Origin of the sequence: Sphingobium sp. CFD-2, assembly GCF_024611135.1 — a bacterium.
Lineage (GTDB): Bacteria > Pseudomonadota > Alphaproteobacteria > Sphingomonadales > Sphingomonadaceae > Sphingobium > Sphingobium fuliginis.
This window is the reverse complement of record NZ_CP084405.1, coordinates 2,150,265-2,203,780: the sequence shown is the minus strand read 5'-3', so window position 1 is coordinate 2,203,780 and position 53,516 is coordinate 2,150,265. Positions and strand designations below refer to the sequence as shown.

Sequence of the window (53,516 nt, the reverse complement as noted above, 5' to 3'; positions counted from 1 at the left end):
CGGATGATGATGCGATGGATGAGGGCGGCCTCACCGGAAGGGATGTAAAATCAATCTCCGACGCGATCGAGGATCTCGTGGCGGTTCGCTACGCCACATTGCAGGAACTTGCTGACGAGGCACTGGCGGAATGTGGCACGCTATAGAGACGGACTGAAGGTTGCCACCTCCCTGTTTGAGGCGGCCGCGTGGCATCGGACGGTGAAGGTCATCTGCCGATGTGGTCACTTCGGATTGTTCCACCCTCACGGCATCTGGTGGCATTTTCATCGTCGAGGCTGGGACGACAGCTTCAGGGCCGCGCGAGAAAGGTTCTGGTGCCGGGAATGCGGCCGCCGCTTAGGGAAGCGCATCCGCCCAAGCGGCATAGATTTGGCAGACCAGCCGCCGCAGATCACGCTTCCCTTACCCGATGAGCGGGAGTGGAAGCGAATTGTCAGCAGGTTCAGAGGGTGAGGCCTTGCGGAACCGCATATGTGGGTTCCGTCTCTCCCGAGTCTCGCCCTCTGCTTTTAGCGCCTCACCTATGGGGGCGAGGCACCTTTCGATCTACCGCGCGGCGGCGGCCAGCTTGTCCTGAAGCCGAGCATGCCCCTCATCATTGTCCGCCTGAATATCCGCCAGCGCTTTCTTGGCGGTAGCCTGATCGGGTGGATTGAGCGCGGCAGACGCGGCCTGGTAGAGCGCCACGAACTCCGGCGCCTTGGCGATCACTGGTCCGACGACGGGCAGGACGTTCAGGAGGGTAGATATGTTCATGTCAGGCTCCAGTCTTGCCGGTGAGGGTGAGAAGATCGGCTATCGCCGCGCGGGCCCTCGTGAGGGCGCTGGCGTAGCTCGCGGCGTTGCCTGCCGCATAAGCCTTGCGAACCACGCCGAGGGCGGCGAACGCCCGCCGGTCGAGTTGGGCAACCTTGGCGGCCGTCGGACCCTTGATCAGCCCCGCATCCACACCTGTCTCGACCGCGACACGCGCCGCCTTGTAGGCCAACTCGGCGGCCAGCACGCCCTGCTCATCGAGGGTCGTGCTATTAGCGACAGTCGTGGGCGAGGCGGGGATGCCATTCACGGCATTGGTGATGCCGCCGCAGGCCGAGAGGGCGAGTAGCAGGCAAAGGGGACTGATGCGTTTCATGGCAAACTCCTGAGAATGAAGGGTCAAGACTTGGGTTCGCCCGCTGGGGGATCAGCCGGCGGAAGTTTGGCGATCAGCTGCTCATTCATGGCCGCGCTGTCGTCGCGCGCCTTGAAGGTGCCGATTACGCCTATGAGGCCGGTCACGGCCGCGCTGATGAAGCCGAGCGCAGCAACGATCTGGGCGAGATGGGTGTCAGGCTCGACACTGACGCAGATGATGGCCGCGACGATCGACATGATGACGATCGCCGCCAGGGTGGCCAGGTAAGCGATGACATTGTGACGATTGTTCATGCCGCCCTCCGGCGCGCGAACGCCGCCGCGAGCCGCTCATCGTAGCGATTCTCGCGATAGGCCGTGCCATTGTAGCCCTTGGCGAACGCTGCCCAGTCATTGCGCTGGAGCGCCTTCTTCAGTCCCTTGCCTTCGACAAAGCGGATAAATGCATCCAGCTGGTCACCCTCGGTCTGCGCCTGCCGCCAAGCGAACGACCATGGGTCGGGTGCGTCGCAGACGGCATAATTCTCGCCGAGGATCTGGAAGGCCCCATAGCTGGCGGACATGAACCCCGCATCGACATCGAGCGCAACGGCGTCCATCAACTGATCCCATCGCGCCTGCTGGGATGAGGGATAGAGCTTCCGGTTCCACCCGCGCGACGATAGCCGGGGAAAGGCAGCATCATATTGATGGCCGGTCGACCTGCTGAAACGATGCGGTTCAAACAGGATGGTCGGACGACCATGCACGAAGGCGTCGCCCGCAGCCTCCACCTCATAGACGGCCCAGATTGCTGCTGGAGCGACGCACAGCAGAGCGGCTGCCTGCTCTACATCACCCACCGTGATGGAATAGTCAGGGCCGTCCGTGAGGCATTCCAGCGCCGCCGCTTTGCTGCGCGGCCCGAATATCCCGTCGATCGCCCCGGCATAATAGCCGAGCGATGCCAGCCGCCGCTGAAGCGTGGCGTGGTCCATTTGCGTCTCCCATGAAAAAGGGCGCCTCAAGCGCCCGCAAATGTCATTTTGTTTGATCGGGTCAGCTGGACCCAAGCCGCCTGTCATGAGCCGCGATCACCGCACCCAGCTGCCGGGCTTGCCCCTCACCATTGACATAAGCTTGCAGGCGGGCCAGCTGGGCTTCCGTCTCCCGCTTGGAGGAGTGACATTCCTCCACTTCCAGCTCCAGTCGCTCAATGCGTTCATCCTGCTTCTCTAGCCTGGCCTCCAGCGTCAGCCGATAGCTTTTCCAGCTATGATCAAGTTCGGCGCGCTGCTGATCGTTTGACGCCGCAACCCTGTCGGCGCGACCCGTCAGCCAAAGAATGAGCCACCGCACCGCGTATAATCCACCTCCCACACTGAAACCGCCGGCCGCAACCTGCGCTACGTCACCCACGAGCCCGCCATCGTCCATCGCTGACCTTTCCTCGTATGGGCGCATTCCGCCCGAGAATTTCTATCCTCATCAGCTCTCCTGAAATGCCGAGCTTAGGTTGAGAGGAGCTGTAGTAAAGAGACGGGCCACGCCGCGCCCCCACTGTTCACCGCCCGATTTCTAGGCGACGGGTACAGTGCGATCGGCAGATTGGGCGCCGTTGATGATGCCTTCGGTGCGGTGCTCGATTAGAAGGAGCAGCGGGTGGTCATGCAGCTATGAAGGTGATGCCCGCAAGTGACGTGAAGGCTGTGTTGCCGTTGCGCATGACGACCTCGCCGCTGTCGGTGACATCGATCCGGCACGATCCACCGCCCGACCATGGGCCGAACATCAATGTTCCGCTGGGGCGATAGCCTTCTAGGAGCGTGAATAAGACAACATCGACCGAAGGGCTGCCCCCCGGCGCCTGAATGAGCCCTTCGATCACCACCAGCCCTTCGGCCGTCTTATAGTAGCGCGCGCCCACATAGCCGCCGCCATAGTTGATCCATGGAGAGGTGAGCGTAGGCAGCTGCACCGTCGGGACTCCAGGTAGCGTCGGGATGTCGGCCAGCCACGGCTTCCCCGGCACCCATCGGCGCGTCTCATGATCGAAGACGAGGACGTCCCGGCCAACCGTTCCAGCAGAAAGATCGACGTCCTTGATATCGGCCATTCCCAGCGCCGGCGCGGCCCGGAACAGCGGAACGTAGCTGTCCCGCATCACTTGGGTGTAGGCCCAGACGAACACCGGATCGACACCCCATTCGTAGGCGGCCGCCATCGCATTGGTTATGCGGCGCCACAAAGCGCCGGACGGGTCGGCATTCAGGGCGAAGCCGGCAAAATAATGCTGCTTCGATCGCGGATATCCCAATGTCTTTTCGATCCGGTCGCGACCGGTGGCCGACAGGTCCGGCCGGTTGTCGATCACGAAGTCATAATCCTCGACCTGCAGAATATCGAGTGCAGGATAGGCGAGCGCAGGCGGCATGTTGACGCGGTGCGCCTCGGGCGTGCTCTCTCCAAGCATTTGGGGCAGATAGAGCAGCGCGTAGCTGGTCATTGCCGGATGATCGCCGCGTACGGCGTCGATAAGGTCGAGAATGCTGGCCGCCAGTTTTTCACCCAGCCAGTCTAGATAGACCAGCTGCGCCGACGATATGGCGGCCGACATGTCCGTGATGATCGGAGCGGTGAGGCCCGTTTCAGTCGTGTAGAGCGCCGTTGTGTCGGGGTCGTAGAAGAAGGGCGTCCGAACGCCAGCGAAATTGATCCAATACCAAGGTTCGCCCACCTGGAAATGGATGTCCAACCCAGCGTCGGCGGCGATGCCGCAGAACTGGCGCGCCACCTTCTGAAGATAGCCCATCGCCGTCGTGTTGCAGGGCGACAGCAGAGCCGATGGCGGGCTCCACCCGGTCAGGGCAGGGTTACCTACGCTGTCTAGCTGCCGCCATGAGGTGGGGCAGAAGCTGTTCAACAGCTCATAGCTCAGCGAGACGATCAGCGACATACCAGCGTCCCCCAGGGCCGCGGCGAGCGCTTCGTGCCACACGCGGCAGGGGGTGTTCAGCGGGTTCGTTGCATCTTGCGCGATGTAGCGCGACGCCCCCGCATCCCATGCCCATTGGAAGTAATGGGACATGCCGACATAGTGATTGAACTCGCCTTCATAGCCCAGCAGGCGGCAGTTACGCACGATCCGATCCGGAACGATATTGTACGTGTCGTCATACCCGTTGGTCATGCGGACGCGATGCTCGCCGCCCGGCCCTAGGCCGCAGACAAGCGCGGAGTTTGAACCCGTAACCGTAATATTGGAGAGTATCATGGCCCCCTCGATCGGCGGGGACAGCTTGGTCGTTGACCCATCGAGGTAGTTGCCGGGAGACATGGAGATGAACATCCGGTCGACGTCGCCGGCAAATACATCATCGCTGCCGTCATATCCTGCTGGCAGGTTATTGAAATCGAGGACACAATGGCCGCTCACACCATCGCCGCCGGTCCGACAGTGATAGAGCATAACGTAGGCCGTCATGGCAGAACCGCTAGCATCGCGTCCTTCGATCGTGAGGGTGGGGCCGCCGATTTCGTCAATCGGCCGAATGTCGCCGATCAGTGCGTAGTCGAAGGCCAGCGTGCAGTTCCGATAATCCTTGTCCGTGTCATAGCGGGTGGTTGCGTGATCGAGCTTATCCGCCGATTCCCATATGAGCCCCGCCAGATGCCCGCGCTCGAAGAATACGGCGTCCATCTTGATGCTGGCCGGCCCGCCTGTGACGGCGGCCATCATCGTGTTCGGAAAATTGCAGGTCCAGAAGATCGGATCGAATCGGGGACGAACCTCGGTGCCCATCCGACCCGACACCGCAGCGAGATCGAAGCGCGCATTTTCGATAACATCCTGAGTGACGTCGGCATTATCCGCAGGCTTGGACCCGATAGGATCGGCGACATCTTCCCACGCGGTGCCGGCGACCCTGACCGGCACCGTCCAGTCGGTCTTCTGCTCGCCTGCCAGAAACTGCGCTTGCGTCGACCAGCGATAGACGCCGGCCGATATATCCGTCGGCACGACAGACCAGCCGAGAGGAACCTCGCCGCTGTTCGGTGCCGGCGTCGGTGGCGCGACTGGCGCCGACTGATAGACGGTGACCAGAATGGGATCGGTGAGCGGTGCGAGCGGCTGAGCTTTGCTCAGTCCCTCGATCGACAGCGAAAGGGTGCTGACATTCTCCCCTACCTCTACCGAGAAATCCTTGAAGAAGCCGTAGATGCTGAGCGCCTCCACGCCCTCTGCCCCGATCCACAGGCAGGGCCGGCCGCGCACGGTCGCAATGCGATCGAAGACCAGATCGACAGCATCGGTGCGAAGCAACGCCCGCGCTTCCATGCGTTTTGCCCAGGCGCGTTCGACCACGGCCGCATCGCCGAATTCATCCGTTTCCTTGCGGCTGAAATCGTTAATGCCCGCGCTGGGCGACGCCCCAGTCACGCCAAGCCCAACCAAGCTGCCCATCAAGAGCGTGCCGACCGAAACCGAGCCCGCGCCGCTCACGGTGATGGTGATGGCGGCAGCGGTCGCTGGAAGATCGAGGAACATGGCCGCCCCTGACACACCGGCGGGCACGATGGTGCGATCATAGCCCGGCGCCTGCACTCGAACGGTGGCAGCGGTCACATCTAGCAGCGCCAGTGAGTCGACAGGCTGCGCCGGGTCCAGTGTGACGACGATGCTGCCCGCCGCCTCGGTGAGCGTGCCCAGGGCCTCATCGAACATCGCCCAGCGGTTCGTCGGACCGATGTCCATCCATTGAGTGCTGTCCGCCGCAGGCTCGTGGCCGAGGTTGCCGACAACGACACTTTCCCACTGGCGATTCGCATGAATGACGCGGGCCCCGAAGGGATAGGTGGTGCCAATGGTCCAGGCCGGCTGATCGTCTTCAGCTATGCTGCTGGCTGTCAGCACGCTATCGTCGATCGTCGCAGGCTGAAGTAGCCGCAGGGTCGAACTATTCCCGTCCGTTGCCGGATCGCCTCCAGGGTCAGCGCCCGCTTCCGTCTCGGTCAATCCTTCCACGGTGAGCGTGCAAAAGCTGACGGGCGGAACCGCAAGATCGATAGCGAAGTCTTTGTAGAAGCCGTCGAAAGCCAGGCTCGCAAACCGCTCGTCCGCGACCCATTTCACGGCTCGAGCCCGCAGGTCAGCAAGCGTTCGCTGCAGGGCATCGACCTCATCAAACGTCACCTTCGCCCGCACGGACATGCGCCGCGCGAAGCCGCGCCGAACGACCGTGGTCACGCCGAAGTCGTCGGTCTCCCGTCGGCTGTAATCTACGATGCCGATTGTGGGCTGGGCCTCGGTCGTGCCGAGCTCGATCTCATCGCCGTCGATAATCACCTTCATGCGGCAGCCCCCACGACGCTGATCGCCTCGCCGCCGCTCGCCGCCGTCACATCGTTCAGCTTCCGTTTGATGGCCCCGGTGTTACTGGCGTTCGCGGCATGCCCTGCATTATTGTCCGCTCGCATCTGGGCTACTTCCTCCCGCAAAGCCCGCAGCTCGACCGCCATATTGTCGTTCGTTGCGGTGGGGGTGGCCGCCTGCGCCGTCGCGGCGGACTCCAGCGTCGCAGCAGACGTGCTGCCGGACCCAGTTGAGGCAGCCACGCCACCCAACGCCATGATGATGGCGTTCGTCTGCTCCAGGCTGGCGGCCGTCTGCGCTTTCACGCGATCCAGCTCCTGCTTGCTGGTGGCGGACAGTGACGCGGCATTGAGCAGCGCCTGTGACAGGCTGACCAGCTTCCCTGCCGCATCCTGATCGCCGTTCCGCGCGGCCGTGGTGGCGGCATTGAACTCGCCCAGCAGCGTCGCGAAGCCGCCTGCGCCGCTGCCGTCGGTGATCCCACGAATGCGCTTCACCTCATCCATGATGCCGTCGCCGACCGAAACCCAAGCCTGCCGCAGCTGATCAGCGGCATCCGCCGCTTCCTTCGCGTCCTGAAGGGCCCAGATCCGGTTCTGGATTTCCCTGTTGCTCGCATCGAGGTTGGCGAGGTCGAGGGCGCGCAGGGCCGCCGTGTCACCTTTCAGCTCCAGCAGCCGCCGCTGGAGATCTTGCCGCTCGCTGGCGATGTCTGCGGCGCTCTTCGCCCCATTCATGACCGCCTGAAGATCCGCGAACGCAGGCGCGAGCTGGAGCAGCGTCGCATAGGTCGCTTGCCCGGCGGCCGTGGTCAGGTCCTGCGCATCGACCAGCGAGCGGAATGCTGCCAGCGTCGTGGGCATCGTCAGGCCCAGGCTGGCGAACACATCGGCGAACTGCGCCGTGCGGGCGGCCGCCTGCTCTTCCTTCGTGTAGAAGCTCTCGAAGTAGGAACCGACGGCGTTGGTGAAGTCGCTCACGCTGTCGAATTGACCGGACAGCGCCATCTTCATATCGACCGTCAGACCCGACGCCGAGGTGCCCAGCATGTCGAGCGAGGTGGTGACCGCGTCCACAGTTGAGGCGACCCGCACCAGCGTCTCGAACATGCCTTCGCCGACCTGTTGGAAGCGTTCGAGGCCGGGGAAGGCTGTCGTGGCCATCTTGTCGGCCGCCGCGCCGAAAACTGCGTTCAGCTTTTCCTCTATTTCCTCGCCGGTCAGGCCCTTCAGGTTGATCTTGCCCAGATCAACCACGAATCCATTGAGACGGTTCTGAATATCCCTGGTCGCCTGACTCAGCGGCCCAGCAGCAGCAACGATCGCATCATTGAACTGGCGCAGGATGAGCGTGAACTGATTTTCAAGAGCGGCGTCGGCCTCAGTATATTTCGTTGAATACTTGGTCGAATAGCTGATGCCGAACGCCTTTTTCTTCTTCTTGATGTCCGTGTAATAGGACGCGTCGAAGCCGCCGCTGAGAATATCGTCCAGCGATTGCGCGCGCCCATAGAGGCCGGTGCCTTCGATCGTCGTCTTGGTGCCAAAGAGCGAACCGACGACGCCACCGATCGCGCCCAGAATGCTGCCGAGGATGGGGATCTTCGTCAGGATGCCGCCGCCGGTGATGAGCCCCGACAGCACCTTGCCGGTGGTATCCATCTTGAAGCCGGTGTTCACGCCGTCGGAGGCATTGATGCTGTCGGCCTGACGGACCAAGAGCGTGGCAAAGCCGCCGATCTGGCTTTCGATCGACCGAAGCGATGCTGCCATTTCCCGCGTATAGACGCTGGTGACGGTATCCACCTCTTTCAGCGCGTCGATGGCACGCTTGATGCTCTCTGATTTGGCGGAGGAATCGCCCAGCACTGTGCCCGTGCCGGTATTGGTCGGTGGGGGCTTTGACGATCCACCGCCACCAAAGCCGAGCGACGCCATCACGCCCAGCATCGCGGCAACGGCAGGGAACGCCCATGGGCCCAGCTCCGCGAACATGCGCGCAGCACCGCCAGCAACGTCCACAGCAGTGCGGGCAAGCTGGATGATCGTCAGCGCCTTTTCCGCCGCTGCCATCGCCTTGTAGCCCTTGCTATGCTCGTTGAAGAGGCCCTTCGCGGCGCCCGTGAGGGCGATCATGCCGGAGAGCTGATTGGACGCTTCCTGCTTGCGCAGCTCGCCCAGCCGCTTGGCATCTGCACCGCCGAGGAGGCGCTCCTCATCAATCTCGGCCTGCCGCTTTCCATATTCATCGAGAATGGTGATCATGTCGCCAATTGCGCCACCGACCGAACCGAAGGCGTTGCGCATTCTCGCCGCGAGCGCATCGACGCGATCAGAGACCTTGTCCAGGTCGGCCATGAAGGCATCTAAGGCGATGCGAGCGTTCTCAACGCCGGCATCCTTCAGCTTGTCCGCATCATCCCGCGCGGCAATGTCCTGCTGGCCCCAGGTCAGCTGTCCTTTGCCCCAATCCTGCTGCCGCTGAACCATTTCCTGAACCAGGCGATAGACGTTCCCCTGAGCGGTGGCGATAGCATCGGCCATAGCTTCCGCAACACCATCATCCGCGAGCCCGTCTTTAATACCCTTGGCGGCGGCTTTGCCGACCTTCTTGCCATCCTCCTCGGCGCGCGCCTTGGCGCGGGCGATTGCGCTTTCCCTGATGAGACCCACGCCCTCGCTGATAAAATCCCGCGTCACCGTGTCGGTGATGGAGTTCAGCAGCGCCTTGCCAGCCTTCGCGCCCGCACCGGCATATGCGTTCTCCACCTCCTTGATCTTGGGCGCGCTGATCGTGGGGATCTGGAGCGCCGCAGGAAGGATCAAGTTGACGGTCTGCGAGAAGGAGTTGATTGCTCCGACACCCTTCTCCACCAGCCAGTTGATGGCCTTGATGGCGATGTTCACGGATGAGTAGAAGGCATCACCAATGCCGGCGGGAAGCGTATTGAACGCGGCCAGCAAATTGCGGGCAGGCAGGGTGGCAACCCCGATCATCCAGTTCACCGCCCATTTCGTGGCGTTCACGACCTGCTTCCAGACCTCCTCCGCAGTGGTGCCGAAGAAGGTGAACGCGGGCGTCAGCTGGCCGCTGAGGTAGGCCTTAGCCGCGTCCCAAGCCCCAAGGGCGGTATCCTGCCAGGTGACCGTGACGCTGCTGTTCTTGTTGATTTCGCTGGTCATGAAGCCGATCGCGGCAGACGCCACCCCAATGGCGGCGGCCGTTGCGAGGATCGCCGGGTTTGCCAGCAGGAGTGCACCTGTCGCCGCGACCGTCTGCTTCGCCATGCCGCCAAGGCCGACGCCGGCCTGCTGACCAACCTGCATGATCTGCGAGCCCTGCTGGATGATGGCCATCATGACCATCTTCAGCGGCTCCGAGCTTTGCGCGGCCATCGCGAACTGAACGCCGAGATCGTTGAACTGCGGGATCAGCTGGGCGACCACACCACGCGAGCGGTTTCCCGTAACGGCGAAGTTAGATGAGGACATTTCCAGCCTGTCCATTTCTGCACTCGCCGCCCGCAGCCGCGAGGCCAGTTCGGTCAGCCCCCGACTGTCCGCTTCGGCCGCGCGCATCTCGGCGCGCATCTGCCGAAGCTCCGCCGCGCTTTTCCCGAATGTTTCGATCTGCCGCTCGATCTGCCGCACCATCGCTTCGCCGGCGCGTTCGGCGCGGTTCGTGTCCCGCGCGACATTGGCAAGTTCGCGCGATGCCGCCGCGCCGAACGTCGTGACCTGAGCAGTCGCACCGCCCAGGTTCACGACGCCCTTGGTCGCGGCTTCCATCTTCTGAAACTCACGCACGGCATTGGCGGAGGCGGTGCCAATCAGGTCGTCCAGCGAATTAAGCTGACCGAAGCTATCGGAAAAATCGATCGCAAAGCCGACCTCCAGCGTCGGAACAGCACTGTCAGACAAGGGTCGCCTCCACGGAAAAGGGGCATTGAGGCCCCCGAATATGTGAACGTCTCTGATGTTCAGCCGAGGACCATCCGCAGCCGCTCTACCTCCAGCTGCTTCTCACGCTCGCTGACGCCATTGCGGAAGGGTGGCGGGCAATTTTCGCTCTCGGCGCGCCGACTCTCCGCCAGATATTCGACCGATAGCTTGCGGATCAGCCGGGCCTCCCACCTGGGCAGGTGAATACCCATGACTGATTGCCATGCGCCAATGGACTGCCAGCTGATCGGCGCGGCCCCCATGCCAGCGGCTTCGGTCAGCCCTATTTCCACCAGGCGGTCTATGATGTGCGGGGCAGGGTTCGGCGGCATCGCCGGGGCAACCCGATCCCGCTTCAGCTGGTCAATTCTGCTGAGCGGCGGCGGCTGATTTTTCGCCTCCGCCCGCTTGCTGCCCGCAGGGGGCTTCGGCGTGGCATTGAGCCACGCCATCTGCCGGATTAGGAGGGTGAGCTGCTGGTCGAGTCGGGCGTAAAATTTCCCCAGTCCTTCAGCGCCTTCTGGATCTGCTGAGCAATGAAGCCGAGCTTCTTATCGGCATAGAGCGCGCGGAACAGTTCCTTGCCCTGCTTGCCCGACGCTGGCGGGTAGGTGAGATTTTCGAACGCCACGGTCAGCGACGCCAGATCTTCAGCCACTTCGGCGGCGCGCTGGTCGGCAGGCGCCACAGTCAGCTTGCCATCATTCTCGGCGGACCGCTTCACGGTGCGGTTGATCTGGCGGTCCTCAACCTCTGCGAAGGCAGCGGAGCCGGGACCATAGATGACGATGCGGACGGGCTTGCCATCGGAATAGAGGAACGCGCCGTCGAGGCCCTTGATATGGATGGCGGCGGTCTCAGCGGCCGCCTGAGAGGTGATGTCGAACATGATATTTCCTTTCGCGGGAAGGTTGCACCAGCTCGCCCCGCCACCCGCGATGTGCGGGGCGAGCTGATGCGCAGTAACCGGCTACATGCCGGAAGCTGGTGGGATCAGGCGGACTTAACCACCTTCTTGCTGAACTCGATCGTCGGGTTCGCCATGATGATGCTGTCGGCATTGCCGACGGTTTCGGGATAGCCGAAGGCCCGGCCCTGCGACCAACGCTTTTCACCGGACGGGTAGGTGATCTCGAAGGAATAGAGGGCGTTGTTGTCCGGCGCGGCGGCGGTGCGCAGCAGCGTCTGCCCGGCATCATCCTCGTCATGCGCGATCGATGGCGAGAGCGAGCCGTAGTCGGTCGATCCCTTGTGCTTTTCCTTGGGACCATTGAGCGGCTGAAACTCGACCTTGTTGGTGGTCGCGCCGATTGCGCCCAGCTGCTCAACACCGCCGATCGTCGTGAAAGTCAGTGCGTCATAGCCGGTTTCGTCTTCAGTGGCGGGAGCGGCTGACGAGATGCCGATCGTCGTGCCCGCGGCTGTCGTTGAGCCCATATTGTTTCTCCTGTGTGGCAAGCCGGATCACCCCGGCGGGGAACGTCCGCGCGGGCGGACGATTTCGTCAGGCGGCCGGCTTTGCCGCCGCGTCGCTGGCCTTCTTGTCCTCGGCCGTCGGCTTGCGGACCAGGCCCGCTGCCTCGTAATTGGCGAACGACCCTTCGTTGATCGACGCCACCGTGCCGGCGGCAAAGGTTTCCTCGGTGCCCGCGTCGCGGAACCCCTTGATGATGAAGGCGCTCACCTTCTTCGGATCACTCATGATACTGCTCCTGCTCAATCTTCCGCGTCCCAACTGACGCGGAAATCCTGTGTCTGCTCAAAGCTGTTGCCGGGGCCATTCAGACTGGGGCCAAGGCCTGCGGTCAGGATCGAGACGCGCAAAGCGCCGCCAATGTCGCCGGTCCGCCCAGCGCAACAGGCGCGAATGCGACCGATCGCGGCCTTGCGATCCCGGACGCTGAGCGCGCGCACCGTGACGGCGACGCGATCGGATCGGCGGACGAACTGCCCACGCTTGAGCGGCTGCCGATCGACCGAGCTAACGGTGCGCACCAGCAGGGCAGTCAGCTCCACGCCGTCAGGCAGGCGATCTTCCTTGATCCGGTCCGCTGGGGCGATTTCGAGGACGGCCGCGTCGGCCAGCAGCAGCGCACCGATGATGTCCCCGCCGGTCATGCCTCGTCCCCTTCATCATTGCCGGTGACGCCCGCCTTCGTGATGCGCGTCGAGATATATTGCTGGGCCGCTGCCACCGCCTCCGCCTCTTTGATGTCGAGAGCGGGGCGGAGAAACGGATGCGGACTCGCGCCGGGATGGAAGACGGTCCCAGTGACGAAGGCGCCGTTGATCTTCAGCGCCTCATGATCCCCGATCTGCTCATTGACCTTGCGGACGCTGAGCCCGCTGCGCTGGCTGTCCGCCACAGCGACGAAGTGGGGATCGGTGCCATATTCCAGCCAGGGCGCGATATAAGCGCCGCGCCCCTTCACCTGCACCTTGCCGATGATGCGCCCGTCGTCCGCCGCCGTAGCGACCTTGATAGCCGATCGAACCTCTTCCGAGATTACGGTGGCCTTCGCCTCTTTGGCAATCACGTTGGCGCCGGAGCGCGCCGCACCGCGCAGCACCTTGTTTTTCAGCTGCTCCGGCAGTGAGGCGAGGAAGCTGCCGACCTCCGCACGACCCCGGATGGTCGCCATCAGGCCGGGTTTCCTGCGGGTCGATATTCCTCGACCATAAACTCCAACGCTTCGCGGCGCCCCAGCTCGGCAGGGCCGGAAATGATCTGCATGACGCGCTCGCCCATGACGAACCGCATGTCGGCCGTGATGCCGGTGCGAAAGCGTATCCGCACCCGCGCGGGTCGCGCCGCCATGTTGATGCCTTCACCCAGCTTCTCCGCGCGACTGGGGAGCGCATCCTGCACATTCGCCCAGACGGTGGCGACCGGCTCCCAGTTTCCGGAGCCAGCGCCATCAAAGCTGTCGTCGGGTACCGGACGCTCTATGCGGATGCGGCGGTCCAACGTGCCGGGATCAAGCGTCATCAGGAATAGACCCGATAGGGCTGAAGCAGGGCCTCGGCCGTAGCCGCCATCGGGATGGCAGTGGCGGTGATGTTCATGTCAGACGCCGTCGTGCGGAATCGATAGAGATCCGCGACCATCATCAGGATTGCCGCTTTGATGGGTACCGGAACCTCTTCATACCCGGTCAAGTACGTCACGCGCCCAGCTTCACGGCGACCTGATCCGCCCACCCAAGGCCAGACCGTTCCAGCGGGGATCAGCTCGTTGCCCAGCAGCTCGAATTCGTCATTGCTGGCGGTCTGCTCGACGCCTGCGGCATCCAAGTATTTGACATTTACCAGCTCGCTGACAGGCCCATATGGCAGCAGGACGGCGTCGTGCCCGAGCAGGGAAAAACGCGCCTGCAAGGTTTGCCGACCGAGCGCGATGCCGAGCCAGCCTTTCGGCGCGTCCAGGTGAGCGGTGACCGAAGCGATCAGACTTTCGACATACGGCTTCTGCTCGGCGTCGCCATCGAGGCGCAGGTGAGCGTCCGCCTCTTCCCAAGTTACGACAGGCTCTGGCCCCTCGACGACGACGACGCGCATCAGTCTTCCTTCTTCGCGGCCGACTTGTTTGCCGGAGCGTTGCCTTCGGCTTTGTTCTTGACCGGCGGCTCCGCCTTCTTGGCCGTCGGATCGACCAGCACCGTGCCGACCAGGTGCTTGACCACCGCCGGGTCAGCGAGGCGCTTCTCGCCCGCAACGAAGTCATGCTGCACCACACCGTCATCGGTGATCTTGTCGCCGCGATGTTCGCGGGCGACCTCATATTCAACCAGTTCGGCCATGATAGCCTCCAAGCTGTTGGGGAAAGGAGGCGGGTTTTCGCCCGCCGTCCAGGTTAGGCAACCTCGCCGAAGTCGCCGTAGATCAGCGCGCCGGGGCGCTTGTTGGCGAGGGCGAGGCGCTCCTCACACCGCATGGTGTAGAGGTTCTTTTCGAAGTCGTCGGCGTTTTCGGACGCGATGACGACCTCGGGAGCCATGCGATCGTAAAGGGTCTGGAGCTTGAAGCCGCCCGCCAGGAACTTGTCGATCGTCATGGCCGGGGTGGCAACCACCGGCTTGCCCCACATGCGCGGGCCGCCGAGCTGAAGCGGGTCGGCCCACACGTAGCGGCCCTGACCATCCTTCTGCAGTTCGATGCCGGCCCAGTCGGCGGGGTTCAGCACGATGCCGTCCGACGGGTAGAGCGCCAATTCGGCCTGCAACAGCGCAAGGCGCAGCGTGTCGATCCGGGTCGCATCGGCGACCACGATGGGCGCGAGGTACGCGGTGGCGGCGGGAATGAGGCCGGTCAGATGCTGGCCGGTGCCATCGCCGCTGAGCAGTTCCGCTTCCTCGGCAAGGCCGAGGCCGTAGCGCATTTCGCTTTCGACCTCGCCCTGAAGCTGCACGGCATCGTCCAACGCCTGCCGCGTCAGCTTGGCCAGGTGCGCGATGACACGGACCGGGGCGTTGACCTGTTCCCAGACATAGGCGCTGGTCGGCTTGGTCGCGCCTTCCGCCACGACAGCGGCATTGTTGGTGCGGGTGGTCTGGCGGGCATAGTCGACCGAGCCGCTGGAGGTGCGCACCACGTTCAAAAGGTTACGCACGGTCAGGCGGCGCTGCGGCAACGACACAACATCATTGTCGCGGCCGCTCCATGCGGTGCCGGCCTGGGCGGCGGTGATGGCCTTCACGTCCATTTCGGTCGCCTTCAGCTCGATGCGCAGGTTGCCGTGCGCGCCGCTGCCGACATAGCTCTTGTAACGGTCGGACTCGACCACCTGTTCACCGTAGGACTTGACCTGCTCGCCGTCCGCGCCGGGGCGGCGTGCCATCTTCTGCTCGATCTGCGACAGCTGTTCCTTCAGCGTGTTCAGCTCCAGCAGCGACTTGTCGGCGGTGGCCTTGGTTTCTTCCGCCAGCTTGCCGGTCCGCTTCGCCTCGGTCAGGGCATCATCGGCAACCTTCTTGATGCCTTCCTGCTTTTCGTCGATCGACTTGCGCAGGTCGTCCGCGAGCTGCTCCGCGCTCTTGGTGTTCGAGGGGTGGCCGGAACCATCACGCAGATAGCGACCGAGACGGCGCTCATTTGCCGTCATGATGCCCAGGGCGCCGCGAGCGGCACCCACAAATAACTGCTTTTTCATTGTCTTCTCCGGTTAGGGGGATCAGGCCTGCATGGCCTTGAGGAACTTCATCACTTCATCGTCGGCCTTCGCCTCGGGCTCCCCCCGAAGGTGCGGCGTAGCCTTGGCCGCGATCGCGGCCGCGAGGCTCTTCGAAAAGCCGCCTGCATCCCGCAGGAACTCTTCGAACTCCCGAACCGTCGGCAGATTGCCGGCGGCGAGGATCTGCTTCACGCTCTCCACCCGCGCGCGGTCGTTCGCGGCGAAGGTCACCACGGAAACTTCCTTCAGCAGCAGGCGCTTGAGCGACAGGACATTCGGCTTGGTCGCATGAGGCTCCGCGTCGAGAGTGCGATAGCCGATCGACAGACCGTCCAGCGCGCCCATCTTGAGCAGGCCATGGGTTTCCTTCGCCAGCGGCGAAACATCGACGGCAAGGCGGCCCTTGACCCAAAGGCCTTTCGAATCCTCCGCCAGATCCTCCCACACGCCGATCGGGCGCTCGCGATCATGCTGCCAGAGCATCTTGATGGTCTGGCCCTTGCGCTTGGCATCGACCAGCGACTGAGTGAAAGCACCCGGCTCGACAACCTCGCCATAGCTGTCGACATTACCGAAAACCGAGCCGTAGCCCTCGATCGAGCCGTCGTCGGACACAGCCTTGATGTCCAGCGGCACGCCGCTGTTCTTGGTCAACATGGTCATGGCAGTTCCTATTGTGCGGGAGCGGTGGCGTTGATGGTCGACGGCGCGGCCGTCATCGTGATCGGCATGTTCTGCATCTGCATGCGGGGCACGTCTCCGCCCTCAACCGGCGGCAGATTTTCAAGGGCGCGAACCTCATTGATGGTGAACCAGCCATTCTGAAGTCCCGCATTGTAGAAGGCGGACCGCTCAGCGGGCGCTCCGCGCAGAAGCCCGTCCAGGTTGATTTCGATGATGATGCCGTCGACTATGTCCTTCGGCGTGAGGAGTTGCTTGCGCAGAGCTGCCTCAATCCTCTTCAGACGACGGCGTAGAGTGAACATCACGAAGCCGCGCGTCTGCTCGCTGATGCTGCTGCCGAGATGGGTATTGCCGGCGGTATGACCGACCATGTGGGGAGGGACACCCCACATGCGGCAGATTTCCTCAACCGAAAAGCTCCGCGATTCGAGCATCTCCATGTCTTCGGGCGACATGGTGAGCTGCTGCCATTTCAGATCATGGCCGATCACCAGCGGGCGGCCCGCATTTGCCGCACCCTGATATTTCTTTGCGAGCAGCTGCTCGATCTGCTGCGTCTGCTCGCCGTTCAGCTTCGCGCTGGTCTGGTAGACGCCGCTCGGCATCATCGCGTTGCGGAACACACTGCCCGAGGTGCGGTTCAATGCGCGAGCATGGCCGAACGTCTCGGCGCCCGCTGAGAGCGGGGAAATGCCGCCCAGTGGGTCGCCGCCGAATCCACGAATGTGCAGCACATTGTCGCTGGTCTCGCGGCGCGACACGCCGTTCCATGTCCAGCGATATTCCAGCTCGCCATCGTCACGCCGGCGGCAGGAGATAATGCCTGGCGGGATCGGGTCCAGCCCGATGACCTGCCCGCGCGATCCCCGCAGCTTCTCCGCGTAGCCATTGCCGCGCAGCTCCAGGGCGGCGCAGGTATATTCCCAGAAATCGACCGATGTTTGGTCGGCGTTCGGATCATCGTGAAGGATGCGGTAGAGCCAGTGGTCAGTCGCCACGACCCTGCCGCCCTTCTCAGGTCGATACACCATGACCGGCAGCGTCGCGATGGTGCCGGCCACCAGGTTGACGCACGCCCACGCTGTGGAGAGCGCCAGCACTGTGCCGTCGGTGACCGGCTCGCCGGAGCTGTTGCCGCCGACCATCGGCGGGTCCGCGCTGACCCTCGTGCCGAGGCGGATGATCCCACTCAGCCCGTCCACCAGCGTCGAAAGCCAGCTCATGCGAGGCTCTCGATCAGCGCGGAAACACTATCGCCGGAAGCTTCGGGGTTCGCCTCCAGCAGTTTGGTCGCGTTGAAGCCGGCGATGAGCGGGTCGATCTTGGCCTTACCGGCCGATTCCTTCGTAATCAGCACGGCATTCCCTTTCTGCTCTGCCTTCGCGTTGCCGACGCACCAGGCCATCATCCGCGACCCGTCATGGACAAGCATGTTCAGTTTCAGCTTCCGCTCCATCGACCAGACTGCCGAGGACAGGCGGAAACCTTGGCTCACCGCGACCACTTGCGGGTGCACCAGATCAATCTCCGCCAGCGCATCAACCAGCGCGCCCACGCCCTGCGGATCTAGGCCGACGCCGCCCTTCTCCGGCAGCAGGCCGCTTTCCTTCACCTCCGCGATGATCGCGACGATTTCGGTCACGTCCTGCTCAGCCAGATCGGGAGCAGCGTCAGCCTCCTGATCTTCATCCCATTCTTCGAGCGGCGAGCCGCCAGCACGACCGCAGAGGACCAGCGTCCCTTCGGCGATGAAGTCGCGAAGCACCGGCGCTTCCGACTTCCGGCGCTTCAGCACTTCGGGCCATGCCCACGCCTTGAACCAGTAAAGCCACCGCTTACTGCCGCGTTCGCGACCGGCGACGCACAGGCCGAAAAGGTCGTCCAGGCCGCCACCGTCGATGCCGACTACGACCACCTCGGAGCGCCGCAGCAGCTCCTTCAGGGTCAGCGTCCGATCGCCAGCAGCCTCCCAGTTGTTGGCTCCGCGCCACCGATCACGGCGGAGCTTGAGCCCGATTTCGACGTTCAGATATTTGGCGAGGACAACCTGCAAGGTTTCCGTCTCACCATCTTCCTCATCAACTTCCTCTTCACCCGCCGATGCCTTGCGCACCTTCTTCTGAATGAAGTCAGCCGACACCGAACGCCCGATGCTAGGGTTGGTGACATAGAAATTCTCAGGCTTGAGATAGTCCTGCCGCTCCATCATGGCCTCAGGCCACTCGAACAGCATTCCGAAGCTGTGCGGATCGTCTATCAACCCGTCGCGGACATCGCGGAAATATTCGAGCTTTTCCTTGAACACGCCTGCGGGCGGTTCATTGCTATGGGTCGTCAGGTAAACGACAAAGCCTTCTGGCCGCGATGCCAGTCCACCCGTTGCCTCCTCCAGCATGTCGCCCGCGTTCGACCGCTTGCCGAACAACCAAAGCTCATCGACCAGCACGAACCCGGCCTGCGATCCGCCGACTGTATTGGTGTCCGCTGCGATCACCTTCAGCTCGGCACCCGTCACCCGATGCCGGATGATCTTTTCGTGGGTGACGACCTGCAACAGATGCTGAAGGTTCGGATCCGCCCTAACCATGGCGGCCGCCGGCTTGAAGCTGTTCCCCGCGACCTTCTGCGTCGGCGCTATGATGCTCAGCTCCGCCAGCTCGCGCCAGTTCCGGATCAGCGCCGTGAGCATGATGCCCGCCGCGATCGTCGATTTCCCGTTCTTCTTGCTGATGAGCAGCAAGAATTCAGAAATTAGCCGCTGCCCACGCTTGGCGTCATAGGCGCCGAAGATCGCCGCGACGAAGTCAAACACGAAGGGGTCGCAGGCCTCGCCGAATGTGGCCCAGCCCGGCTTGCCATCGGGCCGCGGCACCCCGACCATGCTCAGCGACTTGAACACTTCCAGAGCGGACTCAGCCTCAGACGGGAAGAGCGGCGCGAACGGCACCAGCGAACGGCGCTCCACAATCCGCTGTTCCCAGTCCGGGCAGGCCGTTGTCCACTGCATCAGTTTAGTTCATCTGTCCCGGCGGTGGCGGCGGCTCGTAGAGGCCACGCACCTGCCCGGCGGCTTGGGTTGCCGCTTCCTTCTTCCCCATCTTTTCCGGCTTCGCGGTCGGGGCCGGGGCCATGGCCCGCACCTGGTCGCGCTGCCGCATCTTGTCGAGCTGCTTCAGCAATTCCTTCTCCGCAGCGACATTGCCCTCCGCCGCCTGTGCGTTGAGCCGCGCCAACTGCGTCATCTCCATCCGCAGCTGCGCCGCGTCGCGCTTGGCGACCTCGGAAAAATAATGTTTCCGCAGAGTAGGGACGGAAACCCCGATAGCCGTTGCCGCCTGTTTGACGCTCAGGCCGCGCGCAAACGCCAGAAGCACCTTGTTGGAGCTTTCGAGGCTCCACTCATGTTCAGGCCGCCCACGGCCTTCCTGCCGCGTGACAATCGGATCACCGAACAGATCAGTGCCCGAAAATTCCTGCGCCACGAAAAAAATCTCCGAATGAGAGGGGCGGCGGTAATAGGGCCGCCGGACCCCTAGACTTTCGACCCACCCCCCCATGTCCGACCCTGCGCCCGCGCCGCCCGCGCCGCCGCCGTCTTCTGCTGGTGATGGGTGAAGCAGAGCAGCTCGACGTTGTTGGCGTCGAGGTCCGCGCCGCCATCTTTCCGCTCAACGATGTGGTCGGCAATGATCCGATGCGTCGGCGTCGGGCAGCCGGGCCGCTCGCACCGTGCGCCGCGCTCCCGCTTGATGTCAGCCACCAGCCCGCGCCACTCCGGCGATGAGTAGAACCCTTCGGCCACCTTGGGCGCAGCCTTAACCTTCGCGGGCATCCCGCCGAGGCGGGAACCGAGAGCCTTCAGCTTTCCCATGATCGCGCCTGCAAATGACAACGCCCGGCGAGGCGAGGGCCAAGCCGGGCGTTGTCGAGTTTAGGAGAGGATGCCTTGAACGACCATAGGACCGCCCCGAGCGTAGATAGCTATAGGCAGAAACGGGCGGAGAAGTGGACAAACATAATTATCAGGCCGCAACTTATACCGTTTGACACGCGACAGCCCCGGTCAGTCGGGCGTTTGCAGCCTTCACGACCGCGCGCATCGACCGCTCATATCGCTTGCGGAGGCCGTGCGCACCCAGCTTCAGCCCCATCGGGCGCAGCAGCTTCATCCATGGCACGCGCTTCTCGCCCCGTGCAAGTGCGCCGATGGCCAGGGCGATCAGCCGCCGGTCGTCGGGCTTGGCGGCCAGCACCCACGCGAACGCCTCCTCCATCATGGCGATGTCTTTCCGCGTGGCGGGCAGCGGCTTTAGCGGAATGTCGGAGCTGTTGCCGAGGTAGCCACGGGCATCATAGTCGCCCAACTCGCGTTCGCGGATGATGTCAGGCCAGCTGGCCTTCACCCGCAGCCAGCCCGCTTCCCGGTCTGACAGCCGCCTCATGACCAGCATGGCTTCCACCAGGCGCTCCTCCACATCGGCAAAGCTATACAACCTCCCTTCCTCCCTCTCTTGGGAGGGAGATATGGGAGGATAAATAGTAATAATATCAGTAGTTTGATCGTCGTGTGGGAGCATGGGAGGAATATCCTGATAATTCAGCGCGTGCGTGCGCGCGTGTGTAACGCGCGTGTGCGTGCGCGCCCGTGGGATTTAGTAGAACTCCCTCCCAAACATCCGAAAGCTCCCAAACTCGCGGAAATCTGCGGAAAATGAGGATATGCAATCCTCCCGCAGTTGGGAGAGAGGGAGGGTCAAGGCGGTCGGCTGATCATGGTGGCTGCTCACTTCAGGTCGCGTCATGGGCGAGGGGAGAGGCGCATAAGCACACGCCCTTATTTCCCCACATAAAGTTTCGTCATATTGCCTCCCAAGGCTCCCACGCTCCCAAAATGGCGGAAAACTGCGAAAAACGATGGAAAGCAAACCTCCCAAAACAGGGAGCGTGGGAGGATCATGGCGGCAGATCGTCATCATCGAAACTTACCGGAGGGAGTGCTGAGGGGGGCACGGGGGGCCATACAGGCACCACCTGTGGCGCACCCGCCGGTAGGCCAGCAGAGGGCTTGTCGGGATAGCGCGGCGCGGGCAGATCGCTCTCGACCGGCTTCCCATCGCAAACGAAGTCGATCGGATCGAAGCGGAGGGCGATGTCCTGCCACTTCATCGTGTTCGACTTGTTGATCTTGAAGCTCTTGCGCTCCATTTCCTGCCGGAGCTTCTTTGACGACCAAGGCTTGCCGGTCTGGGGCAGGTTCTCAGACCATGTTTGCCATGCCGCGAAGACCTCGTGCAGCGCTGTGGAGCCGACCGTGTTGCCGGGATCGCGGGCGACGCACATCGTCAGGAACTGGCCCAACAGGTCGTTATCCTCGTGATAGGCCTGGGTGGCCTCGATCATCGCCTCCGGCATCGTCAGGCCTTCGGAAAGATAGGCCAGCGCGCCCCTGATCATCTGATTGAGGATGCCCGACATTTCGGCCCGCAGCTTCGCCTTGAGCAGAGGATCTTGCTGATCCTTGGGAATGATGATGGTCCAAGGCACAACCTGCATGCGCCGACGGATGCCGAAGTCGGTGCCGATGCGCGGCAGATTGTTCGCCATCACGGTGTTGGTGAAGGTGATCAGCAGCTCGAAGGCGGGGCCATACAGCTCGCGCACGCCGCCGATCGGTTCGTCGGAGGTGAGCGACTTCACAAGGCCATCGGAGAATTTGGAATTGTCTTCCGGCTCGTTGGCATAGACCATGCGGCGGCCGGCGAGCGCGGCCAGATGCGGCGACGGACCGCCACCATTCCGCTTGAAGCCGGAATCCATGAACGTCTCGATGCCGGTCGCCCAGGCATAGTCACCAAGGATGTGCGCGTGAGTCTGGACCCACACGCCCTTGCCGTTCGATCCTTCGCCATAGAACAGCGCCATGACCTGGGCGTCGGCAATGCCGAGGGCGTTGTAGCCTGACCATCGCATCAGCCACTCGCGCATGTCATCGGCGGGCTGCACCTGCGCAAGGAAGGCGTTGAACTGGGGGCAGTCGGCCGCCGGATCATAAGTGGCCTTGGCGATCTTCGTGATCTTGTCCTCGCGCCGATGCTCGCGCAGCTCGACGCGCGCCGGCGTATCGCCGTCAGGGCGATGGAAGATCAGCGTGCCGTTCTGGACGTTCAGCGCCAGCGGCTCGGCGTCGAACTCCTCCGGCCGCGCGGAGAGACGAGGGGGCGCGAGCTTGCGCAGGCACTCGATATGACCGCTGCTTTCGGAGGTGCGGCCCCACGCCGCCAGCTTGTCGGAGAACAACACGATGTCGCCGTTGCTCTTGACCTGAAAGATGAAATCATGGCGCTGACCGTCGTGGCGCATCTTTCGAGCGAGGCTGCGCTGTAGATACCACATCGCACTCCGGCGAGCATGGCGCTTTTCCTCCGCCTTCAGGAACTGCTTTTCAGCCCAGCCCGGCTCACGCTCTTCACCGTCATCAGGCTCCGCTTCCTCTTCGACCTTGTCGGCATCCGGGTCGGGCAGATCGCCTTCCTCTGGCGGAAACGGCACGCCGCTGGCTCGAATGAAATCCGCCTCATCCTGTATCAGGCGCATGGTTTCCTGCGCCGCGCGGCCGAACAGGGCATCCGCCATGCTCCGATTCCAGCGGGTCCGGTCCCATGCAATATAGCCGGGCGATGAGGAGCTTTCCGCCCACGCGGCGACGCAGAAGAAATCCTGCCCGTAGCGCGCGAGGAACCGTTCGAGGTTGCCCAGGTCTGTCATGGGGTAGCGGGCGCATTTCAGCGTCAGCTCATGGTCTATATCGTCCCCCAGCCCCTTGCCGGAGCTTATGGCCCTGTCCCCTCCCGCGTGGGAGCGTGGTTCGCCATTATCAGTCGAAGGGGGAGGTGCGGAGGCAGAGGCAGAAGGCCGGGATGATCGATGCGGCCGCGCCGCGCGCTGGCGCGCGCGCGACGCGACGTTGGTTAGATCACGGGGAGTTACCTCCCCGGCGGTCCAGCCGCTGTTGATGGTGGCGTGGAGCTGCTGCTCATCATCATCACCGGGATTGTCGCGGGCGGCCGCCTCGATCGCGGAGCGGGCGAACCGCGGATCGACCGCCGGGAAGGGCGTGGAGTTGACCAGCGTGCCGATGTTGAAGGCGCTTTCGTTCAGCTGGGCATTGCGCGCGCCGGACGCGGCAGACCGGATCAGGCGGCACTCTTCCTCCAGCGCCGAAAGGCCGTATTTGCGGATAGCATCCCGCTCCGCCTGGGTCAGATCGACAGGATGCGGCGCTTCGGCCGAGGTGGACGTTGGCGGCACTGGCTGAGGGCGCTCACTGGCAGGGGCAGCTTTCTTGCCCCTCGATCGCAGGATCTCCACCAGCGAGGCCGGGGCGTCCACAGGGTCGTCATGCCGGTTCGACAGCCATTCGTAGCGGCCCTCGCTGCCATCCTCATGATAGAGAATGCTGGGCGGGGCGACGACGTAGCCGCCAAGCCCACGCACATCGACATGCTTGGGCAAATTACCCCGGTTGCGGATAGGCTCGCCGCCGTCGTTCGGTTGCAGCAGATAGACATGGACGCCGCCGCTTTGCGTCATCGCCGTCAGGCTCTTTGGCAGATCGCAGCCCATCTGCTCGATCAGCGCAGCCTTCAGCGTATCGAGCGTGAAAACCTCGCCGGTCGACTCATCGATGCGGGGATCGAAGTCCAGCGCGAACAGCCCGTTGCGGCCCATGGCGACCCCGATCATCGCGTTCGGCCATTTCTTCCACCAGCCGGTGATGACCTGTTCGTCGGTGGTCGCATCCTTCACGCCGCTGCCGCCGTAAGGCGACTTGGCTTTCAGCTCGCGCTTCTCCCCGCCGAACGTCTCGACGGTTTCGCTTTTCTCCCGGCATGGAAACACCGGCCAGCCCCGGCGGGGGTTGTGTGCGTCAAGTTCTGCAAATAGCGGCGGGCATGCTGGCTAGGCGGCTTGACGTAGATCGGCTTTCTTCATCTCCTTAAGGTCGTTCATGTTGAGATAGCGGTTGGCTTCGAGCCAGTTTTCGTGGGTCTCGACAGCAAGCGAGCGTATGAGGCGCAAACAGCTGTCTTCATTGGGGAAGATACGCAGGACGATCGTCCTGCGTTTGATTTCTTCGTTAAAGCGCTCGAGCATATTGGTGCTCTTCATATGTTTATGATGCTGCCGCGGAAGCCGGTAGAAGGTGAACGTCTCCTCGATGGTTTCTTCCGCCCAGCTGGTGAGCTTGGGGTATCGTGGCGACCATTTTCTCAGCCAGGCAGCCAGATCGCTTTTGGCCTCTGATAGTTCGCGACGATCGTAGATCCAACGCAGCTCCTGCAGGCAGTCGTCATCAGCTTTACGCGGCAGATGGTCGAGAGCATTTCTTAAAAAGTGCACGTAACAGCGCTGGAACCAGGCATCTGGCAACACTTCACGAACAGCGGCTCGTAAACCCGCATGGTCATCGGCAACGATATATTCGACACCGTGGAGGCCGCGCTCCTTGAGGCCGACGAGAAAGTCCTTCCACGAAGAGCGGCTCTCGCGGTTGGCGAGCTCTACAGCCAGAATCTGGCGCCGGCCTTCCCAGTCCACACCCAGTGCGACGAGTACGGCGCAGGAGCGCACCACGCCTGCCTGGCGGACTTTCTCATATTTGGCATCGATGATGAGGTAGGCGAACGGCTCGTCCAGCCGACGTCGGGCAAAGGCTGTCAGGCTCTCGTCCAGTCGCTTGTTGATCGCTGAGATGGTCGAGGCGGAGAAGCTGTGGCCGCAAAGCTCTTCGGTGATAGCCTTCACCTTCCGGGTCGACACACCCTGGACGTACATCTCGGCTAACGATGCCACGAGCGCCTGCTCCGAGCGCTGATAGCGCTCAAACAGCTCGGTCGAGAAACGGCCGTCGCGATCCTGCGGCACCCGCAGCTCCAGCTTGCCCACCCGCGTGATCAGCGTCCGATTGTAATGTCCGGATCGATAGCCAACACGGCCGTCAATGCGTTCGCTCTTCGAGGCGCCAAGGACATCGGTCATCTCACCTTCCAGCATCTCCTGCAGCAAATCCTGCACGATCTCCCGCAAGGCGTCGCGGTTCGCGCCCATCAAATCTTTGACGGCCGCTATCGATGGTCTATTCTCATTCCTGGTCATGGTGGGGCTCCATTGGGGTTGGCGACTTTGAACATCACCAGCCTGCCATGGCCGCTCAAATCCTCAATGGATTTTGCAGAACATCCCGCACACTACCCCGGCGGGCATAGCTCAGCGCAGCTTGGCCGAGCGGTGACAATAGTGGTGCAGAGCGGTTCACAGTCAAAAAATTCCCCCCGGCAAAGCGCACCCGCTCCCGGTCAGTTGATCGTGCATGTCATGGCGTCGCCGCAGGCTTGGCGAGCGCCTGCGGTTAGAAGGGTACTTCGTCGTCCAGGTCGGGATGCTGATCGGTGCCAGGGCGGCCGCGATCGGCGTCGGCACGGCCGCCTGCATCATCACGGCGTCGGTCCATCAGGCCGAGCGCGCCGCCAAACTTCGGCACGACGATCTCGGTCACCTTGCGCTCTACCTGCTCTCGGTCGGTGTAGCGGCGTGAGCGGATCGTGCCCTCGACATAGACAGCGCTGCCCTTGCGAAGATAGGACATGGCCGTCTTGCCGAGTTGCTCGTTGAAGATCACGACGCGATGCCATTCGGTCGCGCTCTTCCGCTCGCCGCTGCCCTGTTCCTTCCAGTATTCGGTCGTGCCGACGCTCAGCGTGACGACCGACCCGCCGCGCTGCATGTCGGCGCTCTTCGGATCTTCGCCAAGGAAGCCGATCAGCTGGGCCTTGTTCAAATTTGCAGTCACCACTTCGTTCCCTTGCCAGAGTTCCAGTGCGCCGCCGCCGATTCCAGATCGGCATAGGCATCTTCGATTTCGGGACTGCGAGCGCCGCAGCCGGCGCACTCCACCCAGGTTTCGATCGCGTCCTCAGCAACGCGACGGGTCCGCACCCCCGGCATCCGGCCGCAGCGGCAGCGATTGAGCTTGACCCTCATGCCGCGCTCCTTTCGAAGAGGCCGCCCGTGGCGGCATCAGCCGACAGCATGTGCGAATAGTCGGGATAGTCGCCGGGACGCTCCAGGCGACGACGACAGGGCGCAATCCAGCGGAGCCGGGTGTCACGGCGCTCGAAGCCGTTGCCCAGCCAGACGAACCAGCAATAGCTGGTCGCCGTGGATACCTTGGTGCCCGGCTTCTCCGCGAACGGATCGAGGTCGCCGATCCGCACCAGGCGCCCTTCAAGCATGGCGACCCGCTCCACGAACTGCAGCACATAATCTGGGGGCGTTTTCTCGAAGAGCGTGGCGTAGCGATCCTGCCCTTCGAGGAAGGCTCCCCGCAGCAGCATCGCCACGCCACGTCCCGCGACCCGTAGGCCTGTCTGGATGAAGGCCTCGGCTAATTTGAAAGGAGGATTGGTGATGACCCAATCCGTCTGCGGCTCCATGCCGCCGATGAACGGGAAGTCGATCAGCTCATTGTCGCCATAGGCATGGACATCGCTGGCGCGGACATCCGCGAAATATTCCTGCAGCGGCCGCACCATGTGCAGTTCGCCGCAGGCCGGCTCCCATGCGCGTTGCAGGTCGATCGGCTCTTCCACGACGTTCTCTAGGAACTCGCAGAGGGCGCGCGTGGCAAAGGGCGGCGTCGGGAAATAGTCGAGGCTGTCTGGCGCGACCCGGCGACGCTGCATGACGGCTGTGGAGCGATTTTGTCCGCTCACGCCAGCACCTTGCCATCCGCCGAAGCATGCGCGATGGGCACATTATGGCTTGGAAAGACCGTGGACGAGAATTCCTCGTGGGTGGGGCCGGCGGTGTCGTCGTTTGCCTTTACTATACTGTGACCAGCAGGATTGAAGGCATCACGGCGGGCGATTGGCTCGGATTTTTCGGGGTTTTTATTGGCGGAATGTTGGGCGTGTTTGCTGGCATGCAGGTCGAACGCTGGAAGAACACCCGACAACAAGCCGCTGATTTGGCAGCTGCGCGCGCGGCCTTGGATCAATTGATAGAAGCGCTGCAAGCTTTTGCGGCCTTCAACGTCCAGAATCACGAGCCGCGATGGCCAGGATGGCACAAGGCCTTTTCTGACGGCCTCATCGTTCTCGAAAAATGGATCGACCGCGCTAGCCTTGACGACATTTCTCTCTGGGCTGACTTGATCAACCTCCACGCGATGCTGCCTGCCGATCATTCGAATGCTCGAAGGTATTCGAGGCAAGCAGCGAACAACCCAGACCTGGTCGTCCCTGAGGTGGAGCAGGTTCAGAATTTTAACCGCTTGGCTGCCAGAGTTCTTCCCATCGCCCGAGACGTTCGCGCGCGGCTTTAGATCGGGATCGGTCATGTCAGGCCGCCAACCTTTCCAAGACCCGCGCAACCGGATTGTGGCTGTAAAGGCCAAGCGTCCGTGCAATCCCCGCAGCGCTGCGGGCGTGGCCTTCTGCCAGCAGCTCACGGACCTGCGGTTCTATCTCGCGCACCACGGAGGCGTGAGAGGTGAACCGGCGGTCCTGCGGCTTGGCTGGCAGCAGTTGAACGCTCTTTACGATCCGCGTTCCACTTTTGGCGGACGAAGATCCCGGCAGCGGCTTGCCCAGACGCTTGGCGATATAATGGAGATTTTCGTCGCCAGCCCCATGTTGGCGGCGGCTGCGCTTCAGCTCCACATGGCCGGTCTGCGCCAGCTCATACAGCCGCCGAGTGACCTTGTTGGGTGTGAGGAAGGTGGCGCGGGCATAGACGATGGTTTCCCCCGTCTTGGCTTCGCGCAACCACTTGTCGAGCATGGACTCCGGGATGATCATGCCGCCACCCCCAGACCCGCGCGGCGGACATTCTGAATATGCGAGAGGCCATCGGCGAGCGCGGTCTGCATCGCTTTTGCCGTACTTTCGTCTAGGCACAGCGACATGCCGCAGCCGGTCAGCACGAACCCTTCCGGGAACCGGCTGTCGGCGATCGGGTGGAACAGCCGACCCGAGGGCAATGGGCCGCCTAGTGCGCCAAGCGGCGGCAGTTCGGCGGTGCGATCATCTGAAGGCACCGGGGCCGCACCCTGGCAGGGGGATACAGGCGCGGCGTCCGGTGCCTTCTCACCCGCGCCAAGGGCCTGCGGCGCGGATGATGCTGTGTCGGCCTCGATTTGGCCGAACATTTCGGGAAGCACGACGCCCTCGGTCATGTTGGCGAGGGCGAGGGCGAAATCGTCGGCGGGAAGCACTTCCCCAACAAGGATGCGCTCGATCATCATGCCCCTGTTCAGGGGATGACAGTTCGGCTTCGGCTTCGCGATCAGTTCCCGATGCTCCATGATCCAGTTCGCCAACGCGAGGGAGCCGACACTGCACAGCCGATCGTCCCAATAGCCGAGGTGCTTGACGGCGCAGGCGCCGATCAGCTCGCGGCCGCCACCAAGCGCGCCCCATCCGGCAGGCACGACAGCCTCGATGGAGAAATGACGATAGTTGGCGAAGTCCGTCATGCTTTCGCTCCCTTCAGTTTTGCGGAGAGTTTCAGGCGCAGCTGCGCCGAGGTGCGGTCCAGGCCATCCAGCTCGCGCAGGGCGGCGAGGGCTTCCTGTTCGGTGACATCGCGGCCGCCATCGCCTGTCGAGGCGACTGCTTCGGACACGGCGCGGGATACGTCGCCCAGCTCGCCCGCGAGCTCCGCGACGGTCAGCATCATGCCGTCTGCGTCATCGTCGCCCTGCGGCAGCGGCACGAACACACCGCCGCGCCGGCGGCAGAGCCAGCTGGTGACATGCGGCCAGCCGGGCATTCCGACGGTGCGATCCTCAAGCGCATCGATCAGGTCGAGCGTGGGCGAGTCCGCGACATTGGCGAGGCCCATGTCACTGATCTTCTGGCGGCGAACGCCAGTCTCTTCCGCTGCAGCGTCCTGACCGCCAAAGCTCTTCACAAGCGCCTTGAACGACGCCTTGCCGGACTGCTGTTCCGGCGTAAGGGCAAGGGACCGGCTCATGCGGGCAGCCCTCCGGGGGCACGGCAACAAATATTCAGAACCAGTTTCTGAGCCGCACCCCCTTCGGCTATCGTGCGGTTGTCACATCCAGCACGAAGGAACGGGAAATTGAGCGATACCGCCTCGGAGGCCGTCACCGGCTTTTTCGTCGTTGCGGAGATCCTGCGCGAACTCGACGAACGGTTCGGTCCAGACTTCAGCGCCGCAGTCGAGCGCCGCGTCAGCCGACGCATGGACGATTTGTTGAAGTCGGAAAATGATGTCGACATGGCGAGCGGTGAGGCGCTGGCCGAAGGCATGGAATGGCTGAAGGGGATCATGCGGGAACCTCGCTCTTGAGGCGGGCGAGTTCGCTCTCCAGCGACTGCACCTGCTGATAGAGCGCAGCGGAGCGCTGCTTTTCGGTACACAGGGCGGAGCCGATCGCCAGAAAGGCGGCGCGCAGATCAGCCTCATCAGCTGCCGGGTCACCGATGGTAGCGCAGGCCGCTTCGATGCGCTGAAGCTCGACGCGCTGGGCTTTAAGCGACGGGTGCGCCGCCGTGCCTTCGGCTTGACGAGGCGAACCAGGCAGCCACGCAATGGGTTTGAAGCGCTGCATCATGCCGCCTCACTTTCCGGGGCGGCAAAGTTCCGGTTTTTGCCGGGTGCGCTGTCCTGGGTCGCGTCCGTCAATGTGGTGTAGAATTGGGTGTGGCCAGCGGGCTGCATTTTCAGGCGGCCTTGGGTGTAATCTGTAGCGGCTGTGCCTCCTCGATCATTGGTGTAGCAAGGGCGGCCATGCCCTCGATCTGCATGTAGCGGTGCTGGAGCTGGTATTCGTCATTCTGCTCCAGCAGGACGGCGCCGACGAGGCGGATGATGCTATCCTCGTTCGGGAAGATGCCGACGACATCGGCGCGGCGCTTCACTTCCTTGTTCAGGCGTTCCAGTGGATTGGTGGAATGTAATTTGACGCGGTGCTGCTCGGGGAAGGTCATGTAGGCCAGCACGTCGTGCTCGGCATCGTCCATGCAGGCGCCGAGCTTTGGCCAGCGGGTACGCAACTGGTCGGCGACCTGGCGCCAGACCTGTGTCGCGGCGGCATGGTCGGGCTGGAGGAAGACCTGGCGGATGGCAGCGGCGACGACGGTGTTCTGGCCCTTGGGCACGTAGGCCAGGGCATTGCGCATGAAGTGGACGCGGCACCGCTGCCAGGTGGCGCTGAGCACGCGAGTGATCGCTGCCTTGAGGCCCTCGTGGGCATCGGAGATGACCAGCTTCACGCCGGTCAGTCCGCGGCGTGCGAGGTCCTTGAGGAAGCTCGACCAGAATGGCTCGGCTTCGGAGGGTCCAATGTGAAGGCCAACGATTTCGCGCTTGCCCTCGGTGTTGACGGCAACGGCTATTATCGCGGCGACACTGACGATCCGCCCGCCCTCGCGCACCTTGAGGTAGGTAGCATCGAGCCAGAGGTAGGGCCAGTCGCCGGTGAGCGGCCGCTTAAGGAAGGCATGGACACGTTCGTCGATATCCTTGCACAGCTTGGACACCGAGGATTTGGAGATGCCGGTCATGCCCATGGCCTGCACCAGCTCGTCGACACGCCGGGTGCTGACGCCGGCGATCCACGCCTCCTGGATCACCGCGACCAGCGCCTTCTCGACGGTCTTCCTGGGTTCCAGGAAGCCAGGGAAGTAGGCGCCGGTCCGTAGCTTGGGAATCCTCAGGTTGAGCGTGCCGAGCCGGGTATCGAGGCTGCGGTCGCGGTAGCCGTTCCGCCAGGTCGTCCGGTCGCCGGAGCGCTCGTGTCGGCTAGCGCCGACCAGGCCATCGACGTCGGCCTCCATGATGATCTGTAATACGCTCTCGGCGATCGTGCGCAGGAAATCTCCATCTCCAGTCTTCGCCATCAGCTCGGCAAGCGGTAGTCTGTCGTCGGTCATCGGGATCAACTCCTCGGTGGGCGTGTGAAGTGTGGTAACTCCACCTTACCGATGAGCCCGGTGGCCACCGAGATCGAAATCGCATGGGGTGGGGCATGCCCCACCCCATGCGATCATCTCAATCTACACCAGAAATTACACCACGAGCGCGGACGCTAACCTGTCCTGCGCGGCCTGCGCATAGTCGCGCATGAAGCGGCGAACCTTCTCGACGCTCTCAGGGCGAAGGCATCGGTCACGGCGAATATCGCGCATGAAGTGGGGATCACCCATGGCACGGCGGCCAAAGGTCGTTTCGGGCATGTCATGCTGCGAAGCGAACGCCTCGATGTCAGCGACAAGGTCTGAATGGTAGCGGGACATGCGGCGTGAATATTGTAGGAATGATCCCACCGTCAAGTAGGAAAGATGGGAATGGTCCCAGCATTTCCAACCGGCCGCCGTTGTGGGATTTGTCCCACATGAGCGAACCGTCTGAAAATGCCCTGCAAACCTTCATCAGAAAGGCGATCGAAGCCGCGCCCCGCGCGCGTGATCACTACGACAAGAAAATTCAGGAACTGTCGGGGACAAAGGGCAAGCCGCTCTACGATCTTCAACGCGGGAAGAGCCTCAATCCCAGCATTACTATGCTTGGACATATGGCGACGGCGCTTGCGCAGCCGCTCGATTTGATCACGAGAGCGGCGAACGGCGAGGAGGTGGAGCCGTTGGCTTACGAAGCATCGGCTCCGACCCCGCCGAAGCCCGTCGTGCTTGCCCCGGACATCCCGCTCACGCGTAGCATCGGTGCCGACGATCACACTGTGGAGCTGTCGTCGCTTGACCTATCCTATTCCATGGGGCCAGGCACCGAGCTGGAAAGCTATATCGAGCAGGAGCCGATCCGCTTCGATCCAATCTTTTTGAATAGGATCAGCCGTGCCCCTTATCACCGGCTGAAACTCGCTCGGGGCGTGGGTGACAGTATGCAGCCGACGCTCTTCCCAGGTGATGTCGTGATGATCGACACGACGCAGCACATGCTCAACATGCAGGATCGCGTTTACGCGATTGCCATCAATGGGGCTGCTGCGATCAAGCGCCTGCGGATGGAGAAAGGTGGGCGGGTTTCGATCATCTCGGACAACCCAGCAGTGGACAACTACACGATCGAGGCGGACGAACTGGCGATCCATGGCCGCGTAATCTGGTTCGGCCGCGAGATCTAGGCCGCCTCTCCATTGATCGACCAGATGAGCCTCGACATCGCGGGCCTCGATTACCCCAATAAGAAGGGGCCTCCTCGACGGTTTGAATTAGCGATGTGTTCGCCAGGGGAGCCGGTGCTGCTTGAGCCGGAGCCGAAGAACCCGGCCGACCCGCAAGCAGTCGCGATCTATAGCTGCCGAGGCATTCAGCTCGGATATGTCCGCGCCGACCGCGCGCCGCTGATTCGCGCTTATCTCTCGCGCGCCCGCATCACAGCAGCCGTCTTTCAATGCATGACGCACCGAGGCGCATTGATCAGAATTGCGCTTGATGGAGCCGAATTGCGCCTGCCTCCGCCTCCGTCAGGCCCCCCAGAAGAGCCAGAGTTCTATCCCGACTATGATCCGGGATGGGACTGATCCTACTTTCCCATTGACAGTGTAGGACAAGTCCTACTATTTGCCTCTCATTCCTACTTGAGAGGTGAGCATGTCCTACATCGAACTGAACGCACATAGCGCGCTGCGGGAAGCCCGCCGGGCTGAAGCCAACGCGCTCGCCTACATGATCATTGCGCTGGCCGCGTTGGTCTTGTCTGTCGCTCTGGTTGCCTGGGCGATCTGGGCATGACCGGCGCGCATCTTTCATCGCTCGGCATGGCCGGTCTCCACCTCGAAATGGTCACGGGCCACGTTGCGAGCCTTGCTGCTCGGGCAGCCCAGAACACCGGCTTGATCGGCCGATATTCCGAGGAACTGGAGAACCAGTCGATGGCACGCGACGCGTTCCGTGCCGAGCTTGAGCGTGTCACCGGGCTGCCCGCCGACCTCATCGAGCGGAGGCTTGCGCTGTGACCGAAGCAGAGCCGCAATTCCGGTTGTTCGATGCGCCTGCGCCCACCAGCGTCTCACGGGTGGTCAGCTGGTTCTCGTGCGGCGCGGCGTCAGCAGTTGCAACCAAGCTAGCGATCGACAAATACCGCGAGCGTGTTGTCGTCGCCTACACGAACCCCAAGGGCGAGCATCCCGACAATAAGCGCTTCCTCGCTGATTGCGAGCGCTGGTTTGACCGCGAGATAGTCGAGCTGTCCAGCCGCTACTATGCTGACCCTTGGGACGTGATGCTCCGTGAGCGCTATATCGTCGGCCCCGACGGCGCGAAATGCACGGGAGAGATGAAGCGCGCCCTGCGCTTCACCTTCCAGCGCCCCGATGACATCCAGGTCTTCGGATACACCGCAGAGGAGAAGAAGCGGGCCGACCGATTTCGGCAGGAGAATTTCGAGGTCTATCTTGAGACGCCGCTGATCGACCAAGGTCTGACTAAAGCTGACTGCAAAGCCATGATCCGGCAAGCCGGTATTGAGATACCGATGATGTATCGGCTCGGCTTCCAGAACAACAACTGCATCGGCTGTCCGAAGGGCGGAATGGGCTACTGGAATATGATCCGGCGCCATTTTCCGGAGGCCTTTGACCGCATGGCGAAGATCGAGCGCAAAATCGGTGCAACATGCATTAAGACCAAGGCAGAGGGACGAGTTTTCCTCGATGAACTCGACCCGAGCCGTGGCAACATTCTGACCGAGCCGGACATCGAATGCTCGCTGATGTGTCACAGCGAGGGCGAGGCACCATGAGCGGCCTCACTAGCTACATCGTTCTTGCAGAGGAAGCAGGCGCAGCAGTCGAAAGGCGGGAGGCGCAGTATCCCGCGCTGATCGAAGCTGGAAAAATATCGGCTGATCAAGCAACGCGCGAAATTCGCGTGTGGCGCGCCATAGCCGCAGATTGGCATTGGGTCGTTCGCTTGGAACGAAGGGAGGTCGAAGCCGCGACGTTGGAAGAGAAGCTCGCTGCGCTGGAGGATAGCACCCGCCGCGCCGAACGGGCATTGCATAAAGCGTTCAGAGCTGCTGACAGCAGCGTCCGCGATGCATGGCAGCGCGAAATGCCAATCGCTCATATCGCTGAGCGCTATGGCGCTGCCGCCGCTCCATTTCTTGCCGAATGGGACCGCTACTGGTGCTTCGCTGATCTGCTGAAATGGTATCGGCGCGATCTACCCAGCAGTGACCGGCCCGGCATCGCTCACTTTGTGAAGCGCCATGTCCAATTGTCCCAGCCGGTGAGGGCTGCCGCATGAACGCCCCGGCTCGCATCAATAAGGCCAGCGATACCGCATTGATCGCCTTTGTAGAGGCACTTGCGCGCGCGCAGGTTGCAAGAGACATTGCCGCCCTTCGCGCCGCGCGAGGAGGCGGCCTGAATGGAGATAGCGATGCGGACGGTCATCTACGCCCGGTTCAGCAATGAAAATCAGAACCCTCGGTCCACGACGGACCAGATAGCCCTCTGCCGCCAGCGCGCTGAGCAGGAAGGCTGGACGGTTGTCGGCACGTTCGAAGATGCGGCCATCTCCGGAGCCGCCGGCATTGGCGAAGATCAGCGGCCCGGTCTCAATGCGATGATGCGCATGGTAGAGGCGGGCGGCGTTGACCAGGTACTTGCCGAGTCGACCGATCGCATCTCGCGCCATGTCGCAGATGCCCACAATCTGCGCGAACGCATCGAGTTTGCTGGCGCGCGCCTTTTCACACTGTTTGATGGCACCGTCACCCCCATGATCGGCCTAGTTAAGGGCTTCATGGACGCGCAGTTTCGCACAGATCTCGCGAAGCGCGTGCGACGCGGCCAGATCGGCACCGTGAAGCAGGGCAGGGCAAGTGGCGGCATTCCATATGGCTATGTTCAGGCGAACAAGCTGGATGACAAAGGCGGCGTCATTCGCGGTCTGCGCGACATCGATCCTGAGAAAGCGGAGATCGTTCGCCGCATCTTCACGGAATATGCGAGCGGCAAGAGCCCCTTCGCCATCGCCTGCGATTTGAACGCGGAAAGCATACCAGGGCCAAGAGGCAAGCTGTGGCACAGCACAGCGCTTCATGGGGAGAAGAATCACAAGCGCGGCATCCTGCGCAACGAGATCTACATCGGCGTGCTGACCTATGGACGGAGCCGCCAGGTGGTCAACCCGCAGACCCGCCGTCGGCTCATGCGCTACAATACGGAAGAGGATGTCATGCGGGTGCCGGTGCCCGACATGCGCATCATCGATGACGCGCTATGGCAGAAGGTCCAGGACCAGCTGGAGGCGAACAGCACCGTCCAGCCGCACCGGGCGCGCCGCCCGAAGCACATACTGTCGAACTTGGCATTTTGCGGCGTCTGCGGCTCCAATTTCGTCCGCACGACCAGCAATCATTGGGGGTGCAGCGTGAAGCGCTACGGGGGCGCTTGCACAAACAATCGCCTCATCAACACCGAGGACTTTGAGCGCCGCGTGCTTGCAGACCTAAAAGCCGGGATGCTCGCGCCGGATGCCGTCAGCGCCTATCTGCGCGAATATCACCGGGACTTCGCTCGCGCCGCCGCTGACCTCGGCCGTGATCGCGCGAAGGTCGAACGAAAGCTGGCAGAAGCGCAACGGCGTAAGGAGCGCATGCTGAAGGCCTTCGCCGAGGGCGGTAGTGAATTCGACGAAATCCGGGAAATGCTGGCCAGCGCGCGGAAGGATGTTGATCAGCTTACCCGCGAGCTGGCGAACATGGATGCTGTGCCAACCGTTCTCACGCTCCACCCACACATGGAGGAAGTTTACAGGCGCCAAGTAGAGGAGTTGGATCAGGCCCTTGCGGCACCCGAGGCGAGGCTGGAGGCAGTCCCTCGCTTGCGCGCTATGATCGCCCGCGTTGTGGTGCATCCCAATCTGGAGAAGAAGCGCGGCGTCATCGTGGAAGTCGTGCGCCAGATGGATGAAATCCTTGCGATGGCGACCGGGGCAGAGCGGATTTCACAATTACGCTAATGCAGCGTGTCTTTCCGCGAACTCATCACAGTAATGATTGGCTATGGCCCTCGACCACCAGCCGCCCTGGCCGGGCAGGGGCAGGACCGGGAGCTGAACGAGCTGGAACCGGTCCATCATCAGGTCGAAAAGCCTGATCTCGTCGCGATGGACGACATCTTCCGCATCGTGCAGGGCGATCGCCTTGAACCGGACCCCCGTGCGCTCTTCCTCCCGCAGCATGGCGCGCCAGACCACATTCAGGCAATCGGCTTTCGTACTTGGCCCATTTCGTTCGTTGATGCACAGGATCAACCGCGTTTCCCGACCGGCCAAGGGCGTGAGAATATCCAATGTCGCCCGGTCATTGGGATAGGCGCCCACGAAGATCCGATAGTCCTGGTCCCTCCAGTGGCTGAGCGCGTTACGGAGCATCGGGCCGATCACATCGGCTTCCTGCCAGGCTGGGATGAAGATGGCGATGCGGCCGGGTTGCGGGGAGGCGGGCAGGGTGAGGGTCGTCATTCGTCGATGACGGGAATAGACAATCAGCTTGCGCCACAGCCTTCGGCACAGGAAGACCAGGTCTATGATGAAATCGTCCATGCCACCGATCGCCAGCGCCACCACCGCGAACAGCAGAATTTCATGATGAACCCTCGCCAGATAAGCGAAGATCATTGCCTCCACGGATCGAGCTCCCCCTGTTCCCGACGAGTGGCTATGACAGCAAAGAATTGATTCTCAAACAAATAATCATTTCATAGTCGTAATAATTTTTATTGATCCCCAGCCTTCCCCAACAGTGGCTTTCAGGCCCTCGCTGCTCATCGAGCAGGCGAAGACCGCCATTCTCGCTGGCTTGCTGCTGCTTTGACCCATTGTGGATAGCCTCCTTTTGCAAGGCGGCCCGCTTTTGAGGGGGGGAATATCCGGCAGGCTGCTCTCCGCATGCGCCGGATGGAATCGCATGGCCATCGGGCCGATGCTATCGTCACCGCGCCGTAGAGCGACTCGCACAGGATGCGAACCCCAACCAATCTCTTTCAGCGATCAGGTAGGAGGGTGAATATGAATGGGGAGATGGATGTCAACTATCTGCTGCACAGACAGCAAGTTGCATTGATTCGCGCGCAGATGAGCCGGTCGGTGAAGGGCCGGGAGGCCTATGAAGGCCTTGCGCGCGGCTATACCGATCAGATCGACGCCTATCGCCGTGAGAATGAAAGGCTGGTCGACCTGGCGCATTAGCGGCGTTCGATCAGCCGTTCTATCGACTCGCGGTGCGTTTCATTGTCGCCACATTCCTTTTCCAGCACCGTCTTGATCTTCTCCAGTTCCGCTTCGGTCAAATGTTCGATGCCGATGAACTCGTTCCGCGCCGTCGATACGGCGCGGATCAGTTCGTCCATTTTCGCCTGTATGGCGGAGCCGTCGCGATTTTGCGCATTCTGGATCAGGAAGACCATCAGGAAGGTGACGATCGTCGTGCCCGTATTGATGATGAGCTGCCAGGTGTCGGAATAATGGAAGATCGGGCCGGTCACGATCCAGCCCAGGATCACCAGCACGGCCAGGATGAAGGCGGCCGGCTGGCCCGACCAGCTTGCGATCCGGTGGGCAAAGGCCGTGAAAATCCTGTCCATCTCTCTTTTTCTCCCTTGGGCGCGGCCAGCATTTAGCCTCTGTTCAGACCATGCTTGCCATGAAGGAGGGATGACAACCATCCCCCTCCGTTCGCTGGCCTGCGGGCTGGGCGCTTCGCTCCTCCTCATGTCTTGCGCGACGGTCTCTCCCGAATCGCGCCTTCGCACCGGGCTGATCGATGCGGGTATATCGCCCCGCATGGCCGGCTGCATGGCCGAAAGGATGGTTGATCGGCTGAGTCTGACGCAGCTCCGCAGGCTTCAGTCGCTGGCATCGCTCCGCAAGTCTCACATGGGGGACATGACGGTGGACCGGTTCCTCTTCAAGGTCCGCGCGCTGGAGGATCCGGAGATCTTTGCCGTGACCAGCAAGGCGGCGATCGTCTGCGCCATGGACGGCTGATTTCGCAATAAACAAGGCCTGCGCTTTACAAAGGTTTTGCAATTTTGCAAAGTCATTTTGCGAAATTTGCTGGTGTTGCCCTTTTGCCTGTGCTTAGCCGCTGGGCACAAGAGTTTCAGCGGAAAGGACAGGCGAGCCCCATGAACATCCACGAATATCAGGCGAAGGAACTGCTGGCGAAGTACGGCGCGCCGATCGCCGCCGGTTACGCCGCTTTCTCCGTCGATGAAGCGGTCGAAGCCGCCAAGAAGCTGCCCGGGCCGCTTTATGTCGTGAAGTCGCAGATCCACGCTGGTGGCCGGGGCAAGGGCAAGTTCAAGGAACTCGGTCCCGACGCGAAGGGCGGCGTCCGTCTGGCCTTCAGCCTGGACGAGGTGAAGGCTCACGCCACCGACATGCTCGGTAACACGCTGGTGACGGTGCAGACCGGCGAAGCAGGTAAGCAGGTCAATCGCCTCTACATCACCGACGGGGCTGATATTGCGAAGGAATTCTACCTCGCCCTGCTGGTGGACCGTGCGACCGGCCGCGTGGCCTTCGTCGTGTCGACCGAAGGCGGCATGGACATCGAGGAAGTCGCGCATTCGACCCCGGAGAAGATCCACACCTTCGCCGTCGACCCGGCCACCGGCTTCATGCCGCACCATGGCCGGGCCGTTGCCGCCGCGCTGGAATTGACCGGTGACCTGGCCAAGCAGGCCGCCAAGGTCGCTTCGTCGCTCTACGACGCTTTCCTGGCGACCGACGCGTCGCAGATCGAAATCAACCCGCTGGCCGTCACCGAGCAGGGCAACCTCCTCGTCCTCGACGCCAAGGTCGGCTTCGACGGTAACGCATTGTTCCGTCACAAGGACATCGTCGAACTGCGCGACCTGACCGAGGAAGATGCGGCGGAAGTCGAGGCTTCGGAATATGACCTCGCCTATATCAAGCTGGACGGCAATATCGGCTGCATGGTGAATGGCGCGGGTCTTGCCATGGCGACCATGGACATCATCAAGCTTAACGGCGAATTCCCGGCCAACTTCCTGGACGTCGGCGGCGGCGCTTCCAAGGAAAAGGTGACGGCGGCCTTCAAGATCATCCTGAAGGACCCGGCGGTGAAGGGCATTCTGGTCAACATCTTCGGCGGCATCATGAAGTGCGACATCATTGCCGACGGCATCGTCGCCGCCGCCAAGGATGTGAACCTGTCGGTTCCGCTGGTCGTCCGCCTGGAAGGCACGAACGTCCAGCAGGGCAAGGACATATTGGCCAAGTCGGGCCTGGCCATCGTCCCGGCGGACGATCTGGGCGACGCGGCCAAGAAGATCGTGGCGGAAGTGAGGAAGGCAGCCTGACGCAGCTTTTCGCCTGAACAAGACACCAAAAGGGTGCGGGTGGTCCGGAGACGGGCTGCCCGCGCCCCTGCTTGCATTTGCCGTCGCATTTGCGGGCTTGGCGTGAATGAAGGAAGGATGTTGGAGATGAAGATCCTTGTGCCCGTGAAGCGGGTGATTGACTATAATGTGAAGCCTCGGGTGAAGGCGGATGGGACGGGCGTCGATCTGGCGAACGTGAAGATGTCGATGAACCCGTTCGACGAGATCGCGGTCGAGGAAGCCATTCGCCTGAAGGAGAAGGGCGTGGCGACCGAGGTGGTGGCGGTGTCGATCGGCGTTGCCAAGGCGCAGGAGACGCTGCGCACGGCGCTGGCCATGGGTGCCGACCGGGCGATCCTGATCCAGACCGACGATGAGGTCGAACCGCTGGGCGTGGCCAAGCTGCTCGCCAAGGTGCAGGAAGAGGAAGGCGCTGGCCTGATCATCCTGGGCAAGCAGGCGATCGACGACGACAGCAACCAGACCGGCCAGATGCTGGCGGCCCTGCTGGGTCTGCCGCAGGGCACCTTCGCCAGCAAGGTGGAGGTCGAAGGCGACAAGGTCAGCGTGACCCGCGAAGTCGACGGCGGTCTGGAGACGGTGAAGCTCAACGTCCCCGCCATCGTCACCACCGACCTGCGTCTCAACGAACCGCGCTATGCCTCGCTGCCCAACATCATGAAGGCGAAGAGCAAGCCGCTCGCGACCAAGGCGCCTGCCGATTACGGCGTGGACATTGCGCCGCGTCTGGAGACGATCAAGGTGTCCGAACCGGCCAAGCGTTCGGCCGGCGTGAAGGTGGCCGATGTCGATGAACTGGTCGCGAAGCTCAAGGCTCTGGGAGTTGCAGCATGACGAAGACGCTCGTTTGGGTTGAACATGAGGGCGGCGCGGTCAAGGACGCGACGCTTTCCGCCGTCACCGCTGCATCGAAGCTGGGTGAAGTGCATCTGCTGGTTGCGGGGCAGGACGTCGGCGGCGTTGCCGCGGAAGCCGCCAGTATCGCGGGCGTGGGCAAGGTCCATGTCGCCGACGCCGCCGCCTTCGGTCATGCGCTGGCCGAGAATGTCGCGCCGCTGGTCGTTGAGCTGATGAGCCATCATGATGCGTTCGTCGCGCCCGCCACCAGCAATGGCAAGAATATCGCGCCGCGCGTGGCGGCTCTGCTGGATGTCATGCAGATCAGCGACATTCTGTCGGTCGAGAGCGAGGATATGTTCACCCGGCCCATCTATGCCGGCAACGCCATCGCGACGGTAAAGTCGAAGGATGCCAAGAAGGTCATCACCGTTCGCGGCACCGCTTTCGAGAAGGCGGCCAAGAAAGGCGGCAACGGGACTGTCGAGGCGGTGGCTTCGACGGGTGACAAGGGCATTTCCTCCTTCGTTGGGGCCGAAATCGCCAAGCTGGAGCGTCCGGAGCTGACTTCGGCCAAGGTGATCGTGTCGGGGGGCCGTGCGCTCAAGGACGGCGAGACGTTCGAGGCGACGATCTTCCCGCTGGCGGACAAGCTGGGCGCGGCGGTCGGCGCGAGCCGCGCGGCGGTCGACGCGGGTTATGTGCCGAACGATTATCAGGTCGGGCAGACCGGCAAGATCGTGGCGCCGGAAGTCTATATTGCCGTGGGTATCTCCGGGGCGATCCAGCATCTGGCGGGGATGAAGGATTCCAAGACCATCATCGCCATCAACAAGGATGAGGATGCGCCGATCTTCCAGGTGGCGGACATCGGGCTGGTCGGCGACCTGTTCAAGGTCGTGCCGGAGCTGGTCGAAAAGCTGTAAGCCCTGTCGGGGTTCAGAAGGAGGGCGCGGGCCTTTGGGTCCGCGCCCTTTTTCGTTCTATTCGCAGCGGACGTCGTTCTTGTCGATGGCGCGGCCGGCGAGCGCGCCGCCGGCGCCGCCCAGGATGGTGCCCAGCGTCTTGGAGCCGCCGGGGGCGATGATGTTGCCCAATACGCCGCCCGCAATCGCGCCGACTATGGTGCCGGTGGTGCCGTCGTCGCGCTTGCAATAATAGCGGCCGTCATTGTCGCGGTAGATATAGTCGTTGTCGCCGATGGGCCGGCCGCCGGGGCGGTGGCCGTAGCCGGGGCGGTCGTAGCCGTAGCGGCCACCGTCACCGTCCGAAACGCAGGCCGTCAACGGCATTGCAAGCAGCGCCGCTGCCAATAGGGGGGTGCGCATTGTCCTTTTCTCCTGTGCTTTCCCTGCTGGGGTGACAACCCTTGGGAAGGGAGGAAGTTGCGCGAAATAGTCTGCCCGCCGCGGCACCAAAAGGGGGGAAAGGCAGCCGGGCGGGCAGTGATGCCAGCGGGGAGAGGGTGTTCACCGCTGGAAAGGAAAGGGTCGGGCCGTCAGGGCGTCACGGGCGCGGCGCCGGTGGTGCTGGCGGCGGGCGTGGCGAGGTTGGGACTGGTCACCGTGCTGTCGCTGTCGCGGCGCTGGTCGAGGTCCGACTTGGCCTGGTTGTAGCGGGCGACGAGGTCGTCCTTGAACTCTGTCAGCTTGCCTTCGTCATAGAGTTTCTTGCCGACATAGCCTGCGATCGCGCCGAAGATCAGGGTGCGGATCATGGGTGGGGGCTCCTTGTTCCGTGGGGAATTTGCAAGGATAACATTGGCGGCGCGGATCGGTTCCGGCGCGGTGCGGCAGGGCGAGCGGGGCCGGCGATGCGAAGAGTGGCAGGGCCGGCCGGCGCCGTTCAGTTGGTGGCGGCGGCGCGGCGGGCGCGGCTTTCGTCGACATATTCCTGTCGTCGGGCCATGACCAGAAAGGCGGCTTCGGAACGCAGGCAGCGCTGGCGGACATTGTCCAGGGTGGCGGCGTCGGCTTCGTTCCGGGCCTGACGGGCGAGGGCGCGGAAATCGGGGTTGGCCATGGGACGCTCCTTTCAAGAGTGGCGGGCGCCGCGTGGGCGGCGCCCGGCCTGTCAGCGGCGCATCATTGCGCGTGCTGGATATTCACCGCCGCCATCTTGCCGCGCTTGTCCTGCTCCAGATCGTAGGAGACGCGGTCCTTTTCGCGCAGGGTGGCGAGACCGCCGCGCTCCACCGCGGAGATGTGGACGAAGGCGTCCGGGCTGCCGTCATCGGGAGCGATGAAGCCATAGCCCTTGTCGGCGTTGAAGAATTTGACGGTTCCGATGATGCTCATGGGGTATTTCCTTCTTTACGTGGGCGCGTCCCGTGTGGACGGGCCTTGCGCTAGAGGGGCAGGGAAAGAAGGAAGTTTGGTGCCGCAAAGCGCCGAAAGACCGTCGATTTGCGACTATAGCCTTCCCCATATAGGGGCATGGGGGCGGAATAGCAAATCGGCGGGTGCGATCATCCTGCTCCCGCCAGCGCGGTGAAGCCGAAAAAGGCGTCGCGGGCGCGGGCGGCGGCATGTTCATAGGGGCGGCGCTCCGCCTCCACGCGCAGGGCCAGCGCCTGTTCCTCCGCCGTCGTCAGGTCGCGCTCATAGGCGTCGATGTCGTAGAAGGCGTCGCTTTCGTCGCCGTCGAAGCCGGGCGGCGCGGGATAGTCGGTGCGCCAGCCGTCCCTTTCCTCATCCCACCAGATGCCGCGCAGCCGGGCGGCGGCTTCGTCTGGCGGGAAACTGGCGCGGTCGACCGGCGGAGCGGCCGGAAGGGGCCGAAGTTCACACCGTCCATCGAGGGGGAAGAGCGGGGCCTTGCCGCCCTCGCCCAGCGCCAGGCGCGCGGCGACGAACAGCGCGGCGGAGGCGCCGGGGGACAAGGCGGTGGCGGCCTGTTCGATGGCGGGCGTTTCTTCGGGGGCGGCGGGGTCGGGCAGGGCGGTGTGGTCCGCATCGGCGGCCATGGGCTGAGGCGGGGGCGGGGCGTCGGGGCGGTCGGCCTGCGCCTGATCCTCCGGACAGAGCATGTCGAGATAGGCGGCGAAATCCTGCGCCACCACGCGGGCGAGGGCGGCGTCGCTGCCCTGCGGCGGGCTGTCGGCCATGCGGTCGAGGCGGGAGAGCATCGACATGGCGAGGCGGTTGTCGTGGCGGTGGCGGGTGATTTCGCCTGCTTGCGCGTCCTTGCGGATCACCTCCTCATGGCCGGTGAGGGCGCGGGCGAGCAGATCGTCGGCCAGGCGGGCGCGGGCGATGAGGATGGCGGCGTCCCAGCCGAGGCGAAAGGCCGCGCCGTCGCGGCGGATGCGCAGGGCATAGGCCGAGCGCGGGCTGATGTGGGCGGCTTCGCAGGCGGAGAGAATGATGCCGGTGGCGGCGAGGGTTTCAAGGAAGGTGCGTTGGCGAGCGGGGCTCCAGCCGTCGGCGCGGATCTGCTGCGCGGGGGTGGGGAGGGGAGGGAATTGGCAGGTCATGGCAAGGCCCTTTTCCGTGAGGTGCTTTGCCGGGAGGATATGTCAGGGGAGGGTGTGTAGGACAGAACAAAATGGGAACGAAGTCAAGGATATTGTTGGCGGGTGTGGAGGACGGCCAGGATTTCGATGACGTCTGCGCCTGCGCGGTAAACGAGGACGTAGTTGGGGGTAACGATGGCTTCCCGCGTATCCGGGACGCGACCGGCGCGATGCATATAGGGATGGTCGGCCAGTCGCTCAGCGGCATATTCGAACAGATCGGCAAGGCGGGCGGCAGCGGCGGGATTGCGGTCGGAGATATAGTCGATGATGCGGTCGGCATCTTCGAGCGCCTTCGGGCGCCAGATGACGTGCGGCATCAGGCCTGCTTGGCTTTCTTGGCCTCAATGATGGCGCGCAGTTTCGCCATGACCTGATCGTGCGGGATGCCGGGCCGGGGATCGGCCAAGGCGGCTTCGACCTTGGCGCGGAACCAAGCGTCATAAGCCTCGGCGTCCTCGGTGGTCGCGAACTCGGACTCGATGGGAGTGAGTTTGGTCATGGATTGGAAAATATCAGTAGCCGCGGTCTGTGCCAATCACGGAACGGCTGAATTGGTCCGAATTAGATGAGTCGGATTTACCAGTTGCCGCCTGCGTCCCTGATCGCTTTCAGGAGGGCCTTTTTGCTGGCTGTGCGGCGGGTGCCGCTGTTGCGGGGTATATCGGCGTCGGTGATACCGAGTTCGGCGCGGCGGCGCGCGAGATCGGCCGCAAAGCTTTTGAAGGCGATGCGGCGGCCGGGCCAATTCTCAGTTTTGTCGGTCAAGGACATCATCTGCTCCGAAATCACCGCCAGTTTCATGGCGGATGCGGCGTTCAAGATAATCCATGTCGGCTTCCGGGTGAAGGCGTAGCAGCGTTTTTGCTTGCGCCAGCATCTCGCGGGCGGTGCCGGAGGCATATTGGCCCATGCGGTCGGCTATCAGATCTTCCACAGAGATAATCGCAAAGGGCGGACCATTTTCAAAATCCTCGACAAGGGCGATATGGTCGCGCGTGACAGCGCCGTCGAGCGGCATGTCGCCAACGACTTCGAAACCGAGGCCGAGATCGGGATGAACCCACCCGCGTGTAGCACGGCCTGGTCCTGAGGGGCGGACGAACCCGTAGCGCTGAAATTCTTCTTCGAGGGCATCCTGCGCCGGTGAGCAGAGATCGAAGTCGCCCGTAGTAATAAATCCCATGCTGTAAAATTCTACTGCCGCGCCTCCCACCAGCACAGGTCGAGTGAAGCCTCGTGCGGCCATTGCATCACAAATCTGTGCGAAGATTTCCAGCGCGGCGGTGAATTCCAAGCGATATTGAGGCATGGTATGATTAGCTGTCAGGCCCGCTTTCTAAAGCCGTGATACGCGCTACGATTAACTCCTCAAGTTTGTATATGTCGGTGAGGGACGAAACGGCATGCCGCGTCTCTACTTTGTCAACGAACGTGCCAACATATCGTGTCGTTGGGCTATTGAAGTGGAGCCGGGCTAGAGATTTCCTATTGTTGTCATCTAGCAATATGGCGCAGTATGATTTTGAATCCCGGATGACCACGCGACTAGGATCTACATGTCGTGCAGCTATGGCTTGTACGATACGAAACCCGTTAATCTCATCATCCGTCGTAATGATGCCTGCCGCATCGGACATGTCATCAGACCCACCCTCCTCAATGATTTCGGAAGCCGGATTGGCGACATTCAGTGCCGATGTTAAACGATCGTTGACCCGGTCTCTGATGATCGAGGCGATAGATGCCGTAAGAACAGCATGGTATTGCTCTTTGAGGGATGCTGTTACACGCCCTCCTTGCACCCTTGCAGCCATCATTTTGATGAAGTCATCCGAAGGGTCGGCAAATTCCTTTTCCAATTCAATGCGCATTTGTGATTCAAGCTTCAATCGACCAGCGGCTGCGACAATTGAGTCGATATCAAAATGCTGACGTGTAAATTTCTCTAAGATAGGCGGATCGGTCCGCTTTATCCCATCCATGGAAAAGATGTAAAATGGCTTTTCGTCCATTTTATTGGGTTGTTCTATATCAGAATAAAACTGATATTGAACGCCATTCGTTAGGACCGCAACGCGAGCGTCTGTTGTTGAGAAATAGCGAAATAGTTGAGAAGCATGTTTGAGATCGAGGTCAACAGAGGAAGGTTTGCATTCCATCAAAATTTTTAGCTGACCGTCAATGCAGATTGCGTAATCAACTTTCTCACCTTTCTTTATCCCTACGTCTGCCGTGAACTCGGGTATGACTTCTGCCGGATTGAAGACATCATATCCCAATGATTGGATAAACGGCATCACTAGCGCCGTTTTGGCTGCTTCCTCGGTTAGCAATAGCTCGCGATGTTGGGCTGTTCGTTTTTCGAGTTCGACCAGTTTAGTAGCCAGTTCCATTTAACCCCCCAATTATACCTGCACACCATCTTGCTGAAAAATATTAAAATTTCCAGTTAAGATCGTTCAAGTCAATCACTCCGCCGCAACGGCCTCCATCCCCAACAGCGGCGCGAGATAGCGTCCGGTGAAGCTCCGGGCGTTCTTCGCGACCTTTTCGGGCGTGCCTTCGGCGACGACTTCGCCGCCTTTGACGCCGCCTTCCGGGCCCATGTCGATGATCCAGTCGGCGGTCTTGATGACATCCAAATTGTGTTCGATCACGACCACGCTGTTGCCTTGTTCGACGAGGGCGTGGAGGACTTCGAGCAGTTTGCGGACGTCCTCGAAATGGAGGCCGGTGGTGGGTTCGTCCAAGATATAGAGCGTGTTGCCGGTGGCTCGGCGGGAGAGTTCCTTGGCGAGTTTGACGCGTTGGGCTTCGCCGCCGGACAGGGTGGTCGCCTGCTGGCCGACCTTGATATAGCCCAGGCCCACTTCGGCCAGCATCGCCATCTTGTCGCGGATGGGGGGGACGGCCTTGAAGAATTCCACCGCATCCTCGACCGTCATGTCGAGGACGTCAGCGATGGACTTGCCCTTGAACTTCACCTCCAGCGTCTCGCGATTGTAGCGGGCGCCGTGGCAGACGTCGCAGGTGACATAGACGTCGGGGAGGAAGTGCATCTCTATCTTGAGCACGCCGTCGCCCTGGCAGGCTTCGCAGCGGCCGCCCTTGACGTTGAAGCTGAAGCGGCCGGGTTTGTAGCCGCGCGCCTGCGCTTCGGGGAGGCCGGCGAACCAGTCGCGGATGTTGGTGAAGGCGCCGGTGTAGGTCGCCGGGTTGGAGCGGGGGGTGCGGCCGATGGGCGACTGGTCGATGTCGATCACCTTGTCGCAATGTTCGAGGCCCGTCACCTTGTCATGCGGGCCGGCGACGATGCGCGCGCCGTTGAGGGTGCGGGCGGACGCCGCATAGAGGGTGTCGATGGTGAAGCTGGACTTGCCCGAGCCCGATACGCCGGTGATGCAGGTGAAGGTGCCGAGCGGGATGCTGGCGGTAACATTTTGCAGGTTGTTGGCGCGGGCGTTGTGGACGGTGAGTTTCTTGCCCGATCCCTTGCGGCGGCGGGGCGGGACTTCGATGCGGCGGGCGCCGTTCAGATAGTCGGCGGTCAGGCTGTCCTTGTGCGCGAGCAGTTCGTTGAGGGTGCCCTGCGCGACGATGGTGCCGCCGTGGACGCCCGCGCCCGGCCCCATGTCGACGATATAGTCGGCGGTGCGGATCGCGTCTTCGTCATGTTCCACGACGATGACGGTGTTGCCGAGGTCGCGCAGGCGCTTGAGCGTGATGAGCAGGCGGTCATTGTCGCGCTGGTGCAGGCCGATGGAGGGTTCGTCGAGGACGTAGAGGACGCCCGACAGGCCGCTGCCGATCTGCGAGGCGAGGCGGATGCGCTGGGACTCGCCGCCGGACAGGGTGCCGCTGGTGCGGTCCAGGTTCAGATAGTCGAGGCCGACATTGTTGAGGAAGCCGAGGCGCTCCACGATTTCCTTGAGGATGGCGCGGGCGATCTGGTTCTGCTGATCGTTGAGGCGGCTGGGGAGGGTGGAGAAGAAACCGAGCGCGTCCACCACCGAGCGGCGGGTGGACATGGAGATGTCTTCCCCCGCGATCTTCACCGCCAGCGCCTCCGGCTTGAGGCGGGCGCCGTGGCAGGTCTCGCACGGCATGGCGGTCTGGTATTTGCTGAGTTCCTCCCGCATCCAGGCGGATTCGGTCTGGAGGAGGCGGCGGTTGAGATTGCCGATGACGCCTTCGAAGGGCTTTTTCACCTCATAGCTTTTCTTGCCGTCGACGAAGCGCAGGGTGACGGGCCGGCCGGCGGTGCCGTGGAGGATGATGAGCTTCACCTCCCCCGGCAGGTCGGCCCAGGGGGTGTCGAGGGAGAAGCCGAACTCCTTCGCGAGGGAGCCGAGGACCTGCATATAATAGGGGCTGGGCGGGTTGGACTTGGCCCAGGGGACGACGGCGCCCTTCTTGAGGCTGAGGGCTTCGTTGGGGACGACGAGTTCGGGGTCGAACTCCTGCCGTTCGCCCAGGCCGTCGCAGGCGGGGCAGGCGCCCTGCGGGGCGTTGAAGGAGAAGAGGCGCGGTTCGATCTCCGCTATGGTGAAGCCGCTGACGGGGCAGGCGAACTTCTCGCTGAAGACGATGCGGTTGGCGGGGATGCCTGCGCCCTTGAGGTTGCCGGTGGATTCCGCTTCGACCTCGCGGCCGGGGACGGCGCCGTCTGCGAGGTCGACATAGGCGAGGCCGTCGGCGAGTTTCAGGGCTTGTTCGAAGCTGTCGGCGAGGCGGGTGGCCATGTCGTCGCTGACGGCGAGGCGGTCGACCACCACTTCGATGTCATGCTTGTATTTCTTGTCGAGGGCGGGGGCGTCCTCGATGGCGTAGAGTTCGCCGTCGATGCGGACGCGGGTGAAGCCGGCCTTCTGCCACTCCGCCAGTTCCTTGCGATATTCGCCCTTGCGGCCGCGGACCACGGGGGCGAGGAGGTAGAAGCGCGTTCCTTCGGGCAGCTGCATGACGCGGTCGACGATCTGGCTGACCGTCTGGGCGCTGATGGGGAGGCCCGTGGCGGGCGAATAGGGGATGCCGACGCGCGCCCAGAGGAGGCGCATATAGTCGTAGATTTCCGTCACGGTGGCGACCGTGGAGCGCGGGTTGCGGCTGGTCGTCTTCTGCTCGATGGAGATGGCGGGGGAGAGGCCGTCTATATGTTCGACGTCCGGCTTCTGCATCATCTCCAGGAACTGGCGCGCATAGGCGGAGAGGGATTCGACATAGCGGCGCTGACCCTCGGCATAGATGGTGTCGAAGGCGAGGGAGGACTTGCCGGAGCCGGAAAGGCCGGTGATGACGATCAGGCTGTCGCGCGGAAGGTCGACGTCGACGCCCTTGAGATTATGCTCGCGTGCGCCGCGGACGCTTATGGTGGTCAGCATTCGGCAGACCTCTGCTGAGAAATTTGCGTGAGACTCATGGGGGCGTGTTGTTCCAGATTTGTTCTTGGGAGGCAAGGGCCGGTCGGGCGCAAGATAGGGACTGTGCGGCGAAAGGAAAAGGCGGCGGCTTTGCCCCCGCGCCGGGCTGGGGTAAAGGGCGGGGATGAGCGGGACTTTTGTTCGGATGCGGTTCGGCGCGCTGGGCGTCGCGATGGCGCTGGCGGCCTGTGGCGGGGGGGTGCGCTATCGGCCCGTGAGCGACGTGCCGGTGCGGGTGGGAAAGCCCTATAGCGTCAGGGGCGTGACCTATGTGCCTGCCGCCGATCCGGGCTATGATTATCTGGGCTATGCGAGCTGGTATGGCGGGGAGAGCGGGAACCGGACGGCCAATGGCGAGCGCTTTCGGCCGAAGGCGGTGACGGCGGCGCACGCGACGCTGCCCCTGCCGAGCTATGTCGAGGTGACGGCGCTGGAGACGGGGCGGACGATCCTGGTGCGGATCAACGATCGCGGGCCCTTTGCCGGGCGGGGGCGGATCATCGACCTGTCGCGCGGGGCGGCGGAGCAGCTGGGGATCCGGGCGACGGGCCATGCGCCGGTCAGGGTGCGCGTCGTGGAGCCGCCGGAGAAGGACCGCGGCAAGCTGCGCGAGGGGAAGGAGGCGCCGGAGCGGCCGGTCGTCGATGCGCGGACGCTCGCCAATTTGCGGGCGCAGCTTGCCGCGCAGGGGCGGTGATGTCGTTCGTGGAAGAATGTCGTCCGTTCGTCCACGGCTGATGTTGCCGGGCGTGATGGATGGGCGGATCATCGAATGGGGAAAACGGTCGTTGCGCACCCGCGCTATGATGCGGTTCGACATGGCGACGATCTGGCTATGGATCGACCGGCCCCGGGCCGTATCGCCGCAAGATGATTGAAAGAGATCCCGGAGAGCCCGACAGCTTCCTGGATGCACCCCCGGCCTTTCCCTTGCGCCGGGGGTGTTTTTACGTGCGCGAATTGTTGAACAATTGTAATTTTACGCTACGGAACAGTTGTTTTTCTGTCGTAAAATTGTCGTTCGTCCCTGTCAGACTGTATTTGGTCGACAGGAGCGCCGTTGGCCGACAGGGACAGGCGCCGGTCGAAAGCGAAAAGCGATGCATTTGCAATGCGCCTAAACAAAATGGGCGAAGACAGAGACGATGATCTGTTGAGGCCTTCTCTTCTCTTCGCTTGAGGTCTGCACCGCGCCCCACGCGGCCAGGCCGACAAAAGCATAGCGTTGAGGAGACAATTGCCATGATCGCCATCAAGTTCACCGCTGCTCTCGCCGCCATGGCCGCCATGGGCGCCGCCGGCACGGCTTCCGCCATCGAATTCGAGTCCAACGGAAAGAGTGTCGAGGTCAGCTATCATGATCTGGACCTGTCGAAGACGAGCGACCAACGCGTCCTGAATGCCCGGATACGGCGTGCCGCGGCAAAGGTCTGCCCGCTCAACGATACCACGGCCGCGATCGAGAAGTGCCAGCAGGTTGCAGCCGCGCATGTTCGCGGCGCTGTGGACCTTGCCGTCGCCAAGGCTCAGGATGGGGAGCGCTTTGCCGATCTGAGCAAGTAAAAGCCAGTCGGCGCAAGCGCCTGAGTTATTCAATCGGTTTTTAGAAAAGGGCCCGGAATTCACCGGGCCTTTCCTTTTGTGGGCGCGGAGCGTTGCGGCGTCCTGTGGGCGTTGCCCTCCATCGTCTTTGGCGGTTTCCCTTCCCATCTGCGATGGATTGAAGGGGTCAGCGGCCTGCCATGGCGCGGGCGTTGGTGAGATAGGTGCGGCCGATGCGGATTTCCGTGCCGTCCGCGAGGCAGGCTGACCAGACGCCGCTGCCGTCGTGGCGCAGCCGGGAGATATGGTCGCGGCGCACGATGTGGGAGCGGTGCAGGCGGACGAACTGCTGCGGGTCCAGCCGGTTTTCCAGCGAACTGATCGTCTGGTGCAGCAGATAGCTGTTGGCCCCCACATGCAGCCGCATATAGTCGCGTTCCGCCTCGATCCGGTCGATCTGGACCGCGCCGATGCGGATCAGTTCGGAACGGTGCGGCACCCAGAATTCCTCCGCCCACTCGGGTTCGTCCTGCGTGCTGGTGGCGGGGGAGGGGACGGTGCGGTTGCCCAGCGCCTGTTCGACGCGGTCGATGGCGCGGGACAGGCGTTCATGGGCCACCGGCTTCAGCAGATAGTCCACGGCGGCAAGGTCGAAGGCCTCCACCGCGAAACCTTCGAAAGCGGTGACGAAGATCACTGCCGGGCAGATGCCCATGCGCGAGGTCGCCCGCGCCACGCCGATGCCGTCGAGCAGCGGCATGGCGATGTCGAGCATCACCAGGTCCGGTTCCAGCCCCTCGATCAGGCGCAGCGCCGCCTCCCCGTCGCTGGCGGTGCCGACCAGCGCGATGCGCGGTTCGCGGGCGCACAGCATCTGGAGGCGTTCGACCGCCAATGGTTCGTCGTCGACGATCAGCGTTCGGATGGGCATGGGTTCGACCTTTCACGGATTGCGCCAAGGATGGGGAAATTCCGTACCCTAGAGCAGATTCCGATCCGATTGCATCGGCTCGACTGCTCTAGGTTTTTGTTTTGTCGCGTTTTCCGAGTCGGCAGATGATTCCATCTGCTTGGAAAACGCTCCAGGCTGCGGCGACAGCATCCATTGTGCCTCTACCCACCTGCGGTTGCGGGGGAGAAATGGATGCTGAAACAAGTTCAGCATGACGTCGCTTATATTTTCAAGTTGAATGTCGATACGGCCTAGCTCCGGCGGATGATGGGGAGGGTCAGGTCCACCGCGAAGCCTCCCCCCGCGCGCGGGCCATAGTCGATCCGGCCTCGTTCCCCGAAGCGGGCGGTCAGGCGGTCGCGCACATTGGCGAGGCCGATGCCGCTGCCCGCGTCCGCTTCGCTGGGCGGCTTGTCGCCATTGTCGGTGACGCTGATGTGGAGCATGCCCTCCTCCTCCCGCGCTTCGATGGCGATGGTCACTGGGCTGGAGGTGCGCGACACGCCATATTTGATCGCATTTTCCACCAGCGGTTGCAGGATCAGGCCGGGAACGCAGGCATTGAGCAGGGTGTCCGGGATGCGGATGCTGGTCGACAGGCGATCCGGGAAGCGCACCGCTTCGATGTCCAGATAGAGTTTCTGGAGATGCACTTCCTCCTCCAGCGAGACGTCCTCCAGTGGGTCGCCGGTCAGGCTGGTGCGGTAGAAATTGGAGAGGGAGAGGATCATCTGTTCCGCCTCGTCGCGCCGGTCCTTCATGACCAGCGAAGAGAGCGAGTTCAGCGTGTTGAACAGGAAATGGGGGTTCACCTGATAGCGCAGGGAGCGCAGTTCGGCCTGCTGGGCGGCGCGTTCCAGCCGGTCGGCGCGGCGTTCGACGCGATGCGCCTCGCTGGCGTAGGAGAGGGCGAGGTACAGGCCGGCCCAGGCGGCGAGGAAGAAATAGCGGCTGATCGCGTCCTCCACGATCTGCATCAGGGCGAAGCCCTGTTCGCTCGCATATTTCTGATAATCGGCGTCAGGAAACAGCGAGGCCGGGTCGTAGATGTTGAAGACGTAGAAATTGGCGGCCGCCGTCGCCAGCGCGAAGGGCGCGGCGAGCGAGAAGGCGGCGACGATGCGCGTCGTCAGCGGCTGGCGGTCGAAGCGGCGCAGGCAGAGATAGAGGACCCAGGTGACGACGATGCCGATCACCGTCACCACCGCGCGGCGCGCGGCCATGGCCCCCTGCGCCTCGAACCCCATGACGGAGGCGCGCAGCGTCACCAGCACCGCGTAGAAGAACCAGAAACCCAATATCGAATAAAGTGCGACCGTCGGCGGCACGCCAGGCTCGCCGTCCTCGTTTTTTATGCTCATGGGCGAAAGTCTAGGACAAGGCGCGGCGTCTGTCGCCCCTTGGCGGCGAAGCTGGTCGAAGGGTTCCATGCGTTGGTCGATAGGGGCGGCGGGCGGAACCCGCCCTTGCCGCCGTCCGTTTCATGGTTCGAGGCGCCGGCGCGCCAAAAAAGGAGAGCATGATGAGCGACAAGA

66 protein-coding genes and 2 pseudogenes (2 of these 68 cut by a window edge) are annotated in these 53,516 nt (G+C 62.7%); 17 read left to right on the top strand and 51 right to left on the bottom strand.

Annotation, left to right across the window (positions count from 1 at the left end; translation table 11 throughout):
* Positions 1 to 146, top strand: partial view of a hypothetical protein gene (locus tag LDB29_RS10805; protein ID WP_257554158.1) — the 3' portion only. 49 nt of this gene lie to the left of the window's left edge; the window shows 146 of its 195 coding nt (coding positions 50-195); its start codon lies beyond the left edge, outside the window; it ends in the stop codon at positions 144 to 146.
* Positions 147 to 549: 403 nt separating this feature from the next.
* On the opposite strand, the gene LDB29_RS10800 is transcribed toward LDB29_RS10805, so the two are convergent.
* From LDB29_RS10800 to LDB29_RS10640, 33 genes and pseudogenes are all read right to left on the bottom strand, one after another.
* Positions 550 to 759 carry a hypothetical protein gene (locus LDB29_RS10800; protein ID WP_257554157.1) on the bottom strand — a complete coding sequence of 70 codons (210 nt, stop codon included), beginning with the start codon at positions 757 to 759 and terminating at the stop codon, positions 550 to 552.
* A gap of 1 nt (position 760) precedes the next feature.
* Positions 761 to 1,135 carry a hypothetical protein gene (locus LDB29_RS10795; RefSeq protein WP_257554156.1) on the bottom strand — a complete coding sequence of 125 codons (375 nt, stop codon included), beginning with the start codon at positions 1,133 to 1,135 and terminating at the stop codon, positions 761 to 763.
* Positions 1,136 to 1,158: 23 nt separating this feature from the next.
* Entirely contained in the window at positions 1,159 to 1,431 is a 273-nt protein-coding gene (locus LDB29_RS10790) for a hypothetical protein (RefSeq protein ID WP_257554155.1), read from the bottom strand.
* Positions 1,428 to 2,114 (bottom strand): N-acetylmuramidase family protein, encoded by a 687-nt coding sequence (locus tag LDB29_RS10785; RefSeq protein WP_257554154.1) that lies wholly within the window; start codon positions 2,112 to 2,114, stop codon positions 1,428 to 1,430. The genes LDB29_RS10790 and LDB29_RS10785 overlap by 4 nt, the downstream gene beginning before the upstream one ends.
* 61 nt (positions 2,115 to 2,175) lie before the next feature.
* Positions 2,176 to 2,553 carry a hypothetical protein gene (locus tag LDB29_RS10780; RefSeq protein ID WP_257554153.1) on the bottom strand — a complete coding sequence of 126 codons (378 nt, stop codon included), beginning with the start codon at positions 2,551 to 2,553 and terminating at the stop codon, positions 2,176 to 2,178.
* A gap of 229 nt (positions 2,554 to 2,782) precedes the next feature.
* Positions 2,783 to 6,469, bottom strand: a complete 3,687-nt coding sequence (locus tag LDB29_RS10775; protein WP_257554152.1) for a hypothetical protein — start codon at positions 6,467 to 6,469, stop codon at positions 2,783 to 2,785.
* Complete coding sequence (locus LDB29_RS10770; RefSeq protein ID WP_257554151.1) at positions 6,466 to 10,410, bottom strand: hypothetical protein; 3,945 nt, start codon at positions 10,408 to 10,410, stop codon at positions 6,466 to 6,468. Before LDB29_RS10770 ends, LDB29_RS10775 begins: the two co-directional genes overlap by 4 nt.
* A gap of 59 nt (positions 10,411 to 10,469) precedes the next feature.
* Complete coding sequence (locus tag LDB29_RS10765; protein WP_257554149.1) at positions 10,470 to 10,883, bottom strand: hypothetical protein; 414 nt, start codon at positions 10,881 to 10,883, stop codon at positions 10,470 to 10,472.
* Between the two features lie 8 nt (positions 10,884 to 10,891).
* Positions 10,892 to 11,320, bottom strand: coding sequence for a hypothetical protein (locus LDB29_RS10760; protein WP_257554147.1), 429 nt, complete (start codon positions 11,318 to 11,320; stop codon positions 10,892 to 10,894).
* 104 nt (positions 11,321 to 11,424) lie between these two features.
* Entirely contained in the window at positions 11,425 to 11,868 is a 444-nt protein-coding gene (locus tag LDB29_RS10755) for a hypothetical protein (protein WP_257554145.1), read from the bottom strand.
* A gap of 67 nt (positions 11,869 to 11,935) precedes the next feature.
* Positions 11,936 to 12,133: a hypothetical protein gene (locus tag LDB29_RS10750; RefSeq protein ID WP_257554143.1), complete on the bottom strand. Its 198-nt coding sequence runs from the start codon at positions 12,131 to 12,133 to the stop codon at positions 11,936 to 11,938.
* 14 nt (positions 12,134 to 12,147) lie between these two features.
* Positions 12,148 to 12,549, bottom strand: coding sequence for a hypothetical protein (locus LDB29_RS10745; protein WP_257554141.1), 402 nt, complete (start codon positions 12,547 to 12,549; stop codon positions 12,148 to 12,150).
* The gene (locus LDB29_RS10740; protein ID WP_257554140.1) at positions 12,546 to 13,073 is read right to left on the bottom strand and encodes an HK97 gp10 family phage protein; all 528 of its coding nucleotides are present in this window, start codon (positions 13,071 to 13,073) and stop codon (positions 12,546 to 12,548) included. Before LDB29_RS10740 ends, LDB29_RS10745 begins: the two co-directional genes overlap by 4 nt.
* A complete protein-coding gene (locus LDB29_RS10735; protein WP_257554138.1) occupies positions 13,073 to 13,420 on the bottom strand; it encodes a phage head closure protein in 348 nt (115 codons plus the stop codon). The genes LDB29_RS10740 and LDB29_RS10735 overlap by 1 nt, the downstream gene beginning before the upstream one ends.
* Complete coding sequence (locus LDB29_RS10730; protein ID WP_257554137.1) at positions 13,420 to 13,989, bottom strand: hypothetical protein; 570 nt, start codon at positions 13,987 to 13,989, stop codon at positions 13,420 to 13,422. The genes LDB29_RS10735 and LDB29_RS10730 overlap by 1 nt, the downstream gene beginning before the upstream one ends.
* Positions 13,989 to 14,231: a hypothetical protein gene (locus LDB29_RS10725; RefSeq protein ID WP_257554136.1), complete on the bottom strand. Its 243-nt coding sequence runs from the start codon at positions 14,229 to 14,231 to the stop codon at positions 13,989 to 13,991. The genes LDB29_RS10730 and LDB29_RS10725 overlap by 1 nt, the downstream gene beginning before the upstream one ends.
* A 53-nt stretch (positions 14,232 to 14,284) precedes the next feature.
* On the bottom strand, positions 14,285 to 15,580 hold the full coding sequence (locus LDB29_RS10720; RefSeq protein WP_257554135.1) for a phage major capsid protein: 1,296 nt from the start codon (positions 15,578 to 15,580) through the stop codon (positions 14,285 to 14,287).
* Positions 15,581 to 15,601: 21 nt separating this feature from the next.
* The gene (locus LDB29_RS10715; RefSeq protein ID WP_257554134.1) at positions 15,602 to 16,264 is read right to left on the bottom strand and encodes an HK97 family phage prohead protease; all 663 of its coding nucleotides are present in this window, start codon (positions 16,262 to 16,264) and stop codon (positions 15,602 to 15,604) included.
* Positions 16,265 to 16,272: 8 nt separating this feature from the next.
* The gene (locus LDB29_RS10710) at positions 16,273 to 17,508 is read right to left on the bottom strand and encodes a phage portal protein (protein ID WP_257554133.1); all 1,236 of its coding nucleotides are present in this window, start codon (positions 17,506 to 17,508) and stop codon (positions 16,273 to 16,275) included.
* A complete protein-coding gene (locus LDB29_RS10705) occupies positions 17,505 to 19,292 on the bottom strand; it encodes a terminase large subunit (RefSeq protein WP_257554132.1) in 1,788 nt (595 codons plus the stop codon). The genes LDB29_RS10710 and LDB29_RS10705 overlap by 4 nt, the downstream gene beginning before the upstream one ends.
* A gap of 4 nt (positions 19,293 to 19,296) precedes the next feature.
* Positions 19,297 to 19,767 carry a hypothetical protein gene (locus LDB29_RS10700; protein WP_257554131.1) on the bottom strand — a complete coding sequence of 157 codons (471 nt, stop codon included), beginning with the start codon at positions 19,765 to 19,767 and terminating at the stop codon, positions 19,297 to 19,299.
* Between the two features lie 50 nt (positions 19,768 to 19,817).
* A complete protein-coding gene (locus tag LDB29_RS10695) occupies positions 19,818 to 20,156 on the bottom strand; it encodes an HNH endonuclease signature motif containing protein (protein WP_257554129.1) in 339 nt (112 codons plus the stop codon).
* Between the two features lie 163 nt (positions 20,157 to 20,319).
* A complete protein-coding gene (locus tag LDB29_RS10690; protein WP_257554127.1) occupies positions 20,320 to 20,778 on the bottom strand; it encodes a hypothetical protein in 459 nt (152 codons plus the stop codon).
* Positions 20,779 to 21,238: 460 nt separating this feature from the next.
* On the bottom strand, positions 21,239 to 23,593 hold the full coding sequence (locus tag LDB29_RS10685; protein WP_373886342.1) for a phage/plasmid primase, P4 family: 2,355 nt from the start codon (positions 23,591 to 23,593) through the stop codon (positions 21,239 to 21,241).
* Between the two features lie 78 nt (positions 23,594 to 23,671).
* Positions 23,672 to 24,187: pseudogene (locus LDB29_RS10680) on the bottom strand (bifunctional DNA primase/polymerase); the annotation flags it as partial.
* 57 nt (positions 24,188 to 24,244) lie between these two features.
* Positions 24,245 to 25,441: an IS256 family transposase gene (locus LDB29_RS10675; RefSeq protein ID WP_037449607.1), complete on the bottom strand. Its 1,197-nt coding sequence runs from the start codon at positions 25,439 to 25,441 to the stop codon at positions 24,245 to 24,247.
* Positions 25,442 to 25,694: 253 nt separating this feature from the next.
* Positions 25,695 to 26,135: a single-stranded DNA-binding protein gene (ssb, locus tag LDB29_RS10670; protein WP_257554125.1), complete on the bottom strand. Its 441-nt coding sequence runs from the start codon at positions 26,133 to 26,135 to the stop codon at positions 25,695 to 25,697.
* Complete coding sequence (locus tag LDB29_RS10665; protein ID WP_257554124.1) at positions 26,132 to 26,326, bottom strand: hypothetical protein; 195 nt, start codon at positions 26,324 to 26,326, stop codon at positions 26,132 to 26,134. Before LDB29_RS10665 ends, ssb begins: the two co-directional genes overlap by 4 nt.
* Entirely contained in the window at positions 26,323 to 27,057 is a 735-nt protein-coding gene (locus LDB29_RS10660) for a hypothetical protein (RefSeq protein ID WP_257554123.1), read from the bottom strand. The genes LDB29_RS10665 and LDB29_RS10660 overlap by 4 nt, the downstream gene beginning before the upstream one ends.
* Positions 27,054 to 27,683, bottom strand: coding sequence for a hypothetical protein (locus tag LDB29_RS10655; RefSeq protein WP_257554121.1), 630 nt, complete (start codon positions 27,681 to 27,683; stop codon positions 27,054 to 27,056). The genes LDB29_RS10660 and LDB29_RS10655 overlap by 4 nt, the downstream gene beginning before the upstream one ends.
* 1 nt (position 27,684) lies before the next feature.
* Positions 27,685 to 28,143, bottom strand: a complete 459-nt coding sequence (locus LDB29_RS10650; protein WP_257554119.1) for a hypothetical protein — start codon at positions 28,141 to 28,143, stop codon at positions 27,685 to 27,687.
* A complete protein-coding gene (locus LDB29_RS10645) occupies positions 28,140 to 28,820 on the bottom strand; it encodes a hypothetical protein (RefSeq protein WP_257554118.1) in 681 nt (226 codons plus the stop codon). The genes LDB29_RS10650 and LDB29_RS10645 overlap by 4 nt, the downstream gene beginning before the upstream one ends.
* Positions 28,817 to 29,320: a hypothetical protein gene (locus tag LDB29_RS10640; protein WP_257554117.1), complete on the bottom strand. Its 504-nt coding sequence runs from the start codon at positions 29,318 to 29,320 to the stop codon at positions 28,817 to 28,819. Before LDB29_RS10640 ends, LDB29_RS10645 begins: the two co-directional genes overlap by 4 nt.
* A gap of 108 nt (positions 29,321 to 29,428) precedes the next feature.
* Here LDB29_RS10640 and LDB29_RS10635 point away from each other — a divergent pair, with 108 nt between their 5' ends.
* On the top strand, positions 29,429 to 29,659 hold the full coding sequence (locus LDB29_RS10635) for a hypothetical protein (RefSeq protein WP_257554116.1): 231 nt from the start codon (positions 29,429 to 29,431) through the stop codon (positions 29,657 to 29,659).
* Here LDB29_RS10635 and LDB29_RS10630 read toward each other — a convergent pair.
* From LDB29_RS10630 to LDB29_RS10620, 3 genes are all read right to left on the bottom strand, one after another.
* On the bottom strand, positions 29,637 to 29,924 hold the full coding sequence (locus tag LDB29_RS10630; protein ID WP_257554115.1) for a hypothetical protein: 288 nt from the start codon (positions 29,922 to 29,924) through the stop codon (positions 29,637 to 29,639). The genes LDB29_RS10635 and LDB29_RS10630 overlap by 23 nt on opposite strands.
* A gap of 109 nt (positions 29,925 to 30,033) precedes the next feature.
* Positions 30,034 to 31,245 carry an IS256 family transposase gene (locus LDB29_RS10625; RefSeq protein ID WP_011950834.1) on the bottom strand — a complete coding sequence of 404 codons (1,212 nt, stop codon included), beginning with the start codon at positions 31,243 to 31,245 and terminating at the stop codon, positions 30,034 to 30,036.
* A gap of 135 nt (positions 31,246 to 31,380) precedes the next feature.
* Positions 31,381 to 31,608, bottom strand: coding sequence for a hypothetical protein (locus LDB29_RS10620; RefSeq protein WP_257554114.1), 228 nt, complete (start codon positions 31,606 to 31,608; stop codon positions 31,381 to 31,383).
* 98 nt (positions 31,609 to 31,706) lie between these two features.
* Between LDB29_RS10620 and LDB29_RS10615 the strand changes: the two genes are divergently transcribed.
* From LDB29_RS10615 to LDB29_RS10585, 7 genes are all read left to right on the top strand, one after another.
* Complete coding sequence (locus LDB29_RS10615) at positions 31,707 to 32,456, top strand: S24 family peptidase (protein WP_257554113.1); 750 nt, start codon at positions 31,707 to 31,709, stop codon at positions 32,454 to 32,456.
* 24 nt (positions 32,457 to 32,480) lie between these two features.
* The gene (locus LDB29_RS10610) at positions 32,481 to 32,855 is read left to right on the top strand and encodes an HIRAN domain-containing protein (RefSeq protein WP_257554112.1); all 375 of its coding nucleotides are present in this window, start codon (positions 32,481 to 32,483) and stop codon (positions 32,853 to 32,855) included.
* Between the two features lie 70 nt (positions 32,856 to 32,925).
* Positions 32,926 to 33,066, top strand: a complete 141-nt coding sequence (locus tag LDB29_RS10605; protein WP_257554111.1) for a hypothetical protein — start codon at positions 32,926 to 32,928, stop codon at positions 33,064 to 33,066.
* Complete coding sequence (locus LDB29_RS10600; protein WP_257554110.1) at positions 33,063 to 33,290, top strand: hypothetical protein; 228 nt, start codon at positions 33,063 to 33,065, stop codon at positions 33,288 to 33,290. Before LDB29_RS10605 ends, LDB29_RS10600 begins: the two co-directional genes overlap by 4 nt.
* Positions 33,287 to 34,075: a hypothetical protein gene (locus LDB29_RS10595; RefSeq protein WP_257554108.1), complete on the top strand. Its 789-nt coding sequence runs from the start codon at positions 33,287 to 33,289 to the stop codon at positions 34,073 to 34,075. Before LDB29_RS10600 ends, LDB29_RS10595 begins: the two co-directional genes overlap by 4 nt.
* Positions 34,072 to 34,581, top strand: coding sequence for a hypothetical protein (locus LDB29_RS10590; RefSeq protein ID WP_257554106.1), 510 nt, complete (start codon positions 34,072 to 34,074; stop codon positions 34,579 to 34,581). The genes LDB29_RS10595 and LDB29_RS10590 overlap by 4 nt, the downstream gene beginning before the upstream one ends.
* A gap of 123 nt (positions 34,582 to 34,704) precedes the next feature.
* Positions 34,705 to 36,303: a recombinase family protein gene (locus LDB29_RS10585; RefSeq protein WP_257554105.1), complete on the top strand. Its 1,599-nt coding sequence runs from the start codon at positions 34,705 to 34,707 to the stop codon at positions 36,301 to 36,303.
* A 6-nt stretch (positions 36,304 to 36,309) separates the two neighbouring features.
* On the opposite strand, the pseudogene LDB29_RS10580 reads toward LDB29_RS10585, so the two are convergent.
* Positions 36,310 to 36,963, bottom strand: a pseudogene (locus LDB29_RS10580) (glycosyltransferase); the annotation flags it as partial.
* Positions 36,964 to 37,353: 390 nt separating this feature from the next.
* Between LDB29_RS10580 and LDB29_RS10575 the strand changes: the two are divergent.
* The gene (locus LDB29_RS10575; RefSeq protein WP_025550220.1) at positions 37,354 to 37,533 is read left to right on the top strand and encodes a hypothetical protein; all 180 of its coding nucleotides are present in this window, start codon (positions 37,354 to 37,356) and stop codon (positions 37,531 to 37,533) included.
* On the opposite strand, the gene LDB29_RS10570 is transcribed toward LDB29_RS10575, so the two are convergent.
* A complete protein-coding gene (locus tag LDB29_RS10570) occupies positions 37,530 to 37,928 on the bottom strand; it encodes a low affinity iron permease family protein (RefSeq protein ID WP_025550219.1) in 399 nt (132 codons plus the stop codon). The two genes, LDB29_RS10575 and LDB29_RS10570, sit on opposite strands and share 4 nt — an antisense overlap.
* A 70-nt stretch (positions 37,929 to 37,998) precedes the next feature.
* Here LDB29_RS10570 and LDB29_RS10565 point away from each other — a divergent pair, with 70 nt between their 5' ends.
* The 4 genes from LDB29_RS10565 (at position 37,999) to LDB29_RS10550 (ending at position 41,476) form a co-directional block, all read left to right on the top strand.
* On the top strand, positions 37,999 to 38,331 hold the full coding sequence (locus LDB29_RS10565) for a hypothetical protein (RefSeq protein WP_257554102.1): 333 nt from the start codon (positions 37,999 to 38,001) through the stop codon (positions 38,329 to 38,331).
* Positions 38,332 to 38,471: 140 nt separating this feature from the next.
* Entirely contained in the window at positions 38,472 to 39,671 is a 1,200-nt protein-coding gene (sucC, locus tag LDB29_RS10560) for an ADP-forming succinate--CoA ligase subunit beta (RefSeq protein WP_025550217.1), read from the top strand.
* Positions 39,672 to 39,797: 126 nt separating this feature from the next.
* A complete protein-coding gene (locus tag LDB29_RS10555) occupies positions 39,798 to 40,547 on the top strand; it encodes an electron transfer flavoprotein subunit beta/FixA family protein (protein WP_025550216.1) in 750 nt (249 codons plus the stop codon).
* Entirely contained in the window at positions 40,544 to 41,476 is a 933-nt protein-coding gene (locus LDB29_RS10550) for an electron transfer flavoprotein subunit alpha/FixB family protein (protein ID WP_025550215.1), read from the top strand. The genes LDB29_RS10555 and LDB29_RS10550 overlap by 4 nt, the downstream gene beginning before the upstream one ends.
* A gap of 57 nt (positions 41,477 to 41,533) precedes the next feature.
* On the opposite strand, the gene LDB29_RS10545 is transcribed toward LDB29_RS10550, so the two are convergent.
* The 11 genes from LDB29_RS10545 to uvrA form a co-directional block, all read right to left on the bottom strand.
* A complete protein-coding gene (locus LDB29_RS10545) occupies positions 41,534 to 41,878 on the bottom strand; it encodes a glycine zipper 2TM domain-containing protein (protein ID WP_025550214.1) in 345 nt (114 codons plus the stop codon).
* A 170-nt stretch (positions 41,879 to 42,048) separates the two neighbouring features.
* Positions 42,049 to 42,267, bottom strand: coding sequence for a hypothetical protein (locus LDB29_RS10540; RefSeq protein ID WP_025550213.1), 219 nt, complete (start codon positions 42,265 to 42,267; stop codon positions 42,049 to 42,051).
* A gap of 128 nt (positions 42,268 to 42,395) precedes the next feature.
* Positions 42,396 to 42,572, bottom strand: a complete 177-nt coding sequence (locus LDB29_RS10535; RefSeq protein WP_165363300.1) for a hypothetical protein — start codon at positions 42,570 to 42,572, stop codon at positions 42,396 to 42,398.
* A 62-nt stretch (positions 42,573 to 42,634) separates the two neighbouring features.
* Entirely contained in the window at positions 42,635 to 42,847 is a 213-nt protein-coding gene (locus LDB29_RS10530) for a cold-shock protein (RefSeq protein WP_007684722.1), read from the bottom strand.
* Between the two features lie 170 nt (positions 42,848 to 43,017).
* Positions 43,018 to 44,025 carry a hypothetical protein gene (locus LDB29_RS10525; RefSeq protein ID WP_099185662.1) on the bottom strand — a complete coding sequence of 336 codons (1,008 nt, stop codon included), beginning with the start codon at positions 44,023 to 44,025 and terminating at the stop codon, positions 43,018 to 43,020.
* Between the two features lie 83 nt (positions 44,026 to 44,108).
* Entirely contained in the window at positions 44,109 to 44,384 is a 276-nt protein-coding gene (locus LDB29_RS10520) for a type II toxin-antitoxin system RelE/ParE family toxin (RefSeq protein ID WP_099185663.1), read from the bottom strand.
* A complete protein-coding gene (locus LDB29_RS10515) occupies positions 44,384 to 44,566 on the bottom strand; it encodes a hypothetical protein (protein ID WP_044662618.1) in 183 nt (60 codons plus the stop codon). The genes LDB29_RS10520 and LDB29_RS10515 overlap by 1 nt, the downstream gene beginning before the upstream one ends.
* A gap of 77 nt (positions 44,567 to 44,643) precedes the next feature.
* A complete protein-coding gene (locus LDB29_RS10510; RefSeq protein WP_257554095.1) occupies positions 44,644 to 44,832 on the bottom strand; it encodes a hypothetical protein in 189 nt (62 codons plus the stop codon).
* The gene (locus LDB29_RS10505) at positions 44,816 to 45,376 is read right to left on the bottom strand and encodes a hypothetical protein (protein WP_099185665.1); all 561 of its coding nucleotides are present in this window, start codon (positions 45,374 to 45,376) and stop codon (positions 44,816 to 44,818) included. The genes LDB29_RS10510 and LDB29_RS10505 overlap by 17 nt, the downstream gene beginning before the upstream one ends.
* 7 nt (positions 45,377 to 45,383) lie before the next feature.
* Complete coding sequence (locus tag LDB29_RS10500; RefSeq protein WP_044662616.1) at positions 45,384 to 46,460, bottom strand: type I restriction endonuclease; 1,077 nt, start codon at positions 46,458 to 46,460, stop codon at positions 45,384 to 45,386.
* Positions 46,461 to 46,535: 75 nt separating this feature from the next.
* On the bottom strand, positions 46,536 to 49,448 hold the full coding sequence (gene uvrA / locus LDB29_RS10495) for an excinuclease ABC subunit UvrA (RefSeq protein ID WP_257554093.1): 2,913 nt from the start codon (positions 49,446 to 49,448) through the stop codon (positions 46,536 to 46,538).
* A gap of 163 nt (positions 49,449 to 49,611) precedes the next feature.
* On the opposite strand from uvrA, the gene LDB29_RS10490 reads away from it, so the two are divergent.
* Both LDB29_RS10490 and LDB29_RS10485 read left to right on the top strand, forming a co-directional pair.
* Positions 49,612 to 50,184: a septal ring lytic transglycosylase RlpA family protein gene (locus LDB29_RS10490; protein ID WP_099185667.1), complete on the top strand. Its 573-nt coding sequence runs from the start codon at positions 49,612 to 49,614 to the stop codon at positions 50,182 to 50,184.
* Positions 50,185 to 50,729: 545 nt separating this feature from the next.
* Positions 50,730 to 51,050 carry a UrcA family protein gene (locus LDB29_RS10485; protein ID WP_037484333.1) on the top strand — a complete coding sequence of 107 codons (321 nt, stop codon included), beginning with the start codon at positions 50,730 to 50,732 and terminating at the stop codon, positions 51,048 to 51,050.
* 166 nt (positions 51,051 to 51,216) lie between these two features.
* Here the strand turns inward: LDB29_RS10485 and LDB29_RS10480 are convergent, their stop codons facing one another.
* Both LDB29_RS10480 and LDB29_RS10475 read right to left on the bottom strand, forming a co-directional pair.
* The gene (locus tag LDB29_RS10480) at positions 51,217 to 51,960 is read right to left on the bottom strand and encodes a LytTR family DNA-binding domain-containing protein (RefSeq protein WP_025552126.1); all 744 of its coding nucleotides are present in this window, start codon (positions 51,958 to 51,960) and stop codon (positions 51,217 to 51,219) included.
* 272 nt (positions 51,961 to 52,232) lie between these two features.
* The gene (locus tag LDB29_RS10475) at positions 52,233 to 53,342 is read right to left on the bottom strand and encodes a sensor histidine kinase (RefSeq protein ID WP_099185668.1); all 1,110 of its coding nucleotides are present in this window, start codon (positions 53,340 to 53,342) and stop codon (positions 52,233 to 52,235) included.
* A gap of 161 nt (positions 53,343 to 53,503) precedes the next feature.
* On the opposite strand from LDB29_RS10475, the gene LDB29_RS10470 reads away from it, so the two are divergent.
* Positions 53,504 to 53,516: the 5' portion of a hypothetical protein gene (locus LDB29_RS10470; protein WP_229742423.1), read on the top strand. 233 nt of this gene lie beyond the right edge of the window; 13 of the gene's 246 nt are visible here — the first part of the coding sequence; its start codon is at positions 53,504 to 53,506; its stop codon lies off the right edge, out of view.

Coding starts and splice junctions, on each gene's coding strand:
- LDB29_RS10800 (WP_257554157.1), bottom strand. CDS start 759: ATGAACATATCTACCCTCCTGAACGTCCTGCCCGTCGTCGGACCAGTG.
- LDB29_RS10795 (WP_257554156.1), bottom strand. CDS start 1,135: ATGAAACGCATCAGTCCCCTTTGCCTGCTACTCGCCCTCTCGGCCTGC.
- LDB29_RS10790 (WP_257554155.1), bottom strand. CDS start 1,431: ATGAACAATCGTCACAATGTCATCGCTTACCTGGCCACCCTGGCGGCG.
- LDB29_RS10785 (WP_257554154.1), bottom strand. CDS start 2,114: ATGGACCACGCCACGCTTCAGCGGCGGCTGGCATCGCTCGGCTATTAT.
- LDB29_RS10780 (WP_257554153.1), bottom strand. CDS start 2,553: ATGGACGATGGCGGGCTCGTGGGTGACGTAGCGCAGGTTGCGGCCGGC.
- LDB29_RS10775 (WP_257554152.1), bottom strand. CDS start 6,469: ATGAAGGTGATTATCGACGGCGATGAGATCGAGCTCGGCACGACCGAG.
- LDB29_RS10765 (WP_257554149.1), bottom strand. CDS start 10,883: ATGGCGTGGCTCAATGCCACGCCGAAGCCCCCTGCGGGCAGCAAGCGG.
- LDB29_RS10760 (WP_257554147.1), bottom strand. CDS start 11,320: ATGTTCGACATCACCTCTCAGGCGGCCGCTGAGACCGCCGCCATCCAT.
- LDB29_RS10755 (WP_257554145.1), bottom strand. CDS start 11,868: ATGGGCTCAACGACAGCCGCGGGCACGACGATCGGCATCTCGTCAGCC.
- LDB29_RS10750 (WP_257554143.1), bottom strand. CDS start 12,133: ATGAGTGATCCGAAGAAGGTGAGCGCCTTCATCATCAAGGGGTTCCGC.
- LDB29_RS10745 (WP_257554141.1), bottom strand. CDS start 12,549: ATGACCGGCGGGGACATCATCGGTGCGCTGCTGCTGGCCGACGCGGCC.
- LDB29_RS10740 (WP_257554140.1), bottom strand. CDS start 13,073: ATGGCGACCATCCGGGGTCGTGCGGAGGTCGGCAGCTTCCTCGCCTCA.
- LDB29_RS10735 (WP_257554138.1), bottom strand. CDS start 13,420: ATGACGCTTGATCCCGGCACGTTGGACCGCCGCATCCGCATAGAGCGT.
- LDB29_RS10730 (WP_257554137.1), bottom strand. CDS start 13,989: ATGCGCGTCGTCGTCGTCGAGGGGCCAGAGCCTGTCGTAACTTGGGAA.
- LDB29_RS10725 (WP_257554136.1), bottom strand. CDS start 14,231: ATGGCCGAACTGGTTGAATATGAGGTCGCCCGCGAACATCGCGGCGAC.
- LDB29_RS10720 (WP_257554135.1), bottom strand. CDS start 15,580: ATGAAAAAGCAGTTATTTGTGGGTGCCGCTCGCGGCGCCCTGGGCATC.
- LDB29_RS10715 (WP_257554134.1), bottom strand. CDS start 16,264: ATGACCATGTTGACCAAGAACAGCGGCGTGCCGCTGGACATCAAGGCT.
- LDB29_RS10710 (WP_257554133.1), bottom strand. CDS start 17,508: ATGAGCTGGCTTTCGACGCTGGTGGACGGGCTGAGTGGGATCATCCGC.
- LDB29_RS10705 (WP_257554132.1), bottom strand. CDS start 19,292: ATGCAGTGGACAACGGCCTGCCCGGACTGGGAACAGCGGATTGTGGAG.
- LDB29_RS10695 (WP_257554129.1), bottom strand. CDS start 20,156: ATGGGAAAGCTGAAGGCTCTCGGTTCCCGCCTCGGCGGGATGCCCGCG.
- LDB29_RS10675 (WP_037449607.1), bottom strand. CDS start 25,441: ATGACCAGGAATGAGAATAGACCATCGATAGCGGCCGTCAAAGATTTG.
- LDB29_RS10665 (WP_257554124.1), bottom strand. CDS start 26,326: ATGAGGGTCAAGCTCAATCGCTGCCGCTGCGGCCGGATGCCGGGGGTG.
- LDB29_RS10655 (WP_257554121.1), bottom strand. CDS start 27,683: ATGACCGATCCCGATCTAAAGCCGCGCGCGAACGTCTCGGGCGATGGG.
- LDB29_RS10650 (WP_257554119.1), bottom strand. CDS start 28,143: ATGATCATCCCGGAGTCCATGCTCGACAAGTGGTTGCGCGAAGCCAAG.
- LDB29_RS10645 (WP_257554118.1), bottom strand. CDS start 28,820: ATGACGGACTTCGCCAACTATCGTCATTTCTCCATCGAGGCTGTCGTG.
- LDB29_RS10640 (WP_257554117.1), bottom strand. CDS start 29,320: ATGAGCCGGTCCCTTGCCCTTACGCCGGAACAGCAGTCCGGCAAGGCG.
- LDB29_RS10630 (WP_257554115.1), bottom strand. CDS start 29,924: ATGATGCAGCGCTTCAAACCCATTGCGTGGCTGCCTGGTTCGCCTCGT.
- LDB29_RS10625 (WP_011950834.1), bottom strand. CDS start 31,245: ATGACCGACGACAGACTACCGCTTGCCGAGCTGATGGCGAAGACTGGA.
- LDB29_RS10620 (WP_257554114.1), bottom strand. CDS start 31,608: ATGTCCCGCTACCATTCAGACCTTGTCGCTGACATCGAGGCGTTCGCT.
- LDB29_RS10615 (WP_257554113.1), top strand. CDS start 31,707: ATGAGCGAACCGTCTGAAAATGCCCTGCAAACCTTCATCAGAAAGGCG.
- LDB29_RS10610 (WP_257554112.1), top strand. CDS start 32,481: ATGAGCCTCGACATCGCGGGCCTCGATTACCCCAATAAGAAGGGGCCT.
- LDB29_RS10605 (WP_257554111.1), top strand. CDS start 32,926: ATGTCCTACATCGAACTGAACGCACATAGCGCGCTGCGGGAAGCCCGC.
- LDB29_RS10600 (WP_257554110.1), top strand. CDS start 33,063: ATGACCGGCGCGCATCTTTCATCGCTCGGCATGGCCGGTCTCCACCTC.
- LDB29_RS10590 (WP_257554106.1), top strand. CDS start 34,072: ATGAGCGGCCTCACTAGCTACATCGTTCTTGCAGAGGAAGCAGGCGCA.
- LDB29_RS10585 (WP_257554105.1), top strand. CDS start 34,705: ATGGAGATAGCGATGCGGACGGTCATCTACGCCCGGTTCAGCAATGAA.
- LDB29_RS10575 (WP_025550220.1), top strand. CDS start 37,354: ATGAATGGGGAGATGGATGTCAACTATCTGCTGCACAGACAGCAAGTT.
- LDB29_RS10570 (WP_025550219.1), bottom strand. CDS start 37,928: ATGGACAGGATTTTCACGGCCTTTGCCCACCGGATCGCAAGCTGGTCG.
- LDB29_RS10565 (WP_257554102.1), top strand. CDS start 37,999: ATGACAACCATCCCCCTCCGTTCGCTGGCCTGCGGGCTGGGCGCTTCG.
- sucC (WP_025550217.1), top strand. CDS start 38,472: ATGAACATCCACGAATATCAGGCGAAGGAACTGCTGGCGAAGTACGGC.
- LDB29_RS10555 (WP_025550216.1), top strand. CDS start 39,798: ATGAAGATCCTTGTGCCCGTGAAGCGGGTGATTGACTATAATGTGAAG.
- LDB29_RS10550 (WP_025550215.1), top strand. CDS start 40,544: ATGACGAAGACGCTCGTTTGGGTTGAACATGAGGGCGGCGCGGTCAAG.
- LDB29_RS10545 (WP_025550214.1), bottom strand. CDS start 41,878: ATGCGCACCCCCCTATTGGCAGCGGCGCTGCTTGCAATGCCGTTGACG.
- LDB29_RS10540 (WP_025550213.1), bottom strand. CDS start 42,267: ATGATCCGCACCCTGATCTTCGGCGCGATCGCAGGCTATGTCGGCAAG.
- LDB29_RS10535 (WP_165363300.1), bottom strand. CDS start 42,572: ATGGCCAACCCCGATTTCCGCGCCCTCGCCCGTCAGGCCCGGAACGAA.
- LDB29_RS10530 (WP_007684722.1), bottom strand. CDS start 42,847: ATGAGCATCATCGGAACCGTCAAATTCTTCAACGCCGACAAGGGCTAT.
- LDB29_RS10525 (WP_099185662.1), bottom strand. CDS start 44,025: ATGACCTGCCAATTCCCTCCCCTCCCCACCCCCGCGCAGCAGATCCGC.
- LDB29_RS10520 (WP_099185663.1), bottom strand. CDS start 44,384: ATGCCGCACGTCATCTGGCGCCCGAAGGCGCTCGAAGATGCCGACCGC.
- LDB29_RS10515 (WP_044662618.1), bottom strand. CDS start 44,566: ATGACCAAACTCACTCCCATCGAGTCCGAGTTCGCGACCACCGAGGAC.
- LDB29_RS10505 (WP_099185665.1), bottom strand. CDS start 45,376: ATGCCTCAATATCGCTTGGAATTCACCGCCGCGCTGGAAATCTTCGCA.
- LDB29_RS10500 (WP_044662616.1), bottom strand. CDS start 46,460: ATGGAACTGGCTACTAAACTGGTCGAACTCGAAAAACGAACAGCCCAA.
- uvrA (WP_257554093.1), bottom strand. CDS start 49,448: ATGCTGACCACCATAAGCGTCCGCGGCGCACGCGAGCATAATCTCAAG.
- LDB29_RS10490 (WP_099185667.1), top strand. CDS start 49,612: ATGAGCGGGACTTTTGTTCGGATGCGGTTCGGCGCGCTGGGCGTCGCG.
- LDB29_RS10485 (WP_037484333.1), top strand. CDS start 50,730: ATGATCGCCATCAAGTTCACCGCTGCTCTCGCCGCCATGGCCGCCATG.
- LDB29_RS10480 (WP_025552126.1), bottom strand. CDS start 51,960: ATGCCCATCCGAACGCTGATCGTCGACGACGAACCATTGGCGGTCGAA.
- LDB29_RS10475 (WP_099185668.1), bottom strand. CDS start 53,342: ATGAGCATAAAAAACGAGGACGGCGAGCCTGGCGTGCCGCCGACGGTC.